Genomic DNA, 57,671 nt, shown 5'->3' on the forward strand with positions numbered 1-57,671 from the left:
GCCATCCTACGACCTAACATTTGCACACTCTAGCTTTCGGAAGCATTACGACGTTTGAGCCAGGGGGTCCGATTTGAAGGCTTCGATGACTTCGGGGGGAACCCGAGCCGGCATCCGTTTTTCCAGGTCGACGAACGCCCAATTGGTTTGTGCGACGGCGAGAATCCTGTCGTCGCTCTTTCGGCGTATTTCGTACTTACGAACACACGAAGCACGCCGAAACGAATCAACCCAGGTAACAACCTCCAACTGGTCGTTCTCGAACGCTGGGTAGCGATATTCGATTTGATGGGCCCGAACGACCCAACTGCAACCTAACTTGCCATACTCGTCATGCCCCCATCCCTTCTCCAAAGAATGAGCCACGGCTGCATCTTGCATCCACTTCAAGTAGACGAGGTTATTGACGTGCCCCTGCACGTCGATATCGTCGGTTACGACATCGATTTTGTGATGATAGATGTTGGTAAGCATGAATTTTAACAGCAACTAAGCCCCGGCCGTGATCCGCCGTGGGGTGTGAAATTCTCGGACATCAATCACGTGCATTCCGGCCGCCTGACCTGCTTCGATTCCGAGTTGAGCATCTTCGTAGACGCAGCACTTTTCCGGAGCAACCCCCAGCCGCGTGGCCGCTTCCAAAAAGACATCCGGGAACGGCTTGTGACGCATAGTGTCTTCCGAGCATACGAACGCTTGGAAATAGTCGGTGATCTCTAACTGACTGAGAATCCGTTCCATCACCCATCGCATGGCCCCGGTCGCAACGGCCATCGGCACTTTCCCGTGATTCAAGCGAACGACTTCCAGGACCGGCTCGATGGGCTCTACTTCCGAGATCAGGTCAACGAAGGCATTCTCTTTTTCGTGGGCACATTCAGCGGCATTGATCGTCTTGCCCTGCTCTTCGGCCAGAATATTGAAAATACGCTCCGTCGGAACTCCCCCAAGTGAGTAGAAGCGATCCTCAGAGAACTCCAGCCCATGCTTCTGCGTGATCTGACGCCACGACAAGTAGTGGGCTGGCATGGTATCGGCCAATGTGCCGTCCAAGTCAAAAATGTAACCTTCAAATTCCACCGGAATGCCTCTTGATGGTGCGTTAATGCTTCTTCTCTGTTCCCGCTATTGTAGATGCAATGTCCTCTGAATGAAGGGCATTTGAGTTGACTCGGCTAGAGCATGCTGGCGATAATGTGACTTCCCTCCGCCTTGCGCAATGATCCTCCCCGCTCTAACCTTGTTAAGGGTATTGCTGAATGCGTCTGCCGATTTACCTTTCTTTATGCCTAGCACTGCTTTCGTGGAACACCTTGTCGGCTGACAACAATTGGCCTGAATTTCGTGGCTCGGATGGGAATGGAGCCAACTTTTCGGCCAACGTTCCGACCGACCTGAGCGACCCGAAAAACATTGCCTGGCAGGCCGAACCACACGGCAGAGGCTGGTCTTCTCCGGTCGTTTGGGGAGATCAACTCTGGATCACGACCGCCACCGAAGATGGTAAGAAGCAATCCGCACTCTGCTACGACCGCAACACCGGCGAGAAACTGTTCGACCTTCTGTTGTTCGAGAACGACGAAGTCGATGAAGCGCACCTGACCAACAGCTACGCCTCTTGCACACCGGCCATCGAAGAGGGACGCATCTACGTTCACTTCGGCCGCTATGGTACGACTTGTCTCGACACCAAGACCGGCAAGAAATTGTGGGAGCGACGCGACCTTCCCTGCGATCATCATCGCGGACCTGCTTCGTCCCCTATTATTGACGATAAGAACATGTACGTAGCGTTCGATGGCTTCGATGTGCAGTACGTAGTTGCCCTGGATAAGAAGACCGGCAAGACCGTTTGGAAGACCGATCGCAACATCAAGTACAACACCGACAACGGCGACTGGATGAAAGCGTACGGAACGGGTCTACTGATCGACCATAATGGACGTCGACAGTTGATTTATCCCAGTGCGTTCGAGACGCAGTCGTTCGATCCCGAAACCGGCGATATCCTGTGGAGCGTGCAACACGGCGGCATGAATGCGGCCATCCGTCCGATCTATCGCCACGGGCTGGTCTACATCTTCCCTGGTCATGGTAAGAACCTGTTGGTGGCAGTCGACCCATCCGGCAGCGGCGACGTTACCGCGACCCACGTGAAATGGACTGCCGGCAAAGGGGTACCACTGCGTCCCGGTCCGGTCTTCATTGAAGACAAGATCTACATGCTGGATGACGACGGAGTCGTCTCTTGCCGCGATGCCCAGACCGGAGACGTTGATTGGCTTAAACGTATCGGCGGCAATTATCGTGCTGCGCTCACGTGCGCTGGAGAAAATCTGTACGCGTTTACCGATGATGGACACGTGACCGTTTTCAAAGCATCGCCGGAAGAGTACGTCGAGATCAGCCAGGCCGACTTCCCATCCGGGTTTCAGGCATCAGCCGTTCCCCTGGACGACTCACTCTACGTTAGAAGCGTGAATGGACTGTACTGCTTTCGAAATCCCATGCCATAGCTTAGGGTCTGTAGGATAACGGGCTCTGCCACTTTTCAATTCTAAAACCTACTCGTCTTGTCTATCGGAGATCCTCGATGAATCTCATGTCACGTTCCGCTTGCGCGCTCGTAATCGGCCTTATCTGCGGCTTGCCACTCGTAGCGGAAGAAGGAAAGCTGACCCGCGAAGAAAAAGTCTTGGGGGACCGCCAGAAGGTCCTCTCGGATGGCTACTGGATTTACAACGGGTTTGAAGAAGGGATCAAACAAGCCAAAGAGACCGGCAAACCGATGCTGGTTGTTTTACGCTGCATTCCCTGCGAAGAGTGCGTCAAACTCGACGAAGAAATCATGGAGAAAGACCCCGTGCTGCGGCCGCTGTTGGATCAATATGTTCGCGTACGGATCGTAGGCACCAACGGACTCGACCTGAATCTCTTTCAGTACGACTACGATCAATCGTTTGCCGTCTTTCTGATGAACGCCGACAAGACAATCTATGGCCGCTTTGGTACTCGCTCGCACCGCACCGATTGGACAAGCGACGTCTCGATTGAAGGCCTCACCAAGGCGCTCGACGCAGGACTTAAGCTACACGCCAACTATCCTCGAAACAAGGCTTACTTCGCCGGCAAACATGGAGACACGCCTCTGTTTGCCTCGCCTGAGAAGTTCCCTTCGCTCAAGGACAAATACACCGATTCGCTGAATTACGAAGGGGACGTCGTCAAAAGTTGCATCCATTGCCACCAGATTGGGGACGCCCAAAAGACCTTCTTTCGCGACCGAGGGAAAGCAATTCCCGATGAGTATCTCTTCCCCTACCCGCACCCCAAAGCAATCGGGATGATCATCGATCCAAGCGAGATGAATACCCTTAAAGAAATCACCTCGGGTTCGATCGCCGAAAAAGCTGGGCTTCAGGCAGGCGATCGCGTTTTTGCGTTGAACGGACAAGTCATTCTATCGATCGCGGACATCCAGTGGGTGCTTCATCATGCGAAGGACCAGGACGTAATCCAGGCCGATATTGTGCGTGACGATCAGCACGTCCTGAAACAAATCGAGCTCCCCCAAGGCTGGAGGCAACAAGACGATCTTTCATGGCGCGTTGGTGCATGGCCCATGCGGGGAATGATCCTGGGAGGCATGAAGTTGGAAGAAGCGACCCCTGAACAACGTGAGCGTGCGGGGATCACCGATCCCAACAAGATGGCCTTGCATATTCGTTCGGTCGGCCGCTATGGCAAGCATGCATTGGCCAAAAACACAGGCTTCCGAGAGGGTGACATCCTGGTCCGTTTCGATGGCAAGTCTGACCTCATCCGCGAAACGGATTTGTTAGCTTACGGTGCACAAAACTGCATGCCTGGCAAGAAGGTGAAGATCGATTTCATCCGTGGCAACAAGCCCATGTCGCTTACGCTTGGAATGCAAAACTAATTACAGATTGACAACAGAAAAAAGCCCCGCGAAGAGTGCTCTTCGCGGGGCTTTCTCATGCAATTTGCGAAACTACCCTACTATCGACCCGCACCAACCGCGGCACCAATGCCAGCGCCGATCTGGGCACCTTGCTGACCACCAATGGCTCCGCCAATGTCAGCTCCGATGCCAGCACCACGGCGGACGTCAGGATCAGCGAATCGGCGATCGTACATGCGGTTGCTACCGTCGAAGTAGTAACGACCGTTGTTATCGTAGTAGTACTGACGACCGTTGTCGTAGTAGAACCGCATTCCGTCGTTATCGCGGTAATAGTATCCATTGTTGTACTGCGTTCCACGATAACCGGTGGTTTGACGTGGTTGGTAGTTATCGTACCAAGCACCACCGTGTCCGTAGCCTGGACCATGATAGTGGACCCAACCGCCGTTACGGTAAACCATCCAACTATTGGCAGGCGTCCAATACCACCACACACCGTTCTGGTTCTTGAAACGCCAGCGAGCCGTTCGGTCGCTGTTACGATCGATGTCGCCGCGGTTACGCACATGGGCATCGACACGACCGTCAGCGTCTAGCCTCGCGTCGGCATCCAGACGCGAATTCGCATCCAGATTGTCGTCGACGTCAGTTCGACTTTTGACGTTGGCATCAACATTGGCGTCAATGTCGGCCTCCGCTGGGGCGACTGGAAGGTCAGCATTCAACTTCGGTGCATTCGCATCAACCGACGAATCGACTCGAGCTTTCGTCGAACCTTCAAGCGAATCCGTTAACCCTTGGGTAGGTGCTTGCGGAGTCGATAGTGGAGACATCTTAGCATCTGCATCGACACCGGCCTCTACGTCTGCTTTAGGTGCTTCCGCAGCGGCATCCAGGTCAGACTGAACATTGGCATCGACAACTGGTTTCGGTGGATCGGTAATATCAGGAGTGTTAGGCTTGGGCGTGTCAGCAGCGGCCTCAACACCAGCCTCAGCGCTACCAGTGGCAGCGGGTACGGCATCAGCAGCAGCGTTTCCGGAAGCTTCAACCTCACCACTTGCGGTATCACCAGCGGCATCGATCGTGCCGCCAACATCCTGGGCATTAAGTGAGCCAGCGAATGCAAGGCCCGTCGCCGCGACCAATCCAAGAATCCAGTTTCTGGACGAAATCTTCATTTCAAATTCCTTTCTCGTAAGAAGGGGGCATTTCCTATTCGTGATCGCAGCAGCACAAACACCGCTGCGAACGCTTTTGGAATTCATCATTCGTCGACGAATGACGATCATTCACGAATTGAGTTGAGAAACGATAATGGCAATGAGCATGCCAATCCGCTGGAAGACTTCAGGAAAAATGGCTTTAACGCCGGAGATTCGCCCCTTTCACTCGCATTTTCCTTGCACAATCCGAAATACTGGCATCATGCGCGAACAGGAGGCGGTTAATCCTTTTGGTCGTGCGGCAATCACGGTGGTGTTTCCTCATTCAACGAAAAAAGGCCGTCCCAAGTGGAACGGCCTTCTCATTGATTTAGCAAACAAGCTACCGTGAAACTAGTCGGCAAGTTTCTTCAGCTTGATGTTCTTCCACTGCACAGTGTAAGGACCTTGGTCTTTACCAATGCCGTGAACCTGCAGACCGATGAAACCTTTCGGATGCGTCTTGTAGATCTCTTCGTCGGTCAGATCTTCGATTGGTTCGCCGTTGATCCAGGTTTGGATACGAGGCCCCTTGGCAACGACACGGAAGTGGTTCCACTCACCGTTTTTGAAGTGCGGATGCTTCTTGAGTCGTTCCTCTGGCGTCAACCAACCACGACCGGTTGCTTCGCCGTAGACGTAGCCTGCTTCGGCTGGGCCTGATTCGATTTCAACCTGGGGGCCGTTCACGCGACCGTCGTTGGTGTTGCCCTTGGTTTGCGAACGGATCTGAACACCGGAGTTCAGCTTGTCGTGAACCTTGACGTCGAACTCAAGTTCAAAGTCGCCGTATTCTTCATCTGTGCAAAGGAACGAGTTGGGGCTGCCGGTCTTGGTTGTGCCTAGGACCGTTCCGTCCTTCACTTCGTAGGTCGCGGTGCCGTTCTTCTGGGTCCAACCGGTCAGGTCTTTGCCGTTGAACAGTTCGATCCAACCTTCTTCAGCCTGAACGGTTGCCGTGAAACAGAATAGCAACAGACCGAGCATGAGCGACGATTTTTGCATGAGCAGGAAACTCCTAAGTTGAGTGAGTGGATGGGGCTTGGAGAGGGATGCTTATTATCCTTGCCTATTCTGCCGGCTTCAACCAAGCGCACTGCATTTGCATAGAAAAAGCCCCTTTTCGAGGCCGAAACCAAGAAAAGGGGCCGTTGGTTATTCCAGTTGATTGCTTAAATCAGCCCTATTTGCTGCAGCAAGCCGAAACTGCTTCACAGCAAGCCTGGCCTTCCGCACAACAGCTTGGCTTGGCTTCCAGGCAGCAAGCTTCCTGCGTTTCGCAGCATGCCAGCCCTAATGTGCAACAGTCGGCCTGGGGTGCCGACGATGCTGCCGAACCAGGAACGGCCAACGCGCCGAAACCAAGACCGAGTGCCAACAGAGAACCGAATACAAATTTAGTGATCATCGTCACGTCCTTAATTTTTAAATGTCGATGAAATGTGTCTATTGGATCAGCGCGTCACGGACTTTCCGCGCACGTCGACCAGGGGAAAAATTAGAAGACAGAAAGTGGCGGTCGACAGAGCACCGTTAACAGCGCCAGACACACTTCAGAACGTGAATCGGAACAGATGCCGTTCCAGTCCAGGCAACCACACTTGGCATGCGAATCGATGGTTGGAGAGAAGCATCTGCTGAAAAGACATTTCCAATCAAAACCGGTGCCGGATGGTCTACAACAAGACCACGCACCTCGTTGGTTACTGGTTGAATCTGGCACCGGCAATCGGTGCTTCTGGGCGGGGAGTGCTGCTGCGGGGTCGTTGAACTGGGCGCGTGACAGCACGTGGCAACCGGAAAGTCCCCAAAGTCATTTGCTGCCGCACAATGCATACGACACCAACCCGGTCCAATTGCCAGAAACGTGGCAAGGATAAGAATCAGGACTGGTTGAAAAAGTCGATGCATGGATAGGAGAGTCCTAGAGTTGATCTATGCATTCTTCCCATTCCTTTACGGAAGTCAAGTTCAACCCGTTCACTTAGAACATTCGCAATTGCGATTTTCCACTCTGGCCAGGACCACGAAATTGCGAGGTATCTAACTTAACTATACGCTGCTCAAGCCCATAACGCCGCTGGAAAAGGGAAAAGGTTTTAGCGATTGTCGCGGCGATCACTCCTTCTCCCCGCATTCGTGTCCCCCAACGAGAATCGGTCAACTCGCCTCCTCGACAAGCTTCAATGCGTGAGCGAACTCGCTGAGCGTGTTCTGGCAAATGTTCCTTGAGCCAGTCCACGAAAATATCTTTCACCGCGTGCGGCAATCTCAAGAGGGTATAGCCGGCACTGACGGCTCCAGATTCCGCAGCAGCTTCGAGAATCGCGGGGATTTCAGTATCGTTCAGCCCCGGCACGATGGGAGCGACCATCACGTTCACAGGAATGCCAGCGGCGGTAAGCTCCTTTACCGCCTCAATCCGGGCCGCGGGGCTCGACGTCCGGGGCTCCATCAGACGCGTCAGTTTTTGTTCGAGAGAGGTGATACTTACGTTTACACAAACCAAGTGGTGCCGGGCCATCTCTGCGAGTAAATCGATATCCCTTAGGATCAGCGCATTCTTAGTGATAATCCCAAGCGGCTGCCGAGCATCGAGGGACACTTCCAGGCATCCTCGCGTGACTTTAAACTCACGCTCCCCTGGTTGGTAGCAATCGGTTACGCCTGACATGGCAATCACTTCGCATTTCCAGATTCGCTTACGCAGGAAATTGCGAAACAACTGCGGAGCATCTTTCTTGACCATGATCTTGGTCTCGAAATCGAGCCCGCTGCTGAAGCCGAGGAACTCATGATAGGGCCGGGCATAGCAGTAGCTGCATCCGTGCGCGCAGCCCCGATAAGGATTCAAGCTGTAGGTAAAAGGAATGTCGGGACTGCCGTTCTTGGTAATGAGCGACTGCGTCACATCCGCGAAGTACTCCGTTGGCACCTTCCGTTCGGCGAACTGCTCGGTATCGGCTGGATCGAGATGCTCCAGATCCTGCGCAACACTCAGCCGCTCGAATCGATTGGTGGGATTATCGCTGGTCCCACGTCCCACAATTTTTCGGGCAGATTCCATTGCCTGGTACCATCGGCATGAAGGATTTTGAACGGTGCCAGGAAGTATACATGCGTATACACTTCTTGCCAAGCGAATTTAGCCGGCAAATAGGTATGTCGTCGCACCGCTCACGCCAGGCTGGCAGCGGAAGATGCCGCCTGCCTGAGGAAACTGCCTGAGTTGCTCGTCGCTAAGCCCTTTGCGAGGTGTGGTGATATAGAGTTCGTCGAGGTTTTCGCCACCGAAGCAACAGGAAGTGACGTTCGGACAAGGGATTTCTACCTTTCCGATAAGCTCGCCGGTACGCGGGTTCCAGCGGCAAACCGACGCACCGCCCCACATTCCGGTCCACAGCATCCCTTCGCGATCGATCGTCATGCCATCGGGCTTGCCGATTCCCATCGATTCGGGAATGTCGACTACGGTTTGACGATTGGAAATCTCGCCGGTCTCAATCTGGTAGTCGAAAGCGTCGATCTTCCGCGTCGCCGTATCGATGTAATAGAACAACGAATGATCAGGAGACCAGCAAAGGCCGTTGCTGTTTACCACCCCAGGAACAACCGTTTCGTAGTTAAACAGGCTATCGAAACGGTAACAATTAGCATCACCCGGCGTGCGTGTGTCGGATATCGTGCCGGCGAACAACCTTCCCTTGGGGTCGCATTTTCCGTCATTAAAGCGGTTGGTCTGCGAATTGGTGTCTGGGTTGACCACCTTCGTGACCTCGCCCGTCTGGGGGTTAAGCCGCACGATCCCATCGCGCGTGCCGACGATCATATCCCCTTTCGAAGTCGCAATCGCAAAGCTGCATTCTTTCTCGACGGTCCAAGACTCATTCTCACCACTGCCTGGATTGAAGCGGTTCACTAGGCTATTTTCGATATCCACCCACAGCAATTTTCCTGTCGTGGCATCCCAAGAGGGCCCTTCCCCCAGCGTAGCTTGAATATCGAGAACGCACTGAGCTTCGTATGTCTGCATCGGGTTATCCGCCGGTCAGCTGTGGGGTGTTGTGAAACGTCGGTAAGACTTTTTAAAATATGGAGTTGCTTGGTAATCAAGCGGAACCGCCGATCGTAGGCTGACCAGCCGAGATCTGCAAGGATGTCCTCCAGCCCCCGAATTCCAACCTCATGGCCGATAGCCAATACACCCAGGAACTTCGCGTCGCCGTTCAGGCTGTCGTCGAAGCCAGCAAGATCTGCCGCCACATTCAGTCGACGGAAGATTTTGTTGAACTGTCTAAAAACGACCGCAGCCCGGTTACCGTCGCTGACTTTGGCAGCCAGGCCGTTGTGTGCAAGGCAATCTCCGAGGCTTTCCCTGACGATCCCATGATCGCGGAAGAAGACTCGGCGGCCCTTCGACTGCCTGACCAGGTCTCGGTGCTCAATCGCGTGGTGAAAGAAGTCGCCAAGGTAGTTCCCGATGCAACACAGGAGCAAGTTCTCAGTTGGATCGACCAAGGAATCTCGCGGGATCCAGCTCCTCGTACGTGGACGTTAGATCCGATCGACGGCACCAAAGGCTTCCTGCGAAACGAACAATACGCAATTGCCCTGGCACTGTTGATTGACGGCCAGGTGAAAGTCGCGGCCCTGGCCTGCCCGAACCTCGGTACGATTGAAAGCGACGAAATCGGTTACCTCTTTACCGCCATCCGAGGCGAAGGCGCTTACGTTTCGCCTCTCTCGGATCCTACGGACCGTACTCGCATTTCCACCTCGGGATGCATCATCGGCCGCGATGCTCGGTTCTGCGAATCGGTCGAATCGGGACATAGCGATCACAGCTGGTCGTCGGAAATCGCCACGGAACTCGGCATCACTCGGGATTCGGTTCGACTCGATAGCCAGGCCAAATATGCGGTTGTCGCACGGGGCGAGGCAGAGATCTACCTGCGTCTTCCCACGCAGGCTGGCTACGTCGAAAAGATCTGGGACCACGCCGCAGGATCGCTCGTTATCGAAGAGGCAGGCGGAACGGTCACGGACATCCACGGACATCCCCTCGACTTCTCGCGCGGCGCACTGCTCTCTGAAAATCAGGGCATCATTGCGACCAATGGCGCACTGCACGCAGCCGTGGAAGCGGCTATGAAAAAGGCAAGCGCCGGCTAAATCAGCCGCACCGAATTGGGTACTACGGGGAGTTCAACCAAGAGTTGCTCCCCTTCGATGTGCACAGCATATGTCTTCACATTGAAGCGATCGGCATCTGCATCGAGGTACTTCCCATCGGAAAGTCGAAATCGCCATAGATGCACTGGGCACGATACGACGCCGTCGCATACGTTCCCTTTCGCAAGATTGGCCCCCGCGTGAGGACACATCGCATCGATTGCGAAGACACCCTGATCGGTCTTGAATAGACCGATCCACTGTTCGTCCACGACAACCAATCTTCCTCCTAGATCAGGAAGATCGGCCATCACAGCGATTTGTACAAACTGAGACACGATGCGATAGTCGCCTTAGGCAGAGACCAGCGACTTGAGACGTTCGTGAGCTTCCAGTAGCAATTCTTCGGTCTCGTCCCAACCAATGCACGCATCGGTGATCGAGACGCCATACGCAAGCGTGCTGGGATCATCAGTCAGCTTTTGATTGCCTGGCAAAAGATTGCTTTCCAGCATCACACCGGCAATTGCCCGGCTACCAGCCATCCGCTGATCGAGTACGTCGCGGAAGACACCTGCCTGACGGGTATGATCTTTGAGCGAATTTCCATGACTGCAATCGACCAATAGCCGTGCCGGCAAGTTCGCCTTTTCCAGAGCAGCAATCGCTTCGGCCACCGACTCACGCGAGTAATTCGGACCGGAACGTCCACCACGCAGAATCAGGTGCCCCCAAGGATTCCCCTTCGAGTGAACCACGCAGGTCGCCCCTTCGGTATCGATGCCCAGGAAACTGTGCGGTGCGTTGGAAGACGTCATCGCATCGAGGGCAATTTGCAGGTCGCCATCGGTTCCATTCTTGAAACCAATCGGCATCGACAACCCACTGGCCATCTGACGATGCGTGGGTGATTCGGTCGTGCGAGCACCAATCGAGGCCAACGAGATCAGGTCGGCGATGTACTGTGGTGTGATCGGCTCTAAGGCTTCGCTGGCAGACGGCAGGCCCATCTCGGCCAGAGTCAGTAGAAGCTTGCGAGCCAGTCGGTAACCTTCGACCATGTCGAAGGTGTCGTTCAGGTGCGGATCGTTGATCAGCCCCTTCCAGCCCACCGTTGTGCGTGGCTTCTCGAAGTATACCCGCATGACCATCAGCATCGTTTCAGAAACCTGGTCAGAGAGCTTCTTCAGACGTTTACCGTATTCGATCGCCATGTCGACATTGTGAATCGAGCATGGGCCAACCACGGCAATCAGGCGATCCTCGTCCCCTGCCAAGATCTTCTGGATATGCTGACGCGATTCGAAGACAAAGTCCTGGGCTGCCTCCGAGATCGGGAACTCACGCTTGATCTCAGATGGTGGAGCCAGCTTTTCAATTCGGTGAACGTTGATGTTGTCGGTCTGGTGCATGATCCTGCCTACAGGGGCGGCCTAATCGAACGAGGGAAACCTCTATCATGTCTCAACGCCCCCGATTCTCCTAGGCGGCTAGTTGCCAGGGGGGATAAAATTGGGGGCGGATATCGCGATTTTGCTGATTTACGCGAGAAAATTCATCAATTCTCAGTGGTTTCGCTCTCGGCGGGGGCTTCAGATGAAGCCTGCAACTCTTTCAGAAGTTCGTCGGAATGTCGATCCCAAACGCCACGCGATTTGTCGTCCAGTTTGGCGTAAACACCGATTTCCGTCAGTTGGTGGCTCTCCGGATCGAATCGAAGCCCATTCTTGCGGGTAAATGCCCCCAATGCGATCGTCATCTCCTGCCCGCCGGGAAGATCATCTTTGCTGTAGTAGTGAAACGCGTCGTTCAACGTGATGCCGATGCTGGCCAGCGGTTTGTCCGACTCGTTTTTCACGATCAGTGCCATTTCCGAGTCGACTTCCGCCACACGGATCGCGATCGGAAGCGGGTTATCCGACTTTTTGGGCAGGGAAACCCATAGGAAAATCAGCATCGAAATCGGCATCAGGACCACGACGGCCATAAAGCAGGAAAGTCCGAATCTCGAAAGCCGAAGTTGATTGGGATCTTGAGCGAAATCATTCATCAATTAATCTGTCCTCAGGCAGGCATCGCCATGTTTACTTCTATTTTTCGCTTCTAACCCACAAGCTGGCTACCCGCCTCATGCCGCAAACTTCCCATTTTGATAACGGGCTGCCCCTCCTGGAAGGGCGCAAGGCGCGACTAACGATTAACACGGCGTGGTTAATCAAGCTGCGTTGGGTGGCGGCTTTCGGTCAATGGATCACGATCGCGACGGCCATGTTCGTGCTGGGCATCGAGATTCGCTGGCAGCCCCTGGCCACGATTATTTTTCTAACCGCGAGTAGCAACCTGCTGCTCACGTATCTTTTCGAGTCTCTCCGATCTCGTGACCTGAAAAGCCTGGCAGCCTGGGAAACGCTGTTATTCGCCGTCATGTTGATGGATCTAGGCTTTCTGACGGCAATGCTTTATTTCACGGGAGGCATCACCAACCCATTCGCTGTGTTTTATCTGGTGAACCTGGCCTTGGCCGCGATCGTGCTTACCCCAAAAAACACGGGCATCCTGGCCTTGGTTACCGTGGGATGTATCGGCCTACTGCTTTTGGCCAGCTATCCGCTCCCACTGCTGGGCAGTTGGAAAATTGAACATCTGGCCACAAGCACCATCCCAGTCCACGACTTATTAGCAGGAACAGCGGTGGCCTTGGTCACTTGTGCCATGGTCGTTGTGTACTTCACGACGCGATTAAACGTCGAACTACAGCGAAAAGAAGCGAACCTGCGGCTGAACGAAATGAAGCAGGCCCGAAGCGAGAAGTTGGAGGCCCTGGGAACTTTAGCGGCAGGTGCTGCCCATGAATTGTCGACCCCACTGGCCACGATTGCCGTGGTGGCCAAGGAAGTGCAGCGAGAACTAACCCAGGTTGATGTTTCCGCCGAGATCAAGGAGGACATCTCGCTCATACGCAGCGAACTCGATCGATGTCGAGCAATCCTGGATCAGATGTCAACCGATGCCGGCCAGGCAACCGGAGAACCGATCGTTCGATTTACAGCAGGCAAACTCCTGGAAGAAGTTACCGAAAGGATGGATATCCAGCATAGAAGCCGCATCAATATCGACCACAACATACCTGAGGTGGAAATCAGCGCCCCACTTCACCTCCTTTCGCAGGCCATTCGCGGGCTGGTGAAAAATGCCCTCGATGCGACGCCTGCCCAACAGTCGATTCAGCTAAACCTGGGCTCAACCAGTGACAGTCTGATTGTTTCGATCCGAGATCGAGGCATGGGAATGCCGCCTCACATTCTGGCACGTATCGGAGAACCATTTTTCACGACAAAAGAACCAGGCTCTGGTACCGGGCTAGGTGTATTCCTAGCGAAAAACGTTGTGGAAAAGCTGAACGGGGATGTCACCATCGATTCGGTACCAGACCAGGGCACGACGGTGATCGTACGGATCCCCCGCATCACGACGACAAATAATGAAAAAACCCCGCCGATCTCCCGCCGTGACTAATAGGAATTTCCCTCGGTATTTTCTATAGTCATGATTCTGACGCCGTCATCATTAGTCAGGTAAGTACCTGGCCATACATTCCGGAATCGGCGAGAATCATGACGCGACCTACAATCCTCCTCGTCGATGACGACGATATCTTGCGAAACAGACTAACCCGAGCGTTTTCGTCGCGCGGTTTTGATGTCTATTCCGCCAAGACCAAAGAGGACGCCGTTACGCAAGCCCAAGAGGCGCAACCGGATCGCGCAGTTCTGGACTTGAAAATGCCGGAGACTTCGGGGATTGAAGTTCTCAAAGATCTTCTTAAAGTATCCCCTTTAACGCAGGCCGTTATCCTGACTGGCTATGGCAGTATTACGAATGCTGTTGAAGCTGTACGTCTGGGTGCGGTCAATTACCTGACGAAGCCTGCGGATGTGGATGAAATATTGGCCGCTTTCGATAACCAGGAAGCAGTAGCACCTGAATCGCAGGGCCAATCCTACAACCCACAATCGCTGGCTGAAGCCGAATGGGAGCATATCCATCGGGTCCTTAACGACTGCGGTGGCAACCTTTCAGAGGCAGCCAGACTGTTGGATATTCCACGGAGAACGCTTCAGCGAAAGCTTAAGAAGCTGGCTCCTTAAGGTGAATTTAATTCACACCCCCCATCCTAGTGCGACCTATTGTCGCGTCGTGCGAAAGTGGTGGTTATTTTACGATTTACACGCTGATAGCTATGAGTTGCCGGCCCTTTTCGGATCACGGCTTATCGCTTACAACGTTGCAATTAACAACAATCTGCTTTGCTTGAGTTCTGGCCGGATGCCTAGCTCCTGTCGGCCCTTGGGTTTAGCACTTTTCCGTCGCCGTGTCTCTTTGCGAGACGACTCACGACTGAGAAAATATGGACCGCTTTCTATTTCCCAGATGGGTAAATAAGTTCGTACCACTCATGCTTGGCGTTGTCCTCGTTGGGGCCGCCTATGGTGGATCCGTGCTTTTTGTCACCACGTCACCCGAGATTCTTAATCGGGGCTATCGACCAGAGCAGCCAGTTCCATTCAGCCATAAGCTGCATGCTGGGCGTTTGAAAATGGACTGCCGCTACTGCCACAACACGGTCGAAAAGGCCGGTCACGCGGCAGTTCCTCCAACCGAAACCTGCGGCAACTGCCACAGCGGTGCGGATTCGAGCGGTGCCACGAAATACGCCGCTGTTCACGCGACCAGCGTGGCTTTAGAGCCGGTTCGCGAGAGCCTGGCAACTGGCGAGTCGATCGATTGGACGCGTGTGCACAATCTGCCTGACTTCGTTTACTTCAATCACAGCGCTCACGTAACCCAAGGGGTTTCGTGTGTTGAGTGCCACGGTCGTGTCGACAAGATGGACGTCGTCCAGGTTGTGGAGCCGATCTCCATGTCGTGGTGCTTGGAGTGCCATCGCGATCCTGATTCGCACATTCGCCCAGCCGACGAAGTCACGAATCTTGCTTGGGGTACCGAGGCTGGCGGCAACGCCATGTCTGACGAAGAGAAGCGTCTGCTCGGCAAGCAACTGCGTGAAGAGTTGAACATTAACCCATCGACTAACTGCTCGACATGTCATCGATAATGCCTGAGAATAAGAAACCGAAGTACTGGCGTAGCCTCGGCGAGCTCGAGGGAACTCCTGAATTCGAGCAGTTCCTGCGACAAGAATTTCCGGAAGCTGCCGAAGAATCGCCGACCGGCATGCCGCGTCGCCGCTGGATGCAACTGATGGGGGCCTCGTTGGCATTGGCCACCGGAGCTGCCGGCTGTCGCTACCCAGAAGAAGAAGTGATCGGCTTCCGCTATCCGGAAGAAGACATCGCTCCTTTCTCGCGTCGCCCTGAAGGTCGCATTCCAGGCAAGCCAGAAAAGTTTGCCACGACTTTGACTGTCGCCGGCAAAGCCTGCCCGGTGGTTGCTACCAGCTATGATGGTCGCCCGATCAAGATTGACGGCAACCAGTTGCACCCAATGGTTGCTGGTGCCGACACGTACTCGTTGGCCACCTTGCTGCACCTGTACGATCCCGATCGCAGCCAATATCCGATCGAACGCGACGTCAACGGTCAGCACTCGCGATCATGGGACGAATTCGCCGTTTGGTGGAAGGAACAGTCCAAGAAGCTGGAAGGGGGCAACTCATCGAAGTTGGCCATCCTGCACCAGACCAACACTTCGCCATCCGTTCTCGCCCAAATGAACGAAGTGGCCAAGAAATTCCCGCAAGCCAAGTGGTACCAGTACGAGTCCATTTCCGGCAACACCACGCTGGGAACCGAACTGGCTTTCGGCAAGAAGCTGCGGCCGCTGCTGAATCTCGAAGCTGCCGACATCGTGGTCGACCTGAGTGCCGACACGCTGGGTAGCCACCCGACGCACGGCGTCAACAATCAAGCTTTCGCCAAACGCCGCGCCCCAGAAGATGGCCCAATGAGCCGTCTGTACGTGGTCGAAAGCCGCTTTTCGGTTACCGGAATCGCTGCGGATCACCGCCTAGCGGTTGCTGCTTCGCAGATGCCTAGCTTCGTGGCCGATCTGGAACAGAAGATCGACGCCGCTCTCGAATCTGGCGAAACGAAAGAGAAACCAGCCGAGAAAATCGACATCATCATCACCGCCATGGTGAACGACATGGTCAGCCATAAAGGCAAGAGCCTGGTGGTGGGTGGCGAATCGCTCGATGCCGAGACTCAGGCACGCATCTGGCGTATCAATAACAAGCTGGAAAACCTCGGCAAGACGGTCTCCTTCATCGAAGAGCCAAAGTTGGCTCGCGACAAGGTCGGAACAATCGCCGACCTGGCTGCCGCAATGAATGCTGGCTCGGTCGATACGGTCATCTTCCTGGGGGGCAACCCACTTTACGATGCCCCTGCCGACGTCGACTTCGTTGCCGCGATGGATAAGACCAATACCCAGGTCTACTACGGCGATTACGAGACCGAGACCTCGAAGAAGTCTTCGTGGCACCTCCCCTCGTCGCACGGTCTGGAACAGTGGGGCGATGCGATCGCTTACGACGGCAGTTTCTGCGTCGTACAGCCGCTGATCTCGCCGATCTTCAAGACCAAAGACCCGATCGAATTCCTGAGCGTGATTGCTGGCTCGCCCATCAGTGAAACACTGGAAGCTGTCAAGCAAACGGTCGCCACGGCGTTTTCTGGATCGGCCACCGAAGCCGCTTGGACCAAGGTGCTGCACGATGGCTTCATCGCTGACTCAGCTCCTAAAGCTGTTAGCGTCTCGCTGGATTCCTCCCTGGATCTCGGCGACGTCTCGGTTGCCACTTGGCGTGCAGGTTTGGGCGAAGCCTTTGAACTGATCTTCCACCCAGGTGCCGGCCCTTACGACGGTCGCTATGCCAATAACGGTTGGCTTCAAGAACTGCCAGAGCCGATAACCAAGGTGACCTGGGACAATGTCGTTACCATGAGCCCCAAGACGGCCGAAACGAACGGCGTCAAACAGGCCGAATTGGTCGAGATCTCGGCCAACGGTAACACGGTCACTTTGCCCGTATACATTCAGCCTGGCCAGGCACACGGCACCCTGGCCGTTGGCCTTGGTTACGGCCGCACGCACGCTGGTGCTGTGGGTGGTAACGTCGAGGAAGGCATTGATCCGGTAGGCGTGGACGTCGGTCCGCTCCGCACCCAGGCCACGATGAACCTGGCCACCGGCGTCACGATCAAGGGTACCGGCAAGACGTTCAAGCTGGCGACCACGCAGGACCACTTCGCAATCGACTTGCTCGGTATGCGAGAAATCGGTCGTCGCGTAGGGGAACTGGTTCGCGAAGGTTCCGTTGAACTCTTTGAAGAACACCCCGACTTCGCCAAGCACGTCGTCCACCTTCCACCCAATGGTGACCTATGGGCAGAACAAGAGTGGATGAAGGAATCGTACGACGGTCACGCTTGGGGCATGTCGATCGACTTGACCAAGTGCACCGGCTGTAACGCGTGCACGATTGCCTGCCAGTCGGAAAACAACATTCCGATCGTCGGCAAAGAAGCCGTCTCGGTTGGTCGTGAGATGCATTGGATTCGTGTCGATCGCTACTTCAGCGGCGACATGGAAGACCCCAAGGCGGTCTCTCAACCGGTTACCTGTCAGCAGTGCGAAACGGCTCCGTGCGAAAGCGTTTGCCCGGTTGCCGCTACCGTTCACAGCGACGAAGGCCTGAACGACATGGTCTACAACCGCTGTATCGGTACCCGCTACTGCGGTAACAACTGCCCATACAAAGTACGCCGCTTCAACTACCTGGATTGGCGTGCCAGCGATCATCGCTTTGAAGCCGGCAATCAGGAATTAGCGAAACTGATCTTCAACCCCGAGGTTACCGTTCGTAATCGCGGTGTGATGGAAAAGTGCACCTACTGCGTGCAACGTATCCAGAACACGAAGATCGAAGCCAAGGCCGAACGCCGGGCCATTGGCCCCAACGAGATTCAGGTTGCCTGCCAGGAAGCTTGTTCCTCGAACGCGATCCAATTCGGTGACCTCAACAATCCTGAAAGTGACGTCGCCAAGGCTCACGCGAATCCACGTTCGTATTCGATGCTCGCCGAGCTGAATACCAGGCCTCGCACGCGTTACCTGGCTCGGATCACCAACCCACATCCATGGTTGGCTCCGGAAGTGGAAGAACACCACGGCCACGATGATGGCGACCATGCCCATGAGCATGCGGAAGGTGATCACGATCACGAGCATGCCAAAGAAGAAGAGAAGCACTAAGAGCTTCCCGAGCGTTACCTATACCCTTTAGCAGTCAGCCAAAGTTCACATAACCAAGAGTACGAATGGCCACCGTAAACGAAGTCATTGACACCACGATCGACGATCCGGGCAACCGGACGCCGCTTGTGATTGGCGGGCACGACTACGGCTCGATTACCCGATTGGTGTGCGGCATCAACGAGAGCAAGACGCCAATTGCCTGGTACGTCGCCATGCTTGCGTCGTTAAGCTTGTTGGGCATGCTGGGGGGTCTGATCGGCTACTTGATCTTCACCGGTGTCGGTGTCTGGGGTAATAACAACCCGGTTTACTGGGGCTTCCCGATCGTGAACTTCGTGTTCTGGGTCGGTATCGGTCACGCTGGAACGCTGATCTCCGCAATTTTGTTCATCTTCCGTCAGAACTGGCGTACGAGTATCAACCGTTTCGCGGAAGCGATGACGATCTTCGCGGTGGTTTGTGCCGGTCTATTCCCAGGCATTCACATCGGTCGCGTCTGGGTCTTCTACTGGCTGTTCCCACTGCCGAGCTTGCAGCTGGCGATGTGGCCACAATTCCGCAGCCCGCTGCTGTGGGACGTGTTTGCCGTTTCGACTTACGCGACTGTTTCGTTGATCTTCTGGTACACCGGCATGATTCCGGATCTGGCAACTTTGCGAGATCGTACCAACAACAAGATTTTGCGTATCGTTTACTCGGTTCTGTCACTCGGCTGGACCGGCTCGGCCCGCTCCTGGTCGCGTTATGAAAAGGCTTACACGCTGTTCGCAGCCCTGGCGGCCCCGCTCGTTCTTTCGGTGCATACAATCGTTAGTTTCGACTTCGCCGTTTCGCAGCTTCCTGGCTGGCACACGACCATCTTCCCCCCTTACTTCGTCGCTGGTGCGGTGTTCTCCGGGTTCGGGATGGTACTGACGCTGATGGTTCCTGCCCGACAGTTATTCGGCCTGCAGGATGTGGTTACCAAGCGTCACTTGGAAAACGTCTGCAAGATTTTGCTGGCCACCGGCTCGATGGTCGGTTACGCCTACGCGATGGAATTCTTCATTGCCTGGTACGGCGGCAACATGTACGAACAATTCGCATTCATCAACCGTGCATTCGGCCCTTACTGGTGGGCTTACTGGATCATGGTTTCCTGTAACGTGATTAGCCCGCAGTTGTTCTGGTTCAAGGTCTGTCGCACAACGCCATGGCTGATGTTTGTGATCAGTATCTTCGTGAACATTGGGATGTGGTTCGAGCGATTCGTGATTACCGTCACTTCGCTGGCCCGAGACTTCCTGCCATCCTCGTGGGGCATGTTTGAGCCGACATGGGTTGACTACGGAATGCTTGTGGGCAGCTTTGGGTTGTTCTTTACGCTGTTTTTACTGTTCGTCCGTTTCGGTCCGATCGTGGCAATGGCAGAAGTCAAATCGGTGATGCCGTTCCCGCATCACAACCGCCGAGAGGAACCAAACAATCCTCATGGTGATTTCCACGACGATCCAGATCAATAACTCCTAAGTGATTCCATTCCCTGGATTTCCAGCAGGGCATTAAATAGATGTCAGAAGATACGAACAACACGGAACCCAAGCTGATCGGACTGATGGCGCAGTTCGACGACCCCGACTCCTTGTTGGCGGCGTGCGAGAAGGTGAGAAAGGCCGGTTACACGAAAACCGATGCCTACACGCCCTTCCCTCTGCATGGCATCGACGAAGCCCTCGGGATCAAGCCGACCATCCTGCCATGGATCGTGCTGACGCTCGGGGTGATGGGTGGATTCGCCGGCCTTGGTCTGCAGTACATCACCAATGCTGAATGGTATCCGTTCATCATTTCGGCCAAGCCTGTCTGGAGTTTGCCAGCCAATATTCCGGTGATCTTCGAGTTGGTTATTTTGCACTCGGCTATCGCCGTGTTCCTTGGCATGCTGGCCTTGAACAAGTTGCCGACGTTCTCGAACCCACTGTTTCGCGTACCTGAGTTTGCTCGGGCAACCGACGACAAGTTCTTCCTGACGATCGACGTCAACGACGAAAAATACAAACCCAACAAGACTCGCGATCTGATGGATGGCCTGGCTGGCCAGACGGACGTGATCGAGGTCTATGAAGACCCGAGCCCAGCAGAAATCCCCAAGATCATCAAGTTCGTTGGTATTGGTGCCGCCGTTGTTGCCCTGATTCCTCCGATCTTGCTTTGGCGGGCCTATTACCAAACATCGACCGTGCCGCGTATTAATCCGATTCGCGATATGGACATCCAGCTCCGCGGCGATACCCAAACGATTAGCCCTGTCTTTGCTGACGGTCGCACCATGCGTCCGCGCATTCCCGGTACCGTCGCTCGCGGCGAGTGGATTGATCCAATCATGTTGACTGGTATCGTTCCCGACGCAGGCAAACAAAACGTCGCCTTCCTGCAGGATGATGAAGCACCGAAAGAAGGTGACCAGAAACCAGCCGCTGAAGAGAAGCCTGCGGAGGAAAAGCCGGAAGCCGACAAGCCGATGGCCGAAGACAAACCGGCAGAAGCAAAGCCTGCCGATGAAAAACCTGCTGAGGGCAAGCCGGCCGAAGGGGCCGCTCCTGCCGCTCAGCCGGAAGAGCCAGAACCAAACTGGGTCAAGATTGCTCCGATCACCGTGACTCGAGCAACCTTAGAGCGTGGACGCAACCGTTACAACATTTACTGCTCCGTGTGTCACGGCTTGGCAGGCGATGGGGACGGGCTTGTCGCTCAGCGTGCCCTGCAATTGGAGCAACCTACCTGGATTCCTCCAACCAACCTACATACCGATTACCTGCTCACCCAGCCTGATGGCAAGCTGTACAACACCATCACGCATGGTATTCGCAAGATGAAAGGTTACGGCGACCAGATTCCCGCAGAGGATCGATGGGCGATCGTGACATATGTTCGAGCCTTGCAGAAGACGCGAACAGGTACGCCGGAAGAGATTCCAGCCGTTGAGATGAAAGAATTGGAAATTAAAGGTCAGTAAGTAATGGGCGGTCACCACAAACCAACGATCACAGTGACGGACGACGAATCGATCCGCCTCAATCCGGCCTGGCAGTCGGTGCGACTGGTCGCGATGGCGGTTGGCGTCTTGGCGCTGCTGCTGGCCATGGCGATTGGAATGACGCAGGAAAGCTCTTCCTACTTCTTCCATTCCTACCTGACCAGTTTCGTGTACTTCCTTAGCATCTCGCTGGGGGCATTGTTCTTTGTTCCCATCCACCATCTCACACGAGCTGGCTGGAGCGTCGTGATTCGTCGAGTGGCAGAACTGTTGAGCCAAAACTTGATCCCCATGGCGATCTTGTTCCTGGTGATTCTGTTCCCTGTCCTGTTCGGCAGTCACAGCCTGTTTGAATGGAACGATCCAGCCAAGTGGGACGTTAACTCGGCTCACTACGATCAGTTGATCGCTCACAAGTCCCCCTACCTGAATCCGATCTTCTTCACGATCCGAGCCATTGTTTACTTTGGCACTTGGATTTGTATCGCCCGCTACTTCTTCCTGAACTCTTTGGCTCAGGACGGCAACGGCGATAAGCAAATCACTCTGAAGCTGCAAAAGTGGAGCTCCCTGGCAGTCGTGCTGTTTGCACTAACGGTCACCTTTGCTTCGTTCGACTGGTTGATGTCACTCGATCCGCATTGGTTCAGCACTATCTTTGGCGTGTACTTCTTCGCGGGAAGTGCATTGAGCTTCTTTGCTTTCATGACCGTTGTGATCTTCCTGCTTCAGCGGGATGGCAAGATGGCCAACATTGTCACCCAAGAGCATTACCATGACCTGGGTAAATATACCTTCGGCTTCACGCTCTTCTGGGGTTACATTGCATTCAGTCAGTTCCTGCTGATCTGGTATGCGAACATTCCAGAAGAAACCGGCTGGTATCTGCGTCGCCAAGAGCATGGCTGGGCAACCGTGGCGATCATGCTGATCTTCGGCCACTTCTTCCTTCCATTTTTTGGTGTCATGTCGCGACATATTCGCCGCAACAAGTACATCCTCACCGGCTGGGCCGTGTTCATCCTGGTCATGCATTACGTAGACCTTTACTACATTGTCATGCCCCAGGTTTCCCATGGAACTGGTGTTCCGAGTTTCGGCTTGATTGACGTGTGCTGTATCGTCGGAATCGGCGGTTTATACATTAGCTCATTGATCTGGTTCGCCACCGATAAGCCGTTGGTTCCTGTCAAGGATCCACGTCTGAGCGAATCGCTGGCACTTCAGAATCATTAATAAGGTGATTTGATGACGGAAATCACTGAAGACACTCCTGAACAAAACCTGAACGACGCTGCCGTCGAAACCACAGAGGCCGCGCCCCCCCCCGTGTCGGAAGCCCCGATGTACGACGACATGAACACGCCAGTGATCGCATTGGTGGGTTTTGTCAGTGCTGCAGTAACGTTCATTTGTATCATCGCACTGCAAGCAGCTTACCTGCAGTTCGAGAAGCAGCAGTACGAACAAAAGGTCTTCAACGTCAAGCTTGAAGTTGAAGACAGCATTGTCAGTGCCCAGAAAGCCAAGCTGAATGACGGATACAGCTGGGTCAACAAGGAAACGAAGACCATCGGCATGCCCATCGAGCAAGCCATGAAGGTCGTAGCAGACAAATACGAATCGAATTAACCCCTCACGGGATTAAGCACGGATCGAATGCGAGGTTTAGGAACATTTCGTTGGACGTGGGCAGTCGTTTTCTGCCTGGCTCTGGCCACATCGGTGAAGGCTCAGATTGATGAGACTCCCGACGCCGTCGATGGGCTTGGTGTCACCGAGCACTTGAACGAATTACTTCCGCTCGACACGCCGTTCACGGATGATCGCGGTGCCCAGATTCGACTGGGCGACTACTTTGACGGTAAGAAGCCTGTCATCCTGTCGCTCAACTACTCGAATTGCCCGATGTTGTGCCAGCAACAGCTTAATGGACTCGTAAGAACCTTAAGCGAAATGGACGCCAGCGTTGGGGAAGACTTTCACGTGGTCTCGATCAGTATCGACCCACGCGAGTCTTACCAAAAAGCAAGTAAGACACGAATGCGGTACTATCAGGAATATGACCGCCCAGGCACAGCCGAGGGATGGCATTTTCTGGTAGGAGAATCCAAGTCGATCATGGCCGTTGCCAAGGCGACCGGATTTCAATACCGCTACGTCCCAGAGCGAAAAGAGTATGCCCATAACGCCGTGCTGATGTTATGCACGCCAGACGGGCGGATCTCTCGCTACATGTACGGAGTTCAGTTCGACGAGCCAACCTTGCGGTTGTCGTTAGTTGAAGCGAGCGAAGGCAAGATTGGGACCACGGTTGATCAGATTATCCTGACGTGCTTTATGTACGATGAAACATCGGGACGTTACGGCCCCCAGGCCATCCGATTGATGCAGCTCGGTGCGTTCACAACCGTGGCCTGCCTGGCAATCGGATTGATTCCGTTCTGGCTGTTGAGGCGTAAAGCGAGCACCGAAAAAGAAAAGCTCAATTCCAATTCGATGGACGGACACCTTCCGTCCAGTGCGACTTAAATACGAAATTAGACAGAGACGAGATGGTCCCAGAAATAGGTTCAACCATGCTTTCCATCCTGGCGGATACCATGTTTTTCCCGCCCGAGCGGTCGACGGTCGCTGGAAGTGTCGACGGGTTGTTTGACTTCATCTACTACCTGTCGTTGTTCTTCTTTGTGCTGATCATCGGTTTCATGATTTACTTCGTGCTGAAGTATTATCAACGCGACGGGCACACGGAAGCACCTTCCCCTTCGCACAACGAAACCCTGGAAATCACCTGGAGTGTGATCCCGTCCATCCTAGTCGGCGTGATCTTCTTCTTCGGTTTCACTGAGTATCTCAACATGCGAGAAGCTCCGGAAAACGCGTACGAGATCCAGGTTGTCGCCAGCAAGTGGAACTGGGTTTTCAAGTATCCCAATGGTGCCGAATCGGGCGATCTGCACATTCCGGTCGACCGTGATGTGAAATTCCTGCTGCAGTCGCAAGACGTTCTGCACAGTTTTTACATCCCTGCATTCCGCATCAAAATGGACTGTGTTCCCCAACGTTACACTTGGACCTGGGTTCGCGCAACGCACACCACAGGTAGCGGTCTGGACGAGAGCTCGCACGAACCTCTACGTCTGTTCTGTGCGGAATACTGTGGCCAGCAACACTCGATCATGCACCGCAAGGTCTTTGTTCACGAGACCGCGGACTTCGATCAGTGGGTAGAGAAGGCTGCTAACATCCTGGAGAACAACACTCCGGAAGAAGCCGGCAAGATCTTGTTTGGTCGGAAAGGTTGTGCTCAGTGCCACTCGGTGGATGGTGACAACTCCGCGAAATACCCAGGGCCTCCGCTCAACGGCCAATGGGGTACCGAACGTCAAGTTACCCCACGCGGTTCTAGCTCTCCGATTACAGTTACGATGGACGAAAACTACGTTCGTCAGTCGATTCGTCAACCAAATTCCGAGATCGTCGTCGGACGCAAGCCAGGCATGACCGTTTTCACGCCGCAGCTGCTCAAAGACGAAGAAATCACGGCGATCATCGCCTACTTGAAATCAATTAAGTAGAAATTTGCATAGGGCAGCCAAGCCATGTCCACGATTACACCAGAAACTCAAATTGATAGCGGTCACAACGACGACCCCAGTTCGAACTACTTGACTAGTTCGTCGGGCTTCATGTCGTGGGCCTTCACACTCGATCACAAGCGAATCGGTGTGATGTATCTTGTTGGGATCTTTGCCGCCTTTTTCCTGGGTGGTGTGCTGGCCCTGTTGCTGCGGCTGCACCTGATGGTTCCCAACGGGTTGTTTGGCGACTGGGTTTCGCTCGATAGCTACAACCAGTTGTTTACCCTTCACGGTGCGGTGATGACCTTCTTGTTCATTATCCCCAGTATTCCGGCCGCTCTTGGCAACTTCGTCCTTCCGCTGATGGTGGGTGCGAAGGACGTGGCATTTCCACGTATGAACCTGGCCAGCTTCCACCTGTGGGTTTTCGGGGCGATCTTCTTCTTGATTGCCCTGGTAACGACCGGCTTGGATACCGGTTGGACCTTCTACACTCCGTACAGTATTGAAACGCAAACCAACGTGGTCGCCGCAACCATCGGTGCCTTCATCCTTGGTTTCAGTTCGATCTTTACCGGCTTGAACTTCATCGTCACGGTGAACACCATGCGTCCACCAGGCATGACCTGGTTCAAGATGCCGCTGTTCATGTGGGCCATCTATGCCACGGCGATCATTCAGATTTTGGCAACACCAGTTCTCGGCATCACGCTGCTGCTGCTCATGGGAGAACGCATCCTCGGCATCGGTATCTTCGATCCGAGCATGGGTGGTGACCCAGTTTTGTTCCAGCACTTTTTCTGGTTCTACTCGCACCCAGCCGTGTACATCATGATTCTCCCGGCGATGGGGATCATCAGCGAATTGATGTCGGTTTACAGCCGCAAGCCAATCTTCGGTTACACGTTCATTGCCTACAGCTCGATTGCGATCGCTCTGCTTGGTTTCCTTGTCTGGGGTCACCATATGTTTGTCAGCGGTCAAAGTCCGATGTCAGCTGTGATCTTCAGTGGCCTAACCTTCAGCGTGTCGATTCCTTCGGCAATCAAGGTCTTTAACTGGACCGCTACGATGTACAAGGGGAATATCAACCTGGCTACGCCAATGTGCTATGCCCTGTCGTTCCTCTTCCTGTTCACGATTGGTGGTTTGACCGGTTTGTTCCTGGGTGCTTTGGCAACTGACGTTCACCTACACGATACCTACTTCGTCGTCGCTCACTTTCATTACGTGATGATGGGCGGTACGGTGATCGCCTTCGTTGGCGGCCTCTATCACTGGTGGCCTAAGATGTTCGGCGTGATGTACAACGAGACCTTTGGTCGCCTGTTCTGTGCAGTGGTCTTCTTCGGGTTCAACCTGACCTTCCTCCCGCAGTTCGTGATGGGCTCGCGTGGTATGCCGCGACGCTACGCCACTTACGTCGAAGAGTACCAGATCTACCATGTCCTCTCGACGATCGGTGCATTGACGCTGGGTATCGGGATGGTCGGTGCGATTGCCGTGCTGGTGATTTCGCTCTTCAAGGGACGCAAGGCTCCGGCCAACCCATGGGGTGCCGCTACGCTGGAATGGACCTGCACCAGCCCACCTCCTTACTACAACTTTGAACACGCACCGCATGTAGACTCGCCATACGACTACAGCGACCTGAAATACGACGCCCGAATTGGCGGCTATGTGAAAGATCCTAATGCACCGAAGAAGTCTTCGTCGGATCATCATTAAGCAAGCCCCGGTATCCCATTCATTCCGTTACGTGACGACGATTAGAAACGAAATTGCCCTATGAGCGCCGCCGTCGATACCCAAGATCAGGCCCATCATGAGGATGGTGATCATCACGGTCACAGTCCTTTCCAGGCTCACCACTTCGAAACGATGCAGCAGCAGTTCGATGCAGGTAAGCTTGGCATCTGGCTCTTTCTATTCACGGAAATCCTGATGTTCAGCGGGCTCTTTTGTGCCTACCTGATCTATCGATACAACCATCCAGAAGTGTTCTTGTACGCCCACAAGTACCTCAACACGAACCTGGGTGCCCTCAATACCGTCGTGCTCATCGTGAGTAGTCTGACCATGGCCTGGGCCGTACGTGCTGCTCAGCTCAGCCAGAAGAAGCTTCTGGTCGTCATGCTTAGCATCACTCTGGCACTCGCTGGTGTGTTCCTTGTGGTTAAGTACTTCGAGTACACGCACAAGTTCGAAATGGGGTTGGTTACCGGTCGGTCGAATGTGATGTATCAACTTCAGCATCCGGACGAAAGCGATCACAACAAAGAGTTGTACGAATCAGCGATCGCGGCTGAAAAGAAGGAAGCGGCCAAGCACAAAGAGGAAGAAGCCCACGCGGTTGCCGAAGCGGAACACGAGGACGAGCATCCTCATGAACATGCCGATACGCACGCTTCCGAACATGGCGATTCGCACGGCGACGGACACGGCGGGCCAGAACAGTTCCTCGATGCTCCTCGAAACACACAGATCTTCTTCGGCATCTATTACATGATGACCGGACTCCATGGTTTCCATATCTTGTTTGGCATGGTCGCAATCGGTTGGCTGCTATACCGCTCGATCCGTGGCGATTTCAGCAGTGAGTATTTCGGACCTGTCGATTACGTAGGCCTTTACTGGCACTTGGTCGACTTGATTTGGATCTACCTGTTCCCGCTACTCTATCTCATTCGTTCCTAAACCCACTTGGGATATTGATATGTCTGACCATTCGACCAACCACTCCGACGATCATGGACATGGCATGGGTCACGTCATGCCGTTGTCGATCTTGTTTGGCACCTTCGTCGCGTTGTTGTTTTTCACCGGTCTTACCGTCTTCCTGGCAGATCAGAACTTGGGTGAGATCGATATTTGGATCGCGCTTACCATCGCCACCATTAAGGCAGGCCTCGTCGCGACCTACTTTATGCACCTTCGCTACGACAAGCCTATTAACGTGTTGTTGTTCTTGTTCACGCTGGGATTTGTTGCACTGTTCTTCGGTATCACGCTGATTGACTCGGAACAATACCAACCGCAGATCCAAGACTACTACGAAGCAACTACGACCGTTACCGTGAGCGAAGCAGCACCGGCACCCCCAGCTGAATAGCCTGCCGGTTACGGTTTTCGGTGGAGCCCTGACACCCCATGCTCAGGAATTCTTTCACTGCGATGTCGATGCGCCGCGATGAATACCAGGCCAAGTTTGGTTTTGCTCTTTTCATCGCCTCGCTGACGATGTTCTTTCTCGCCAGTCTGGCTGCTTATGGAATCATTCGCGGCTCCTCCGGAGCACCTGCGATTTCGATTGGCTCATTCCCCCTAAGCCTGGTCGCCAGCACGATCAGCATGTTTGGTGTCAGCTTTGCCATGCATAAAGCGGTAGCCAACGTGCGTCGCGAACGGCAGATACCGTTCCGACGATGGCTGATCGCAGCGGCGGTAATTTCAATTGTCTTCCTGGTTTTCCAGTCGATGGGCCTGCATGCTCTGTTAGATATGCACCGCCTGGCCCTGGAAGATGGCGTGACCAAGCAGTTTGGCTTGATGTTCTTCCTAGTGCTGGTCCATGCCCTGCATGTCGTCGGAGGCATTTCCTTTCTGAGCGGCGTCCTAGTCAGAGCACGCCACGATGCCTACGACCACGAAAAACATTGGACTGTCGACATCTGTGCGTTGTACTGGCACTTTCTAGATGTCGTCTGGATCGTGATGCTCGCCACCTTTTTGCTGGGGCGTTAGCTTGCTTCCTGGATCGTGGCGAGTTCTTCCCATCGTTCCAGGCACATCAGCAATTCTTCCCCCACCGCTTCCAGACGCTGCGAGACCTGTTTGATTTCGTCTTGAGGCTTCTGATAGAAGCTCGGATCGGCGATCTTGGCTTGAAGCCCTTCTTGTTCTGCTTCCAGGCCTTCGATCTTCTCGGGCAAGCCATCCAACTCTCGCTGTTCTTTGTAGCTCAGCTTTCGCCCGCGAGGTTTGCTGGCGTCCTTCTTTTCAGCAACAGGCTTAGATGCCTCGACCGTTTTTACTTCTGGCTTAGCAGGTTCAAACGGGGGTGTCGTATCCTTTTTGTGCTGGATAAGGTAATCGTCGTAGCCGCCTGCGTACTCCAGAACGATGCCATCCCCCTCGAACGAGATCGTGCTGGTCACCACGTTATTGAGAAACTCTCGATCGTGACTTACCACCAGAACGGTACCGGGGTAGTTCACGACCAGATCTTCCAGCAACTCCATCGTGTCGGAGTCGAGGTCATTCGTGGGTTCGTCGAGCACCAACACATTGGACGGCTTGGCGAACAACTGGGCCAGCAGCAAACGGTTACGTTCACCACCACTCAAATACTTGATGGCTCGATTGGCTTGTTCGGGCGTGAAGAGAAACTCTTGCAGGTATCCCACCACGTGCTTCGACTTGCCGTTGATTTTGACGAACTCGTTTCCTTCGCCGATATTTTCACGCAGCGTCTGCTCGGGATCCAGCCGAGCCTGTAACTGGTCGAAGTAGGCGATCTGCACGTTCGTGCCGACCTTCACTTCCCCTTGATCAGGCTTCATTTGTCCCAACAGTATTCGCAGAAGGGTCGACTTTCCGATACCATTTCGCCCGATGATCCCGACCTTGTCTCCTCGCATGATCGTTGTCGAAAAGTTGTTCACGATCCGCAGATCACCAAAGCGATGCGCAAGTTGCTCGGCTTTGAACACCAATTGCCCCGATCGATCGCCGACGTGGGCTTCCATTTTCACGCTGCCCACATGCTTCCGTCGGTCGCGATATTCGTCTCGCATCTTCTTCAGTGCCCGGACACGACCTTCGTTTCGCGTACGACGGGCTTTGATGCCCTGGCGGATCCAGACTTCTTCCTGGGCCAGCTTCTTGTCGAATAGAGCTTGTTCTTTTTCCTCGGCTTCAAGTGCGGCGGCTTTTCGTTTCAGGAATTCGTCGTAGCCGCACGACCAACTGGTAACACGGCCCCGATCGACGTCAATCACGCGAGTTGCCAGTTTTCGAGCGAACGCCCGGTCGTGCGTAACGAAAACAATCGAGCACGATATGTTCATTAGCAACTTTTCGAGCCACAAGATCGAATCTATGTCCAAATGATTCGTCGGTTCGTCCAAAAGCAACAGGTCTGGCTCGTTGACCAAGGCCCGAGCCAGCAAAACCCGGCGTTTCATCCCGGCCGATAACTTTTGAAAGTTCAACTCACCGTCGAGGCCTGTTTTTGTCAGGGCCTGTTCGATCTGATTTTGCAGGTTCCATCCATCTTGGGTGTCGATTTCGTGCTGCAACACGTCCAGTCGCTTGGCCGTCTCGTCCGTGGGATTTTCGGCCAACTGATAGGTCAGGGTGTGGTACTCGCGCAAAATGGCCGCTAAGTCCCCCACGCCGTCAGCTACCACGTCGTAGATAGTGCCACGATCGTCAGTGGGCACGGTTTGCGCCATTTGGGCTCGCGTCAGCCCTGTCGAGAGGGCAATTTCGCCGTCATCCGGTATGACCTCACCAGCAAGGATCTTCAGCAGGGTCGACTTTCCAGCCCCATTTCGACCCATCAGGCATACCTGTTGCCCAGGCTCCAAAACAAACGACACCTCCGTAAACAAAGGGCGGTCGTGGTAAGAGTGACGAACGTTTTTCAGCGTGATCAGAGGCATAAAAATCTGCGGCCTATGGGGCAGGCAAGAACAGCGAATTCTAAGGATTCCGACTCCTCTATCGTCGCGGAAATGGCCCGTTTGCAAAAGCCCGGACTACGATTCTCAGCGAACAATTCGCAGACGATCCGAGAACGTGCCGAACTCATCTCCCCATCACGTGTCCGTAGATTAATACGACGCCGAAGCCAAACGGTCCGGCGGCTGTCTGCAAAACAGCTTCTCGTGGGTTCGACTCCCACCGGCGTTTCCTTATGAAGAACCCCAGAGCACGTGCTTTCGTGGCGATTGTCTTGCATCGGTCAAGAAGGTACCGTGAAAAAGATAGCGACCTGACGTGTTGGTCGACTACGTTCGCATCATAGTTCTGGCGGCTAGGCTCGTGCTTTCTCGTTATACCATTTACCGAAGACGCCCGACCGGTGCCCCACCACTTCCGGCAGGGGAGCGGCAAGATACCCGATATCGCACGCGTCACATTCTTCGGCCGACGCAAGTGATAGTGGAATCCTATCTGGCCGCCCCAACCGAGACGGCCTTTTCGGCATTTCAAGCTTCTTACCTGGAACTTCTCAGCACTCGTTGGAATGACGATCGTTCCGACTTCGACCAGTTGGCAAATTTAGCTCGCGAGCAGGATGTCTTTCTGGGTTGTAGTTGCCCGACGCAGAAGAACCCCGACGTTCGCCATTGCCACACGTGGATGGCATTGCAGTTCATGGCCCAGCATTTTCCTGATCTGGAAGTGATCTTTCCTGAGAAATAAGACTTACAGCCAGGGCACGCAATCATCCTTAACTGCGCAATCTATCCAGCAACTGATCACATAGTGCGCAGTATTATGTGATGACTTCTTAATGACTCCTGTTGTTTTCAGGTCCTGTTTTTTGAGGAAATTCTAGCTAGCACCTCGCACTGGGGCCAAGTGGATTCACCGAGTTCACCTCTTGCTGCCTTCTTCAGCACGCCCTTCGCACATTGAATTGGCACACCGACCAACCAGCTTATTTCACAAAACGTACTTTTTTGCGTAAGTGAGATACTCTACCACTATGGAAAATTGCCATGTCGTTTCTCCGCATTCTGTTGAAGTGATCACAAAAGACTCTTCCCTTACCAATTGCTTGGCACGCCCATTGCCAATTGGACGAGTGGAATTGAAAAGAGGTTTTGGGTTCGTTCGAAACTAACCCGGAGGTAAGTTCGGCGAACCGCAACTTTTACCCGTATGAGGTAACTGATGAGTAATAAGGGATTCTTGATCGACATGGATGGAGTCATGTACCGCGGCGGACAGATGATCCCCGGTGCGGATGCATTCATTCGACAGCTACGAGAAGACGGTACACCATTTCTCTTCTTGACCAACAACAGTCAGCGGACGCGACGCGACGTGGTGACCAAGTTGGCCCGCATGGGGATCGACGTAGAAGAGCAACAGGTCTTTACCTGTGCGATGGCTACGGCTCGGTTTCTGGCCAGCCAAAAACCCAACGGCACGGCATATGTACTTGGGGAAGGCGGCCTATTGAACGCGCTTCACCAGAATGGATATTCCGTCGTCGACCATGATCCAGACTTCGTAGTTGTTGGCGAAGGCCGTACCCTGAACTGGGATATGGTTGAAACGGCAACGCAGATGATTCTGGATGGGGCCAAATTGATTGCGACCAATGACGATCCGAATTGTCCTACGTCACGTGGTACACGCCCAGGTGCCGGGGCGACGATCGCATTTCTCGAGAAGGCGACCGGACGCAAAGCGTTGAGCATTGGTAAGCCGAGCCCACTCATGATGCGAATGGCACGCAAGGAAATTGGCCTAGAGACCTCCGATACCGTGATGATTGGGGACACCATGGAGACCGACATCCTAGGTGGTGTTCAGATGGGCTACCAGACAATCCTGGTACTCTCTGGCGGAACCCGGTTGGAAGATATCCCCAAACATCCTTACCAACCAGATCTAATCATTGACTCGGTCGCCGAGTTGGTGCGAAAAAAGGAAGAACGAGTCGTCTTACGCACACCCGTTATGGTCCCGGACGATTCCGCCAACGAATTCGTGGCTTCATTGCGACGATAAGTTCCTAGTCAATCCATGTACCTCGAACGACCGACAGTCACGACATCAGATCGTTGACTCTTTCCCCTCCCTCCTTGTGCCTGGTCGAGACGGCCTTACCAGGCACAATAATGGCCCACTGCAACTCCCGCCGGTGCCGTTCCTGCTATCCGACTTATCTGCCGAATTTAAGAACCTAAGAGCGGGCGTCACGTTATCCATAAGTGACGTGACGCCCGTTACTCTTCTCTTTGCAACTTCGCATGGGTCATCACCCTACGCAGGTCGTCGATACCGACTGGTTTGACCAGATGTACATCGAAGCCCGCCGCTTCCGATTGCAGTCGATCTTCGCTTTGCCCATAGCCTGTAACGGCCACCAATAGAATTCGATTATCTGGATCGACACTTCGGATACGTCGCGCCACTTCGTATCCATCCATTTCGGGAAGACCGATGTCCAGCATCACGACGCTGGGATTAAGCTCGCCGATCTTGGTAAGCGCCTCTCGACCGCTGGCAGCGGATTCGATATCGTGATTGGCTAAAGCGGCAAGGAGTCGAGACAATAGATGCCGGGCACTCTTATTGTCATCAACAACCAGGATCCGTTGATTCCCAGCGTCCTGGTACGTCTTTACCTCGGCAAATTCAGCAGGCATCTTTTTAAGAATTGGCAGTTGAACGATAAACTCGCTTCCCTGCCCTACTCCGTCGCTTCTGACTTCCACAGTTCCTCGGTGCAATTCCACCAGGCTCTTGACGATCGTCAACCCGATACCCAGCCCGCCTGGCTCTCGATCGAACGAACGCGACGATTGCGTAAACAACTCGAATACGCGCGGCATGAGTTCTGGATCAATCCCGATTCCGTTGTCCTTGAAGGAAACCTCAACAGAATTACCGTTTAAGGCGACGCCAACGTGGATATGGCCACCTTCTTCCGTATACTTCACACCGTTGATCAACAGGTTCTCGAAGATCTGAGCTAACCGTACAGGGTCTGCTTTCAGCCAAGTGGGCTCTTGGAGGATATCGGCCGAGAAGGTAATTCCTTTCTGCTCTGCATACGGCGTGATTGCCAAAAGGGCTTTTTGAATGACTTTCTGTAATTGCACATTCTCTTTCCGCAGTTCGACCTTCCCGCGAGTAATACGAGAGACATCCAGCAAGTCGTCGACCAAACGGACCAGGTGACGTACCTGCTCTTCCATGACCTCAAGTGGTTCTTGGGGACTCCGCGGATCCATCATCAACAGGTCGATACCACTACGGATCGGGGCCAGCGGATTGCGGAGTTCATGAGCCAACATTGCCAAGAATTCATCTTTACGGCGATCTGCTTCTTTCAGAGCATGCTCTAGCTCCATCTGTTCGGTGATATCGGTGTTGGTACCGAACCAGCGAATGACACGGCCTTTCTTGTCACGAATCGGGACCGCGCGTGAGAGGAACCAACGGTAAACACCATCGTGGCGGCGAAGCGGGAAGGTGTCTTCCCATATGGTCTCTCGTTCCGCACAGTCGGCGATCTTGTCTTTGACACGTTGAATATGATCTGGATGGTGCACATCAGCCCAGCCTCGATCCTTGGCGTTCTCGAACGTCTGACCAGTGAACTCGTACCAACGACGGTTGTACCAAGTCACGTCTCCCAGCGTATCGCATGTCCATGCCAGCTGCGCGATGTTATCCGCAAGATTACGGAAGCGTGCTTCACTCTCGTGAAGCAATTGCTCGGCCTCGTAGCGTTTCGAGATATCCTGAATCAAGGCATAGTACCCGACGACCACACCATGCGTATCGAAGTGCGGAATGTATTCCACGTGAACGAATCGTGACGGCCCGTGTCGATAAGGAAGTTCGCCATCCCAGGCCACTCTTTCTCCGGCGAGAACCTTCTCGATCTTATTTCGAGCAACTTCATAGGCCTTTTCGCCCACAACTTCCCAAACGGGCTTTCCGATAACATCTTTGATAGAGATGCCAAACCATTTTTCATAGCTGGCATTGGCGAACTGATACCGGTGTTCTTTGTCAACATAAGCCAAAAGCACAGGCATGGCGTCCGCGACCAGCGAGAGCTGTGTTCGCTGGAGATGCAGCAACTCTTGTGTTTCCTTGAGTTGCGTGATGTCCTGGAATGTCGCCACGACCCCTTCAATCCGATTGTCATGCGTGCGATACGGCAGTAAGCGGCGAACGAATACCTTCCCTTCTTCTGCTTCAACCTCGCGTTCGACCAACGTCAACGATTTCAGCACTTCCCGAGCGTCGTCCAGGAAAGAACCGTCGGTAAACTTGTGCGCCAAATCACTAATCGGCCGACCGATATCCGAACGAATCAAACTGAATAGGTCGATCGCTTCCGGCGTAAAATTACGCACACGGAATTCGGTATCCAGGAAGACCACCGCGATTCTCGTGCTCGATATCAAGTTGTCGAGGTCGTTATTGGTCGATTCCAGCTCGGCTAATTTATCTTCCAATTGGACATTAAGTGTCGTCAGTTCCTCGTTAAGAGACTGTAGCTCTTCGCGCGAGGCCTCTAACTCCTCCGTTCCAGATTGCAACTCTTCGTTGACGCTCATCGCCTCTTCATGCGATGCTCGCAACTCTTCGTTGGCTTGCTCGAGTTGCTCGATCGTGTGGCTCAACTCTTCGCGTGACTCCATGAGTTCGCGTTCGAGCGTCTTCACCACATCTTCCAGCGAATCGGTCGTTGCCGGAGAAGCGGGATCGCTCAAGGGATTCGACGCACTCGACAACGCCGGAGTCTTCGCAGGCTCACCTTCTTCTAGCTTTATGAAAATGAGCCGCTGTTGACTTTCCGGTTCGATCATTTTGCGAACGTACCCACGAACATCCAGTGTCGAGCCATCCGCCTGACTTAGCTTCGCCCGGTCGAATGAAGCATCTGACGCGGAATCGAGGCGACCAATCGCTGCTCGCAGTTTCAAATGCAAGCCAGATCGGACAAGTTCATACACGGTGTAACGCTGTTCGCCTTCAGGAATCTTCAAGAAGCGATCGCCACTTCCCCCAACGAAAATCGGTTGCAACTTCTCGTTAAGAATCAGCACGACGGCACCGGTCGACTTCCAGAACATTTCCGCAGCCAACTCTCGTAAGCTCGGTGGCTGGGGACGCCGGAAAGTCGGCCGTCGCGGTGCAACCCGCTTGGGTGTATGCCGGGAAGGAAGCACGAAATCGCTCGTGCCAGTATCTGTCGAGCGTTGGAAGATCCGAGCATGCGCATCGACCGGCTCAAAACCTTGATCGTAACGTCCGGCCGTTTCGGAATTGCCCAGCAGCAGAAAGCCTTCCGGATTGAGGGCAAAATGAAACTTTCTCAGGATGTTAGCCTGGGCTTCCGGCTCGAGGTAAATCAGCAAATTTCGGCAACTGATCAAATCGAGCCGAAAAAAAGAAGGATCCCCTTTAAGGTCATGGGCGGCGAAAACAACCATTTCGCGAATCGATTTGGAAACACGATATGTGTCCCCCTCGCGCGTGAAATACTTGCGTGCCCATTCGGGCTTGATATCCGCCGCGATCGTTTCCGGATAAACGGCCGCCCGCGCCGTCTTCAACGCGTGATTGCTGATATCGGTAGCGAAAATCTGAATCCGAGTGTCACGCTTCTCGCCAATGGCGTCGGAAAGGAGCATCGCCATCGTGTAAGCTTCTTCACCTGTTGCACAGCCTGGAATCCAAACACGAATTGGATCGTCAGAACTTCGGTTTTCAACAAGCTTCGGAAAAACAAGTTCGGATAACTTTTCCCAAACCTCTGGATTCCGCAGGAATTGTGTCACACAGATGAGCAAGTCCTGGGCAAGCGCTTCGACCTCCTCAGGCCGGTCTTTCAACCGATGGACATATTCGCGGATATCAGAGACGCCAGCCAAGCCCATTCGACGCTGGACACGTCGCAACAGCGTCGTGTGTTTGTAATTGCGAAAGTCGTACTCGGCATGAAAGTGGAGCAAGTGCTGGATTTCTTCCAGTTCCGCCAGAAACTGTGCTGGGTCGATCGTCGAATCATCGAAGACCGAGTTGTGATCGACATAGCTTTCCAGCGACTTGGCCAACTGCGCCACTGGTTGAACATAGTCGGCCTGCCCCGTTTCCATGGCATTAAGTGGCATGGAATCTTGGCCAGCCTCGTGCGGATGCTGCACCATGACCATGCCGCCACACTCTTTGATCTCGCGGATACCGAGAGTTCCGTCACTGCCGTTGCCTGAGAGAATAATCCCAACGGCATCCTGGCGCTGATCTCGGGCCAGGCTACGAAAGAAGTAATCAATCGGGTGCCGCCAGCCGCGAGATTCAGCGGATGGAGTGACTTGAAACTCACCAGAATGGATCCCGACATCTTGCCCCGGAGGAGCCACATAGACGAAACCATTCTCGATCGTTTGGCCTTGCTCAACCGAAACGACTTTCAAGTCCGTATGTTTGGAGAGGATTTCCGGCAAGAGACTGTCGTGATCTGGCATCAGGTGCTGTACCACGACAAAAGCCATTCCCTGGGCCTGGGTCAGAGCGGCAAAGAACTTCTTAAGCGCCTCAAGACCTCCCGCAGACGCACCAATCCCAATGACCGAAAGAGCTTGTCGCGCTCTGCCGGAAGTTCGACCGTCGTCCGGTTCACCGGTCGATTCTGCATGTACCATAAAGTTCCAATGGCCGAACGGCTTCTGTCGTTCGTGATAGGGAGAGCCCGGGGGAAGCAGCGTCAGATTTCAAGCTAAGACGGCAAGCCTCAGGCTGAGCGTAAATCCCCCGATTTAGATTCTCAGATCCTGATGTCGCTATTGTTGCAAACGCCGCAACTGCTTGCAAGCTTGCCAGTTATCGTTTCTAGGGCCATTTTGGCAGTGAGAGAAATTGGGGCAAGAAGGCAGAGCTATGGCAACAAGACTCAATTCTGCTGCGAATCAGGCTGTTTTCTGTTGGAAAGCAACCTCTTTTTTGCTCGGTTAGGGCCGTCACTGCTATGGATCGCATTGGACGCATCTATACTCAAGTCAGCACTTCCACTCCCCGCCCTGCCTCTCGTGCACTTTAAGGAGAATTTCATGCCGCGAACGACGCTTCTTGCTGCCCTGTTAATCGCTGCACTCTTGACTTCCACTTCGCTTCTTGAAGCAGGCCCATTTCGCCTGGTCATGCAGGGAAACAACAAACTTGCCATCGTCGACGACAAGGGGGACATCGAGTGGGAGATGCCTTGGGGTGGGATACATGATATTCACGTGCTGAAGAGCGGTAATATCATGGTCCAGCAAGGGGCCGCGAAAGTTGCTGAGATTGATCCTGTTAAAAAGAAGGTGGTTTGGTCTTACGATTCCGCCAAGAGCAACGGCAACGAAGGGAAGCGTATTGAAGTCCACGCGTTTCAACCGCTAGATGATGGTAGTGTCATGATCGCCGAGTCAGGTGCCGGCCGCATTATCGAAGTCGACCGAGATGGCAAACTGCTGAAGGAAGTTCCTCTGAAGCTGGACAACCCGCATCCGCATTCCGATACACGCCTGGTCCGAAAACTGGCCAACGGTAACTATCTGGTTGCCCACGAAAACGACGGCCACATCCGCGAGTATGACGGCAAGTCAGGCAAGGTAGTTTGGGACTACGAGGTCCCCATGTTCGATCAGGAGCCACGCGGAGGTCACGGCCCCGAGGCTTTTGGCAATAAGGCTTTCGCTGCCGTTCGACTGAAGAATGGAAACACGCTGATTGCAACGGGCAATGGACATAGCGTAATTGAAGTGACGCCTGCCAAGGAAATCGTCTGGAAGATCGGCCAGAACGATCTGCCAGGCATCACACTAGCCTGGGTCACAACGCTAGAAGTCTTGCCCAACGGCCACTACGTGATCGGCAACTGCCATGCTGGTCCTGACAACCCCCTGCTGATCGAAGTCGATCCGAAGTCGAAGAAGGTCGTTTGGCAATTCGACCAATTCGACGTCTTCGGCAATTCGGCACCTAACTCTCAACTGCTGAATGTCGATGGGGACGTGCGTCGCTAACAAGCATCGCGGATAGCGTGTTTATCGGCGAACCACAACGAGCCAGTCTTGATCCGACTGGCTTGGAGCCTTACCCAGTGAAACCCAACCACCTCCTTCGACGGAGGTGACACTTCCTTGTTGAGGATCGCCACCTTCCCGAGGGTTGAACCAGTTGACCGTAAACGCTCCCTTCACCTCGTTCAGATCGAGTCGGATGTCGTCACTTGTTGGAACGTAGACCAGGTACACTTCACTCGGCTTGGCAAACCCATAGGTCCGTTTCTGAGGGCCTCCCTGAATAAGCTGATCGGCATTTGTCATTTCCCAAAAGGGAATGGGATGCGTCTGGAAAAAATCGAGCGCGATGCGGCAGTCATCCCACGCGCGATCGCGACTACGGAAGTCTTCGCAAAGTAGGTCATTCTCAGGCAGTTTGTAGCCGAAGTAGTATTCGACACCAGCCCCGCCTGCCATCAGGGTTCCCCATAAGGTTTGCTGACGAATATCGTGACGGTCATAGGCTTTGTCGCCGCTGCCTGCCTTTCCGTCGAAACCTTGATACCCCGCATCCGGTGGCACACCCAACTCGGCAGGGTTTTGTTCGTCATTGGCGACCACCCACGGACGCCCGGCTTGCTGCGACAGGGTGACCCATTTCAGGGTTCGCTCGTGGGCCTGATTCCAGGGATTCTGAAGCGAGGCACCTGTCACCTCAGACTGGCTACCCAACAGTTCCGGGTAAACTTTGTCCTGCTGATTCGGATAAGTATGGATGACGATCAGATGATCGTAGGGGTCGACCTCTTTCAGGTACGCCGCCATATCACGCTGCTGCTGGGGTGTCTGCGTGTTCTCTTCACCCAGGTTCCAATTGAACGCTAACTCGTAACCAAAGCGGGCCACCATCTCTCGGCAATACAGCTTTCGCTCGGGGCCGAGATCTCCATCGTCGAGCGCCGTGGGAACGGTCCCCTTCCCCTTGTGGTTGTCATCGTCCATTTCGGTTTCTTGTAGCTTGAAATGAAGATACAAACCTTGGGCCTGAGCATGATCGAACACTACTTGCCACTGATCGAGTTTCGAGCAGTCGTAGTGCCACTTATCGTTGCGACTGGTAAACGGCCAAACGTTATCGCCATCTCCGCCAGCGTTATAAGGCAGAAATGAAATCGAATTGCAACCTTTGCCTGAAAGATAATTGATAGCCCCGATCAGCCCCTTCCCTTTGTCCTCTTGCCAGGTGGGGTCACCTTCCCGCCAATCGCGAACGTGGGGCTGCCATGTCTTCAAAGGGACATTCTTCTTGTTGGCACGCGTTCCATCAAAATCCTTGTAGGCCAGTAAGGTCTCGGGGGCATCAGGACCAGCCTTGAGAAAATATCTCTTACTGCCAGCGAACTGTAAGTAATGCTTACCCACATAATTAAGTCTTCCTTCGCTGCGGAAATCGCGACCAGTCTTATCACTTGGTTCAACCGTGAAGGAGCCTGTCACACCGTCGGCACCTGCCACCGGCGATCCTGCCTGCCTGGCATCAACGGCGATGCCCTCACCCTGCACGAAAGAGACTTGGTAAGTCCATTTGCCAGGTTTATCAGGCGAGACATGCGCGCGCCACTTGCTCCCGGCCGTGGCCGATGTTTCCGCGGCCAGACCATCGGCGGCAAAGTATCCAGGCACAGCATATTTCGGTTTACCACTCTCATGCATAAACGTGACCGTCATTCGGTAGTCGGTAAACGGATTGGGCTTCGTGTCCGTTTCGCTGGCTTTCGGTCCGTCGACCGTCAAGGTGACCTTGTGCCAAGCCATCCGTTGGCCACTTACTTCCGCAGCTTGTACAGCCTGAACCGGCAACCAAAGAGATGTCGCGATCAGAACCCAGAGGAGAAATCGCATGATGGGGCCTCAAAACAATAAGGATGAGTCAGATGAGCAAGGTTCAAGATATTAGGTCTCATTGCGATTTCCAAGCAGAACATGCGTTACGCGAGGCCAGGATGCTCTTGAAAAATTAAAACTCATGCAGGAGCATGACTTACGTAAGAAGTGTACGATAAAGTTGTATCCACCAACCCTGGCAATTTCACGACGCAATTCTGTCTAAATGGACACCTCCGTTAGCTTTCTCGACTCGCTGCAACACACCTCTGATGAAGAGGCATGGGGGCGATTGGTCGGGATGTATTCGCCACTGATCCGGGGTTGGCTCAAGCGATTTGGTGCTTCGCTGGATGACGTCGAGGACATCACACAGGAAGTTCTGACGGTCGTTTTCCGCCGCTTTCCCGAGTTCCGCCGCGAACCCCGCGCGGGAGCATTTCGTGCCTGGCTGCGAACCATTACGTCAAATTGTCTGCGAGATCACTGGCGAAAGAAGAACAAGCAGCCCCCAGGGATCGGTGGAAGTGACTTTGGCCAGGTCATTGCCGAGCTTCAAGATCCCGAAAGCGGCTTAAGCGCCCAATGGAATCGAGAGCATGACCGCCACGTGATACAATACCTGCTACAGGAAGTTCGCCCCGCGTTTACAGACAAAACGTGGTTGGCATTCCAACGTTTCGCCCTGGATGGCCTGAGTGCGGACGACGTCAGCCAAGAGCTCGGAATTTCCGTCAATGCGGTATTCGTGGCCAAGTCGCGTGTGCTTTCGCGGCTGCGTCAACGCGGACTGGGGCTCATTGATTAAAATCTATTACTATCGGCGGTCGGTCCATGAACGAGACTAACGCGACGCATCCCACGCAAGCAGAGCTCGAATCGTTCTTCCACGGCACTCTCGCCGAGCCAGATCGCCAGCGTATCGAAGACCACATCGGACAGTGCGATACATGCTGCGATGTTTTACGTACAATTCCGCACGATCCGCTAGTCGAACGAATCCACGCCGCCACCAGCAGTATTGATGATGGCCTTACCCCGGTCGGCAGCCCTACGCCGTCTTTCCAAGATGAAGACGCCGGGACGGTACCTACCGCACTGTTAGACCATCCGCGATACCGAATCATTCGGCAACTCGGCCAAGGGGGAATGGGTATCGTTTATCAGGCCGAGCACAAGCTGATGGAACGCCCGGTCGCTCTGAAGGTAATCAGTTCGCGGTTAATGAAGAACGAACTCGCCGTCGAGCGTTTTCATCAGGAAGTCAAAGCAGCTGCCAAGCTGTCTCATCGCAATATCGTCGCCGCCTACGATGCCGAACAGGCAGGCGACATGCACTTCCTTGTAATGGAGTACATCGACGGAATTAGTCTCGATCAATTGGTAGCGCGTCGAAAGCCGTTACCGGTGCTTCACGCGTGTAACTACGTCATGCAGGCCGCTCAAGGGCTGCAACATGCCTACGAGCGGGGCACCGTTCATCGAGATATCAAACCGCACAACCTGATGCGGACGTCGCGTGGGACCATCAAGATTCTCGATTTCGGCCTGGCGCGTTTTGCGACTCAGTCCGAGCAATCGCCTGACGACCCGGGACTGACGGCCGACTTCACCGCGTTGGGCACGCCAGACTATATGGCACCAGAACAAGCCCGAGATTCCAAACGCGCAGACATTCGAGCCGACCTCTACAGTCTGGGGTGCACGCTCTATTTCCTACTGGCCGGCCATGCTCCCTTTCCCGAAGGAACAGCGTTCGAGAAAGTCCTCGGGCACTGCGAACGCCAGCCGCGGCCTCTGTCGGACATTCGTGACGATATCCCACCGCAGGTCATTGCCATCGTCGAAAAACTAATGGCCAAGTCACCCGATGATCGTTATCAAACCCCAGCAGAGGTCGTCGAGGCCCTCAAGCCATACGGACATCCCGACTCGGCCTATGCCAACGACACGGCAGCGACTCAGCCAAGTATTCCCAACTCGATGCTCTCAGTGCCCAAGGTAGAGCCGAGCCCAGATCGTCCGTCGCAGCGTTCCTCATCCCAACGCCCAGCGAAGGTCAGCCCATTTTCGATGTGGGTTCGTAAGAACCGCCTATTGATCGGGGGAGGAGGCGCAGTTCTAGGAGCGATTGTCGCTTTGCTGGTACTGGGAAACTTCGGAAAAGATGACGCCTCCGATCCATCCAGGTCGGATCTCGCTGAGTTGACGGTACAGGAACGAACGACTGCTCCTGCAACAACAGATAGCTGGGTCAATTTGATCTCTCTGAGCGATCCTCCCGCGAATACCGTAGCCGGCAATTGGGAAGTGACCTCCACAGGGGAACTCCATGCCGACGCGACTCCTGGTGCGCGGATTATGCTGTCGTTTCTGCCTCCCCGCGAGTATGACTTTGAAGTTCAATTTACGCGGAATAGCGGTACGCAATCGATCGCTTTGCATTTCCTTGATGGAGAAGGAACGGCAACATTCGATCTTGATGGGTGGAGCGAGAACCTGGGGGGCATTCAAAACATTGATGGCGAAAACATTCGCACCAATCCCACGCGTGTCGACAACGTTGTTCTGGAAAATGGTCGTCGTTATTCCGCCGAAATCCGCGTACGCCGCGACCAGGTCCAAGCTTTTCTGGATGGCCAGTTGCTGTCGACCTACGAAGGGGATGGCTCAAATCTGACGCTGCTCGAGCTGTGGACGCTGCCCGAAAAGTCTTTAGGGCTAGGGGCTTACGACAGCGACACGACCTTTCATCAAGTGCGTTTGCGGCCTGTTTCTAACTGAAATCGCCCCCGCTTTTGGGCGACTTTTGTGTTTCTTCTAAATATTTTGGTCCCGCGTGAAAGGTTTTCCGTTGGCTTGCCATTTATTCGGTAAGCCAGCGGAAACGCAACCATCATCACGGGAACAGACTTGGAGAAACACAATGTCACGATTCAACCTTTTCACCAACAAAAAGCCGCGCAAGAATACATCCGCCAATCGTAAAAGCCGTCGCCTGGGAAGCAATCTGCAGAGCCTGGAAGACCGGCGCATGATGGCAGGTGACGTCGCCACCACCGAGCTGATGCCGCTTGAGTCGGAGTATGTCGAAACTTCGACACTCGATCCAACTGCCCAAACCAACTGGACGCTCGATCCGATCTCTGATGTGGAAGCCACCAGCGGCCAGACTCTAGAGACGATGCTGACCGTCAGCGGTGACGTGGAAACGGAAGCCCTTATTTTCTCGGCTTCCATCGTTTCGACCATCGAGCAAAAACTCGATGCCCAGTACGACCTGGTGGAATCGGACGACTACCACACCAATTGCCTGGGCAATAACGAACGCTGGATTCGTTCGGCCAACGGTGGCTGGTTCTACGTGATGCCTTCGGGCGAGTTCTACCAGTGGCAAGGCTCTTTCGCCAAAAGCACCTTGTTGGCCAGTTTCGATTCGACCCACTACGACGACCCAGACCTGATTGCCGAACCGGAATCGATCGACGCGAGCGTACATATCGAGGGAGACGTTCTGGTCATCACCCCAGATGCCGACTACACCGGCAGTTTCCAGGTTGAAATCGGGGCCACCGATGGGACCCATTCGGCAAGTCAAACGGTGCTGGTCGCCGTCGCCGAGTCGATTCCTGACGAGGACGACAATACCGATGATACCCCAACAGCCAATAAGCCACTGCCGGTCTTGATGGTCATTGCCAATCAAGACTTCTACTACCAGGAATATGGCGACACACGGCAGTCGCTGGAAGCACAGGGACTAGAGGTTGTTGTTGCAGCCGCGACGACGGAAGTCTCTCGCCCTCATGCAAACTCTGGTCAAGGAGCCGACGGTGGGCTAGTTCGGCCTGACCTGGCCCTCACGGATGTCAGCGCCGACGACTACTCGGCCATCGTCTTTGTGGGTGGATGGGGAGCTTCCAGCTACCAGTACGCGTTCGAGGGAACCTACGACCATGGTGCCTACAACAGCACTGATGCCCTCAAGACCACCGTCAACGACCTGGTCAACGACTTCGTCGAACAAGACAAGTATGTTGCGGCCATCTGCCACGGCGTATCGGTGTTGGCCTATGCCCGGGTAGACGGCGAGAGCCTTCTGGACGGGAAGACGGTCTCCGCTTGGGGCGGATCTGCTCCGAGCTCCGATCAACGGATCTACACGACACGCGACAACATCGAACTCAACGGAGGCACGATGGTCGAATCAGGCTCTGTTGGTGATCCAACGACCGTTGCCGACGACGTGATTGTCGATGGACGCATCATCACGGCTGAAAACTACGATTCTGCGGCCATGTTTGGACGCATCATTGGCAACCTGGTGAGCGAACCGGAATACGTGGATGCCGTGTTCGCCGAGTGGGAATAGGATGCGAGGGCAGCGCGAGTCGCTGAGCCCTGTCAGGCCGTTGCGAAGGTAAGCAGCAAGACTTCGCGATGCCTGGCAGGGCTTTTTTCGTTGCTATTTGGCCCCACCATGATTGTGCAGGTTCTTCAAATGTTCCGGCATCTCGTAACCACCTGCTTCCAGATACGAATGAAGATCATAGATCTCTTCCTTAGTCAGGATATCGAGCAAACCGCCTGGCATCGGAGAGATTTTCGATGGTGCCATTTGCTCGACATCATCCTTAGGAATCGTCGTCAGACTGTTGGGAGTCAGAAGGTTAGTCGCGACATGAAACGCCTGCTTATCCTCTTTGACAACAACACCGGTGATCACTCGGCCACTTATGGTGAGGAACTGAACGTTCTGAAATTTCTCGTTGATCTGACTCGATGGGTCGACCATCTGCTGCAACAGGTCTTTCCCTTTCAGCTTCTTCACCGACTCGGTCAGATCAGGCCCCAAGTTGGTTCCATGACCGGCGACGACATGGCACTGGTTACAGCGAGCTTTCACGAAAGCCGTCATGCCGCGAACAAGCGTCGCATCGTCCTTCTTACGAGGATGATCCGCGAAGTCCGAAAAGTCGGTCATCTTCCATTCTTTGATCACTTGAGGAACGCTCGAATCCATCAACGCCTGGGCACTGGCATCATCGCGGGCGACAACCATTACCCCGTTCATTACAACCCAGTGCCCTGGGAAGGTGCACACGTAAGGATAAATCCCTTCCTCTTTAGGGGCATTGAACCGCAGGACGGCGATCTGTGCCGCGCGGGTCGGACCGATCATCGGTGTATTCTGGATGATCAGATCCATCTTCTCGCGTGGGATAAAGTCCGAGTCGGCATTGGTTGGGTCTTTCGCCATCTCGTTGGCCGCCATGCCCACCTCGGCCAGGGTATCAGGCTTCACAATCACGAAGTTGTGGTCCGTTGCATCGGGGTTCGTAAAGACAATCTTCAGTGGCTGACCAGGCTTGACCATGAAGTGTTTGACGTCGAACAGCATGCGTTCTTCGAGACAAGTAATCTTTACTTCGCGAAGGTCTTTCTGCGCGTCAAACTTGGCCTGAGCTACAGTCGGTTTGGGTTCTTTGATCTCAGAGTCCTTCGCGGCCTGCTTCAGAATGCGAGCAATTCCATAGCGAGGGTTCCCTTCCCAATGGGCACGCATCGGTTTCGACATCAGGGCACACGTGATCCCATAAGCCACGTGCCCTTCCCGCGGATGCTTTAGTACATCCAGCATTGCGGCAAACGCAGGCTTACTGCCGATATAGGTGGCAGCGATGGCGGCCTGCATTCGAACAATCGCATTCTCATCGTTGGCCGCTGCCTTCAGACGCTGCTCCCACTGGGGAAGGTAAGGGTACCAATAGCGAAGCTGCTTGGTGGCCGCCGCCCTGGCATGGGAGTTTTCACAAGCCAAGAGATCTTCCAGTACACCAACAGCAACCGCCAGGTCTCGCTCCGGTGTTGCGTCGCTGGCAGGAACCATCTCAACAGCATCGATCCAGCGATAGGCCCAAATGGCTTCAATTTGATGATGGCGAAACTCAGGGTCGCTCGGATCGAGCTTCGTTACCCACTTGTCAAGCAGTTCTTTCACCTTCGCCGGGTCACGCTCTCCGAACTCTCGCTTAGCCATAAAACGAACGGCGTATTCAGGTCGCTTGAGAAGTTCAAGTAGCTGCTCAATGGAAGCACCCGCGATCTGCGGTGGTTCTTGCAGCGGCATATCCTTGGCCGTTATCCGCCAAATGCGACCCGAGTGGCGATCGCGACGTTCATCGCGTAGCGAATATTGGGCATGTCCCTTGATTGGGTTGTACCAGTCGCAAACGTAGAGGGCTCCACGTGGTCCCCATTGCAAATCGACCGGAATGAAACTGAGGTTCCGTGAAAACAACAGGTCACCAACATACTCTTCGGTGTAGCCGAAGGGACCTTCCTTCCAGTTCAAAATCTCTACGCGATTGGTCGGCTTGTAACGAACCTTGATAAAACTCCCTTGCAGTTGCTTCGGGAAGGTCGCCCAATCGACAAAGTGATGACCGCAAACCCCAGAGTATGCCTGTAAACCGTTAGGGCGATCATTCTGTAATGGGTACGGCGGATCGACCGCTTGATGCGCTTCGGCGTAAACCGGATGGCTGGCCATGTGCTGGCCCCAGCGATCGAACGTCACACCCCAAGGATTCGTGCTGGGGTACGAACCAAAACTGATGAGACGCTGCGTTTTGGGATCGAAGCGGAACCAGCCGCTGTTTTGCTGACGAACCGGACCATACGGTGTTTCGACTTGCGAGTGATGAAAGATCGATTCGCGGAAGATCAAGTCGCCATCCGGCGTCCACGTGAAATCATGCAGCGAGTGATGCGAGTCTTCCGTGCCAAAACCACGCAGCACAACCTTATGAATATCAGCCTTGTCGTCTCCATCGGTGTCCTTCAAAAAAGATAAGCAAGGCTGTTCGGAGACATAAACCCCGCCATCACCGAATTCAAACGAAAGGGGAATGTGTAGATTATCAGCGAACACCGTCGACTTGTCCGCTTTGCCGTCCCCGTCGGTATCCTCCAGAATGACCAACTTGTCATTGGGTTCGTTGCCGGGATAAACGTGAGGGTAGGTCGTCGAGCAGCTTACCCACAGGCGTCCCTTAGAGTCCCATCGCATTTGAATTGGATTCACGATATCCGGAAATTCCTCTTCCCCGGCAAAGAGATTCACCTCGAAGCGTGGGTCGACGTCAAACGCTTTCTTCTCGTCCTCGGCCGACATCCACTCGTTCGCCCCCCGACTCTGCTTGGTCATGGGAAGCGATGGAACGTTCGAGTCGTCGACCTTTGCAGGCACCTGCTTCCCTTGAGCAATATCCCAGATTCGCTCATCGCGATTGGCAACCATCATATCGAAGTTGCGCATCGCCGGTAGAAAGTCGAGATAGCCGTAGTCCTTATTGCGACCGCCGGTGTAATAGAACGTGTTCAACGGACGAAAACGCCGGAAGAACTGGATGTTCTTATCGACGATCGTAGCGAGCAGCGATTGGCTTACTTCCGGTGCTTCTTCCTGGAACAATTGCTCGAAGAGAGCCGCCGAAAAGACCTGGTCGCCGGCTTGGTTCAAGTGCACGCCGTTGATTGTCAGATCGGTGCCAGGGCTGCCCATTTCGGCCGCAGTCGCTGGAAAGACATCGGCGAAAGCGATGTTCTGTTCAGCGGCGACATCGCGCATCACATCAACGTAAAGCTGAATATTGGCGTTATTCAGCGTTGCGGCAGGGATGTTATCGATGTTCTCGTTCGCGATCGGCGAAACCAACACGATTCGCGCGGCCGTCTTGCCGTTGAACGATTTCGATTTGAGATCGGTCAGGTACTGCGTCAGCTTTTGCCGAAATTCCGCCAGGCCGGCGGGACCTGCGAACGATTCGTTGAAACCAAACGCCGCCAGGATGACATCGGCTTTCTCATGAACCAGATGCTGCTGCGTATCGGCAAAGTTGTCGGGCCGCGGCTGAACGTCAATTGCGTCAGCCGACCAGGCAAGGTGCCGAACGGTCAATTGATGCTGGGGGAATTTCTTTTGAAGCATCCCTTCAAAATGACCGAAATCCTGAGATCGCTCGAACAAGGTGTTCCCAATCAGAGCGATGCGGTCCCCCTTGTTCAGTTTCAGGGGAAGCGACGTGGCAATCGGCTCCGCAGATTTCGGACGAGGGGCAGTCTTTTCGTAGATCGCAAACCCGGAGAAGTCTTCGTCGGTCAGTTCCGGCGGATTCTCGACCTGCGTATTCTTGGCATCTTTTGCGTTTTGTTTTCTAGCGTCGCGTCCTTCTTCACGACGCGAGGCCTCCATCGCCGCTACTTTTTTTTTATCGTTCGGGGAGTGATCCGGCAGGATGGGTGAATCCCAGCCTTGAAGTTCGGCCGGCTTCACTCCTTTGCGATGACCACCAAAGCTGAACGTGACCGGTTGATATGGTCCGACGAAGTCGATCTTCAAATCAGGCTTGATCTGCTGCTCCATGCCGGCGGCCCACAGACAACCGTTGACCATGATGCGGCGGAAGCCGTCGTCGAGAATGTCTTCGGAGGCTCCGTAGGTGGTCGTGAAGACGCGTCCTGATTTACCGCTTTTCGATTGGTAATCACGCACCCAGACACCAGGGCATGGCATCTTATCCTTGGCAGCCGGAGAATCAGCCTTCATGCTCTCAAGTGGCTGTGCCATGGCCAAAACGGTACTATCTTCCATGGGGGCAGTCCAATAGCCACCGGCCTGCACCCAGGGATTCTTCACGCCCCGCAGGACAGGATGATCTTTCTGCTGCGGCACGATATCGAGCCGCGTGCTCATCACGTGGTTCTTACCGTAGTGACCAGCCCATGTTTCCCCTAGCACCTGGCGGCCAAATCCCAGCGGGTAGTCCTCCCCTTTGTAATTATAACTGAAGCGAGCGAACTCTGATTTCTCGGGGATCTTGAACGCATGGGTCGACGTTCGCATGCCAACGACAGGGCCCCCTCGTTCCAGATAGTCGACGATCGGCTGCATCTGCTCTTTGGGGAAGTCTTGGAAACGCAAAAAGATCACCATCAGGTCCGCCGTTTCCAACGCTTCGGTCCCAGGCATATAGCTGGAGCCTGGCGAGATCTCGCCTGACTTCTTGTCGATGGAAAACAGCACCGTGCATTTAAAACCATGGTGCTTCGCCAGAATTCGTGCCAATGCCGGCAGCGATTCCTCGGAACGGTATTCATGGTCGCCAGCCAGGAAGACGATATGCTTCCCTTTGCCAATGCCAGAGTCCCCTTCGTAAACAAGTGGGTTGGCATGGGTTAACGTAACGCAAGTAACGGCAAACACAACTGCCAACAAAAGAGTGCGAATCATGCTGTAATCGAGTGGGAAATAAGTAGTTTGAACTAATAGAGTCACGGTGGGAAAGTCGGCCTGAAGAGAATGTCAGCCGAGCTTAGCTTCATACTACCTGTCGGTTCGCCATCCTGCCGCAATTTCTCGCGGAATTGTCGAATCTATGCCATAACGTCCCTTAAGAAGTCCGTTTTGCAACACGAATTTCGTATCTAACCGACTTTTTGCCGCTTGACCTGAAATCTCTCGGTAGAACCGAACCCAATTGGCGAATAGAATCATCGCCAAACAAACGTTAGCCTACAAACGAAGGACATCTCTTAGTGGCGGATTTGTGGCCCCAAATTGAAGACGACTTCAACAAGATCTTTCTTACTCTCAGCCGAGAGCTTGGCGGTTCTCGTTTTCGGATCAACTTCCCAGGCGAGTTCAACGGGTTTAGTGAGATCCCTTGGGATGCGATTACTGAGACATATCGCCAACGCGGTAACTATCCCGAATCGCTCGTGCGAATGGCTTTGGCCAGCGATTGTCTTCATCACCTGGGAATGGCCATTCTGGCCGATCATCGCATTGAAGAGCACGAATTCGACGTTTCATTCTCGGTGGCACTACCGCTGGCCAGTAGTATCTGCACCCTCTCGCGATTCAAACGCTATAGCACGCTCAGTCGCAACCAGTGGGATGTCTTTCTCAGCGCGTTCATGAACGATCGCGAGTGGTTTGGCGGCAACTGCAGCGAGACTCGCAACTTGAGCCTTGTTCTTTGTTTGATCGTGCATCACTTGGGGCGCGATTCCAGTTTGCTGCCAACCTACGAACGCATGATTCGCACGATTGTCGGCGCGGTGTTTCAGTGGGGTGCATCAACCGACGTCGAACGCGACCTCGTCGACAAGCTTGATCGCATGTTTGAAACTTGCCGGGGAGGCAACCCTTATACTTCCCGCAGCACGCGTGGACCCTCGCCACTTGACGCGCTGAAGCCGATCAAGCTCGATCCACCGGAGAAAGACGCGATCGAAGAATACGGGCCTCCGGAAACGATACTCAAAGAAGCCCAGAAGGAACTCGACGGGCTGATCGGATTGAACTCGGTTAAGACAGAAGTCAAACGGCTCATGGCTTATCTGAAGATTCAAAAGCAGCGCCGCGAACATGGCTTGAAGCAATCGTCGCAAACGCTGCACTTCGTTTTCAAAGGGAACCCAGGCACCGGCAAGACAACCGTTGCCCGTATCATTGGCAAGATTCTGTATGGCTTTCAAATTCTGAAGACACCGAAACTGGTCGAAGGAGACAGGGTAGCTCTGGTGAGTGGTTACGTTGGGCAAACGGCTCTGAAAACCGATGAAGTCGTCGATTCGGCTTTGGATGGGGTGCTCTTCATCGACGAGGCCTATGCCCTCTCCAACCCGACGGGGCAGCATGATTTCGGCCAGGAAGCGATTAACACACTACTAAAGCGAATGGAGGACAACCGCGATCAACTGGTGGTCATCGTGGCAGGCTACCCCAGACTTATGCAGCAATTCATCGAAACCAATCCTGGACTCGAAAGTCGGTTCACACGATACATCGATTTCGATGACTATGCCGTATCCGACCTGTGTCGAATCTTTGAAAAGTTCTGTGCTGATTCCGAGTACGAGTTGACGAACGAGGCCCGAGCGATCGCCAGCATCCTGTTCACAGCCGCATACCATGGACGCGACGAACGCTTCGGCAATGCCCGCTTTGTGCGGAATGTCTTCGAACGAGCCGTGGGGCTGCACTCAGAACGTTTGGCGGCCCAGCCGGAAGCGGCCATCTCGCGAGAAGACCTGATTAACTTCACCAAGGCAGACATTCCGCTCGAAGCATATCAGCCTCTCAAGGGAAAGACGATCGATCTTGAGAATACCCAGTGGCTTGCGACATGCCCCGGTTGCGGCCTGGAAAGTGACGGCGGCGTGAAATTCCTCGGCCAACGCGTTACCTGTCGCAAGTGCCAGGAGAAGTTTCAATTCCCCTGGTGGCACGTTCGTGTGGAAACGGTCAGCGGCATAGACTCAGGACTGCTGAAACCGAACTAAACGGCCGGCAGTTCTGTTAACGTTCCACGCCCCGAAGAGAACTGATCGATCTCGACTCCCACATGCTGCAGGTAACTGACCAGTAAGTTGCACAGCGGCGGAGCCTTGTCTTCCTGATAGGCAATATGCTGCCCGTGACGGAAGTGCCCGCCGGCGGCAATAATCGGCAAGTTAGTGTTATTGTGACTCGATGCGTTTCCGAGATTGGAACCGAACAGAATCGCCGTCTGGTCTAACAGCGAATGCGACCCTTCTTTGGCGTCTTCCAACTTTTGCATCAGCTCAGCGAAAAGCCGCATTTCTTCCAGTTCGATAATGGTCAGCATCTCGATCTTATCGGGATCTCGGCCGTGATGGCTGAGGTTATGCCAACCGTCGTCGACACCATCGAGCGAAACCACCTCGTTGCCGCCGGGCGCGACCAACGAAATGAAGCGGGTCGAGTCGGTTTGAATCGCCAGGAAGATCATCTCGTACATGAGCCGCAGCCTCTGGGTCAATTCGGCCCGGTCATCGATATCTTTTGGCTGCTTACGATCGACCTCAGGCTTAGGCTGCTTGGCCCACGCTTCGGCCTGAACCAGACGCTGCTCCAACTCTCGCACGCTGGTGAAGTACTGGTCCAGCGTTTGATTGTCTTCGCGGCCCACCTTCTTAGTGACCTTTTTCGTCTGCTCTTGAACCAGGTCCATAATGCTTTGGCCATCCTCGATCCGCCGCATCTGCTCTTCTTTTTCCTGCTGTGTTCCTTCGAGAAAGAGCTTTGCGAACAGCTTCGAGGGCCGATTCTCGGCCGGAATCTGCACACCGCTACGCGTGTAGGAAAGACTGTTGTAGTCGACGGCAAGTGTCAGCGAACTGAAGCGAGTCTTGTACCCCAGTTGTTCTGCGGCGAGTTGGTCCACTGAAATGGTATTCTGGAAGCTTGGCTGTCCTGGGTGTGCGGCCCCAGTCAGAAAGCTCTTTTCCGCCGAATGTCCACCATCCACGTTGGGATGCATGATTCCGGAGATCACCGAGAACTTATCCCGCAATGCCCCCATCGGTTTGAGATAAGGAGTCAGTTCGTAGTCCTTGCCAGCCTTCTCAGGAAACAGATTGGGCGTATGAATCCCCAGCGGAGCACAAATGGCCAGCATACGCCGTACGTCGCTTGCTTCGCCTGGCTCGTCTTTGGCCAGCAATCGGGTCGCTCTCATACTGCCTAACAGCGGCAGCCCCATCGCAATCCCATAGGCACGCAGAAACGTTCGTCGACTAAGTTGGTTCGACATTGCGAATCCTTTAAAAGCTCAGAGAGCCATAAATTCTAAGGAGCGAGGAACAAGTCACTTTCCACCACGGCCTGAATCATCGACTTGAGGCCATGGTCGTTCTTACTCGAGGCGGCAACAATCTGATCGGCGGCCTCGCGTTGGGGAAGTCCCATCTTGCGACCGGTAGCATAGATCAGCAGTTTTTCGGCAATCGCGCGCGCCACCAGCGGTTGGTCGTCGACCAATTGCTGTCGAAACTGGATGAAGTTCTCGAACTTACGACCATCGGCCATTTCAAAGGACGATTCCACATCGGGACCTTTACGGTACGACTTCTGGTCCGGAATCTTTTCTCCGTCGCCAATCGAGCGATAAAAGTCTCGATGCCCACCAATCGCGTCAAACTCTTCCAGCGCGAAACCGGGCGGGTCGATCCGCTTATGGCAACTCGCACACTCTGCAATGCTGCGATGCTTGTCGAGTTGCTCGCGAATCGTTGTTGCTCCACGAATGTCAGGCTCGACCGCCGGAACGCCAGGAGGCGGTGGGGGAGCTGGCCGACCGAGTATCTTATCGAGTACCCACACGCCGCGAATTACCGGCGATGTGGTCGTGCCGTTGGCCGTTACCTTCAAGACGCTTGCTTGCGTCAGCACGCCGCCGCGAAGGCAATCTTCAGGCAGCATAACCTTCCGGAAATGCTCGTGCCCTTCGACCTTTGGCAGACCATAGTGCCCGGCCATGCGTTGATTGAGAAACGTCCAGTCGGAGTCGACGAAGTTCATCACGCTCAAATCCTCCTGCAGTACATGCTCGAAGAAATGACGCGTTTCCCCCAACATCCCTTCCAGCAGCAAGGGGTCGTATTCTGGGTAAAGCTTCTTGTCCGGTGTGGTGAATTCGATATCTCGCAGATCGAGCCACTGCGCCGTAAAGTCATTCACCAGGTTTTTAATCTTGGGATCCGCGATCATTCGATCGACCTGCTGGCGACGAATGACCGGATCGCTCAGCTTGCCAGCGGCGGCCAGGTTCAATAGTTCCTCATCTGGCATCGTCGACCAAAGGAAGTACGACATCCGCGATGCGATCGTGTAGTCGTCAACGACCGGGTCTCGATTGATAAGCAAGAACTGCGGGGCACACATCACGGCGGTCACCCCGGTACGTGCGGCCTGTTCGAAGGTGCGACCGCTTTCCAGGCGATTCTGAGCCAGGTCGATAAACGGCTGCATTTCCTCGTCGGATACAGGGCGTCGGAAAGCCCGTGGAATGAAGTTCTTCAGCATTCGTTCGAGGTCTTCCTTAGGCTGTGTCGACTCGACAATGTGCCCTTTGACGTTCTTACGGTGTCGCATCCAGACAGGCCACTGTTCTTTCATCGAGATACTCTCGACATCGCCAAACAGTCTCTTGGTCGCCTCGGAAGGAAACGCCTGATCGAGCGGACCATGCGTTTCTACCCAAGCTATTCCCACCCCGGGGCGTTTCTCGTGCTTGTCTCGCCAGGTTACGTGCTCAGGCCATACGCGCGGTACGATATGGATCGTGTCCCCTGCTTCCATCCGACACGTGAATTCGACGACGCGCGGACTCTGCGGCGTGCCAGTCGCGTCAAAGATGCCGATAAACTCTTGCGTATCAGGGCCAAACAGAGATCCAACATACAATGCGACCGAGATCGTTCGATCGTTCGGATCGTGCGGCCAAATCGCCACACGGCAGCGATAGACACCATCCTCAATCGGGTGCGCGTCATCAATCCGCGCCGGCGGCCAGCCAGGAGTGAACTTGACCAACGAACCGTCGACCTCAATGACGCCTCCCTTATTCTTGTCAACCGAGTCGATATTCTCTTTGATCTGCATCAATTCCGCCCGGCGAGTCTCAGGCGGAAGGGGCGGAATCCGACGAATCGTCGCATCAAATGCAACGTTCGCTGCTTTCAGATACTCTTCCAACAGCACCGAAGAAAAACTGAGCCCGTCGATCCCTTTGTCGAAGCCTTGGACCTTGCCATCTTCCGGCAGAAGGTCGACCAGTGGAACATCGATCCCCAACAGGTCATGCACGGTGTTTTCATACTCTTTGCGATTGAGCCGACGCAGAGAAATCGGACGGGGGACTGCCTGGGTTACCGTTTCGACAATCTGCTGAACCAACAACTTCTTCTCTTCGGCCGTGGGCTGCTCGTTAGTATCCGGCGGCATCTCTCCCCGCTCTACGGCATTGACCACCCGCGACCAGACATGAGCGTTGTCGAGTGATGCCGAAGGAAACACGAGCGTGTCTAATCGCAGGTTGGCTTCCTGGGCGTCTGCTCCGTGGCACTCGATGCAGTGGGTCTTGAAAAGCGCGCGCACGTGGGCGTTCTCAGCCGCCGTGGCATACTGTAAGGGTAATGCGAGAGCAGAAAGCCCCAGCAGGCAGGTAGCGATAAGGTAGGGATGCTTCATGGTTGAAGTATAACGGTGAAAAGACAATTTCCTGACGTTTTTTGCCAGCAGATTGCATAGCTTTCCTACCTATGACGAGACCAGAGAAAAGGTTACGTCAAATTTCGCCCCAGTAAGCAACATCCTGCGATGCCAGGCGGCTAATATCGCGAGGCTGCCGTCAGCACTCGCTGATATTGACGGCCAAGCCCCCCCGAGAGGTTTCTTTGTAGCGGGAAGACATATCGGCACCAGTGCGTTTCATCACCCGAATGACTCTGTCGAGCGAGACGAAATGGCTTCCGTCACCGCGAAGCGCCAGACGACAAGCGTTGATCGCCTTAACGGCCCCCATCGCATTGCGTTCGATGCATGGAACCTGAACCAGTCCCTTGATCGGATCGCAGGTCAGACCCAAGTTGTGTTCCATGCCGATTTCAGCGGCCTCTTCGACCTGCCGTGGCGACCCACCGCGGACTTCGGTTAACGCTCCGGCAGCCATGCTGCACGCGACCCCGACTTCCCCCTGGCAGCCAACTTCGGCCCCCGAGATAGAAGCGTTCTTCTTGTACAAGGCACCAATCGCGGCGGCGGTGAGTAAGAACTGCTCGATCTTTTCCGGCGAAGATTCCGGGCAGAAGCGATCGAAGTAGCATAGTACCGCGGGGATAATCCCGGCCGCCCCATTGGTTGGCGCGGTTACGACCCGTCCGCCGGCCGCATTTTCTTCGTTTACCGCAATCGCGTACAGGTCGACCCAGTCCAGAATATTGAGCGGATCACGCATGTTCGCTTCGGGGCGACTGGTAAGCGTTTGATGAAGACTTGGGGCACGACGACGGATGTTCAGCCCGCCCGGTAAGATCCCTTCATTACGGCATCCACGGTCGACACAGGATTGCATTGTTGCCCAGATCTTCTGCAGACCTTCGCGGATCTCGGACTCGGAGCGAAACGCCTTTTCATTCTCCAAAGCAATCTGACTGATTCCGCACCCTTGCTCTTCGGCCAGTTTCAACAGTTCGGCAGCCGAACTGAAAGGAAACGGTACCGCCGACATAGGATGGGCGATTCCCTTCCCTTCGTCCCCTTCCCGGACCACAAACCCACCGCCAATCGAATAGTAGGTCTCGGATGCCAAAGGCTCGCTACTTTCACGCGTGGCAAACGCACGGAAGCGAAGTGCGTTGGGGTGCCCTTCCAGGAACGTCTTCCGCTGAAAGAGCAGGTCTTCCTTTTCGATAAAGTGAATCATCCGCCGGCCAGCCAGGTTCAACTCATTTCGGCCGCGAATTAACTCCAACTTGCCAGCGACTGTTTCCGGATTAATCAGATCGGGGACTTCTCCCTGCAAACCCATCAGGACGGCGACATCGGTGGCGTGACCGATGCCAGTCAGGGCTAGCGAGCCATACAGATCGACTTCGACACGCCCAATGGCGTCTAGCTGGCCGTTGTCTGCCAAATTGGCCAAAAACATCTCGGCCGCACGCATGGGGCCCACGCTATGCGAACTAGATGGTCCGATGCCGATCTTGAACAAATCGAAAACCCCAACAAATGCCTGTTGTTCAGCATTTTCGGGTGGAGTAACGACCTTTGCCGGCTTTGTTGCCACGGGGAATTCCTACAGAAAACGAATAATTGCGCCTCCAGGAATTGTGGACTATCGCGCAGGCTTCGTGAAGGGTGATTTTCACGAAAACCGAGTTCTTCATCTGAGAAAATCACGAAAGCGGGCGAAACCTTCTTAGCATATTCGAGACTACGCCAGAATGTCTTTCACGATGTGCCCGTGCACATCGGTC

The 57,671-nt window shown here is 54.2% G+C and carries 43 protein-coding genes and 1 tRNA gene (1 of these 44 only partly in view); 26 read left to right on the forward strand and 18 right to left on the reverse strand.

Annotation, left to right across the window (positions count from 1 at the left end; all coding sequences use genetic code 11):
* Positions 1–45: 45 nt before the first annotated feature.
* Positions 46–474, reverse strand: a complete 429-nt coding sequence (locus tag C5Y96_RS25225; RefSeq protein ID WP_105359207.1) for an acyl-CoA thioesterase — start codon at positions 472–474, stop codon at positions 46–48.
* Between the two features lie 15 nt (positions 475–489).
* Positions 490–1,080, reverse strand: a complete 591-nt coding sequence (locus tag C5Y96_RS25230) for an HAD family hydrolase (protein ID WP_105359209.1) — start codon at positions 1,078–1,080, stop codon at positions 490–492.
* A 179-nt stretch (positions 1,081–1,259) separates the two neighbouring features.
* On the opposite strand from C5Y96_RS25230, the gene C5Y96_RS25235 reads away from it, so the two are divergent.
* The gene (locus C5Y96_RS25235) at positions 1,260–2,516 is read left to right on the forward strand and encodes a PQQ-binding-like beta-propeller repeat protein (protein WP_105359211.1); all 1,257 of its coding nucleotides are present in this window, start codon (positions 1,260–1,262) and stop codon (positions 2,514–2,516) included.
* Between the two features lie 86 nt (positions 2,517–2,602).
* Entirely contained in the window at positions 2,603–3,940 is a 1,338-nt protein-coding gene (locus C5Y96_RS25240) for a Trx7/PDZ domain-containing (seleno)protein (protein WP_199188794.1), read from the forward strand.
* Between the two features lie 80 nt (positions 3,941–4,020).
* Here C5Y96_RS25240 and C5Y96_RS25245 read toward each other — a convergent pair whose 3' ends face one another.
* The gene (locus C5Y96_RS25245; RefSeq protein ID WP_105359215.1) at positions 4,021–5,106 is read right to left on the reverse strand and encodes a hypothetical protein; all 1,086 of its coding nucleotides are present in this window, start codon (positions 5,104–5,106) and stop codon (positions 4,021–4,023) included.
* 142 nt (positions 5,107–5,248) lie between these two features.
* On the opposite strand from C5Y96_RS25245, the gene C5Y96_RS25250 reads away from it, so the two are divergent.
* A complete protein-coding gene (locus C5Y96_RS25250) occupies positions 5,249–5,482 on the forward strand; it encodes a hypothetical protein (RefSeq protein ID WP_105359217.1) in 234 nt (77 codons plus the stop codon).
* 2 nt (positions 5,483–5,484) lie between these two features.
* On the opposite strand, the gene C5Y96_RS25255 is transcribed toward C5Y96_RS25250, so the two are convergent.
* The 4 genes from C5Y96_RS25255 to C5Y96_RS25270 all read right to left on the reverse strand — a co-directional run bounded on the left by C5Y96_RS25255 (position 5,485) and on the right by C5Y96_RS25270 (position 9,163).
* Positions 5,485–6,135: a DUF1080 domain-containing protein gene (locus C5Y96_RS25255; protein ID WP_105359219.1), complete on the reverse strand. Its 651-nt coding sequence runs from the start codon at positions 6,133–6,135 to the stop codon at positions 5,485–5,487.
* Positions 6,136–6,313: 178 nt separating this feature from the next.
* Entirely contained in the window at positions 6,314–6,538 is a 225-nt protein-coding gene (locus C5Y96_RS27190) for a hypothetical protein (protein WP_146115807.1), read from the reverse strand.
* A gap of 576 nt (positions 6,539–7,114) precedes the next feature.
* On the reverse strand, positions 7,115–8,197 hold the full coding sequence (locus C5Y96_RS25265; protein ID WP_105359223.1) for a PA0069 family radical SAM protein: 1,083 nt from the start codon (positions 8,195–8,197) through the stop codon (positions 7,115–7,117).
* A gap of 78 nt (positions 8,198–8,275) precedes the next feature.
* Positions 8,276–9,163, reverse strand: coding sequence for an SMP-30/gluconolactonase/LRE family protein (locus tag C5Y96_RS25270; RefSeq protein WP_105359225.1), 888 nt, complete (start codon positions 9,161–9,163; stop codon positions 8,276–8,278).
* 152 nt (positions 9,164–9,315) lie between these two features.
* Between C5Y96_RS25270 and C5Y96_RS25275 the strand changes: the two genes are divergently transcribed.
* The gene (locus tag C5Y96_RS25275) at positions 9,316–10,302 is read left to right on the forward strand and encodes a 3'(2'),5'-bisphosphate nucleotidase (protein ID WP_105359227.1); all 987 of its coding nucleotides are present in this window, start codon (positions 9,316–9,318) and stop codon (positions 10,300–10,302) included.
* On the opposite strand, the gene C5Y96_RS25280 is transcribed toward C5Y96_RS25275, so the two are convergent.
* The 3 genes from C5Y96_RS25280 to C5Y96_RS25290 all read right to left on the reverse strand — a co-directional run bounded on the left by C5Y96_RS25280 (position 10,299) and on the right by C5Y96_RS25290 (position 12,352).
* Entirely contained in the window at positions 10,299–10,640 is a 342-nt protein-coding gene (locus tag C5Y96_RS25280) for a Rieske (2Fe-2S) protein (protein WP_199188795.1), read from the reverse strand. The genes C5Y96_RS25275 and C5Y96_RS25280 overlap by 4 nt on opposite strands.
* A gap of 15 nt (positions 10,641–10,655) precedes the next feature.
* Positions 10,656–11,714, reverse strand: coding sequence for a 3-deoxy-7-phosphoheptulonate synthase (locus C5Y96_RS25285; protein ID WP_105359231.1), 1,059 nt, complete (start codon positions 11,712–11,714; stop codon positions 10,656–10,658).
* 146 nt (positions 11,715–11,860) lie between these two features.
* Positions 11,861–12,352, reverse strand: coding sequence for a hypothetical protein (locus C5Y96_RS25290; RefSeq protein WP_105359233.1), 492 nt, complete (start codon positions 12,350–12,352; stop codon positions 11,861–11,863).
* Between the two features lie 80 nt (positions 12,353–12,432).
* On the opposite strand from C5Y96_RS25290, the gene C5Y96_RS25295 reads away from it, so the two are divergent.
* From C5Y96_RS25295 to C5Y96_RS25360, 14 genes are all read left to right on the forward strand, one after another.
* Complete coding sequence (locus C5Y96_RS25295; RefSeq protein ID WP_105359236.1) at positions 12,433–13,818, forward strand: ATP-binding protein; 1,386 nt, start codon at positions 12,433–12,435, stop codon at positions 13,816–13,818.
* Positions 13,819–13,916: 98 nt separating this feature from the next.
* Complete coding sequence (locus C5Y96_RS25300; protein WP_105359239.1) at positions 13,917–14,450, forward strand: response regulator transcription factor; 534 nt, start codon at positions 13,917–13,919, stop codon at positions 14,448–14,450.
* Positions 14,451–14,758: 308 nt separating this feature from the next.
* Complete coding sequence (locus C5Y96_RS25305; RefSeq protein ID WP_233199125.1) at positions 14,759–15,418, forward strand: cytochrome c3 family protein; 660 nt, start codon at positions 14,759–14,761, stop codon at positions 15,416–15,418.
* Complete coding sequence (locus C5Y96_RS25310; protein WP_199188796.1) at positions 15,418–18,579, forward strand: TAT-variant-translocated molybdopterin oxidoreductase; 3,162 nt, start codon at positions 15,418–15,420, stop codon at positions 18,577–18,579. The genes C5Y96_RS25305 and C5Y96_RS25310 overlap by 1 nt, the downstream gene beginning before the upstream one ends.
* A 65-nt stretch (positions 18,580–18,644) precedes the next feature.
* The gene (gene nrfD, locus C5Y96_RS25315; protein WP_105359245.1) at positions 18,645–20,084 is read left to right on the forward strand and encodes an NrfD/PsrC family molybdoenzyme membrane anchor subunit; all 1,440 of its coding nucleotides are present in this window, start codon (positions 18,645–18,647) and stop codon (positions 20,082–20,084) included.
* Between the two features lie 47 nt (positions 20,085–20,131).
* Positions 20,132–21,577 carry a quinol:electron acceptor oxidoreductase subunit ActD gene (locus tag C5Y96_RS25320; RefSeq protein WP_105359247.1) on the forward strand — a complete coding sequence of 482 codons (1,446 nt, stop codon included), beginning with the start codon at positions 20,132–20,134 and terminating at the stop codon, positions 21,575–21,577.
* 33 nt (positions 21,578–21,610) lie between these two features.
* A complete protein-coding gene (locus C5Y96_RS25325; protein ID WP_233199126.1) occupies positions 21,611–22,834 on the forward strand; it encodes a quinol:cytochrome C oxidoreductase in 1,224 nt (407 codons plus the stop codon).
* Between the two features lie 12 nt (positions 22,835–22,846).
* Positions 22,847–23,230, forward strand: coding sequence for a hypothetical protein (locus tag C5Y96_RS25330; protein WP_146115808.1), 384 nt, complete (start codon positions 22,847–22,849; stop codon positions 23,228–23,230).
* Between the two features lie 27 nt (positions 23,231–23,257).
* Positions 23,258–24,130 (forward strand): SCO family protein, encoded by an 873-nt coding sequence (locus C5Y96_RS25335; RefSeq protein WP_105359252.1) that lies wholly within the window; start codon positions 23,258–23,260, stop codon positions 24,128–24,130.
* Between the two features lie 47 nt (positions 24,131–24,177).
* A complete protein-coding gene (gene coxB / locus C5Y96_RS25340; protein WP_233199127.1) occupies positions 24,178–25,179 on the forward strand; it encodes a cytochrome c oxidase subunit II in 1,002 nt (333 codons plus the stop codon).
* A gap of 24 nt (positions 25,180–25,203) precedes the next feature.
* Positions 25,204–26,910: a cbb3-type cytochrome c oxidase subunit I gene (locus tag C5Y96_RS25345; protein WP_105359253.1), complete on the forward strand. Its 1,707-nt coding sequence runs from the start codon at positions 25,204–25,206 to the stop codon at positions 26,908–26,910.
* Positions 26,911–26,970: 60 nt separating this feature from the next.
* Positions 26,971–27,879, forward strand: a complete 909-nt coding sequence (locus C5Y96_RS25350) for a cytochrome c oxidase subunit 3 family protein (protein WP_105359254.1) — start codon at positions 26,971–26,973, stop codon at positions 27,877–27,879.
* A 19-nt stretch (positions 27,880–27,898) separates the two neighbouring features.
* On the forward strand, positions 27,899–28,294 hold the full coding sequence (locus tag C5Y96_RS25355) for a cytochrome C oxidase subunit IV family protein (RefSeq protein WP_105359255.1): 396 nt from the start codon (positions 27,899–27,901) through the stop codon (positions 28,292–28,294).
* A gap of 62 nt (positions 28,295–28,356) precedes the next feature.
* Positions 28,357–28,926, forward strand: coding sequence for a heme-copper oxidase subunit III (locus tag C5Y96_RS25360; RefSeq protein WP_158261424.1), 570 nt, complete (start codon positions 28,357–28,359; stop codon positions 28,924–28,926).
* Here C5Y96_RS25360 and C5Y96_RS25365 read toward each other — a convergent pair.
* A complete protein-coding gene (locus C5Y96_RS25365; RefSeq protein ID WP_105359257.1) occupies positions 28,923–30,848 on the reverse strand; it encodes an ATP-binding cassette domain-containing protein in 1,926 nt (641 codons plus the stop codon). The genes C5Y96_RS25360 and C5Y96_RS25365 overlap by 4 nt on opposite strands.
* 178 nt (positions 30,849–31,026) lie before the next feature.
* Between C5Y96_RS25365 and C5Y96_RS25370 the strand changes: the two genes are divergently transcribed.
* From C5Y96_RS25370 to C5Y96_RS25380, 3 genes are all read left to right on the forward strand, one after another.
* A tRNA-Cys gene (locus C5Y96_RS25370) sits at positions 31,027–31,098 on the forward strand.
* Positions 31,099–31,350: 252 nt separating this feature from the next.
* Positions 31,351–31,614 carry a hypothetical protein gene (locus C5Y96_RS25375; RefSeq protein ID WP_199188797.1) on the forward strand — a complete coding sequence of 88 codons (264 nt, stop codon included), beginning with the start codon at positions 31,351–31,353 and terminating at the stop codon, positions 31,612–31,614.
* A gap of 474 nt (positions 31,615–32,088) precedes the next feature.
* Positions 32,089–32,934: a TIGR01457 family HAD-type hydrolase gene (locus C5Y96_RS25380; protein ID WP_105359259.1), complete on the forward strand. Its 846-nt coding sequence runs from the start codon at positions 32,089–32,091 to the stop codon at positions 32,932–32,934.
* A gap of 218 nt (positions 32,935–33,152) precedes the next feature.
* Here C5Y96_RS25380 and C5Y96_RS25385 read toward each other — a convergent pair whose 3' ends face one another.
* Complete coding sequence (locus C5Y96_RS25385) at positions 33,153–37,595, reverse strand: CheR family methyltransferase (protein ID WP_105359261.1); 4,443 nt, start codon at positions 37,593–37,595, stop codon at positions 33,153–33,155.
* Positions 37,596–38,000: 405 nt separating this feature from the next.
* Here C5Y96_RS25385 and C5Y96_RS25390 point away from each other — a divergent pair, with 405 nt between their 5' ends.
* Positions 38,001–38,957: a PQQ-binding-like beta-propeller repeat protein gene (locus C5Y96_RS25390; RefSeq protein WP_105359264.1), complete on the forward strand. Its 957-nt coding sequence runs from the start codon at positions 38,001–38,003 to the stop codon at positions 38,955–38,957.
* Between the two features lie 21 nt (positions 38,958–38,978).
* Here C5Y96_RS25390 and C5Y96_RS25395 read toward each other — a convergent pair whose 3' ends face one another.
* Positions 38,979–40,838: a DUF5060 domain-containing protein gene (locus C5Y96_RS25395; RefSeq protein ID WP_105359266.1), complete on the reverse strand. Its 1,860-nt coding sequence runs from the start codon at positions 40,836–40,838 to the stop codon at positions 38,979–38,981.
* 208 nt (positions 40,839–41,046) lie between these two features.
* Between C5Y96_RS25395 and C5Y96_RS25400 the strand changes: the two genes are divergently transcribed.
* The 3 genes from C5Y96_RS25400 (at position 41,047) to C5Y96_RS25410 (ending at position 45,192) form a co-directional block, all read left to right on the forward strand.
* The gene (locus tag C5Y96_RS25400; RefSeq protein WP_105359268.1) at positions 41,047–41,628 is read left to right on the forward strand and encodes an RNA polymerase sigma factor; all 582 of its coding nucleotides are present in this window, start codon (positions 41,047–41,049) and stop codon (positions 41,626–41,628) included.
* Positions 41,629–41,654: 26 nt separating this feature from the next.
* Positions 41,655–43,604, forward strand: a complete 1,950-nt coding sequence (locus C5Y96_RS25405) for a serine/threonine protein kinase (RefSeq protein ID WP_105359270.1) — start codon at positions 41,655–41,657, stop codon at positions 43,602–43,604.
* A gap of 142 nt (positions 43,605–43,746) precedes the next feature.
* Entirely contained in the window at positions 43,747–45,192 is a 1,446-nt protein-coding gene (locus C5Y96_RS25410) for a DJ-1/PfpI family protein (RefSeq protein WP_105359272.1), read from the forward strand.
* Positions 45,193–45,285: 93 nt separating this feature from the next.
* On the opposite strand, the gene C5Y96_RS25415 is transcribed toward C5Y96_RS25410, so the two are convergent.
* Positions 45,286–50,115 carry a PVC-type heme-binding CxxCH protein gene (locus C5Y96_RS25415; RefSeq protein WP_105359274.1) on the reverse strand — a complete coding sequence of 1,610 codons (4,830 nt, stop codon included), beginning with the start codon at positions 50,113–50,115 and terminating at the stop codon, positions 45,286–45,288.
* A 305-nt stretch (positions 50,116–50,420) separates the two neighbouring features.
* Between C5Y96_RS25415 and C5Y96_RS25420 the strand changes: the two genes are divergently transcribed.
* Entirely contained in the window at positions 50,421–52,172 is a 1,752-nt protein-coding gene (locus tag C5Y96_RS25420) for an AAA family ATPase (RefSeq protein ID WP_105359276.1), read from the forward strand.
* Here C5Y96_RS25420 and C5Y96_RS25425 read toward each other — a convergent pair.
* From C5Y96_RS25425 to C5Y96_RS25440, 4 genes are all read right to left on the reverse strand, one after another.
* Positions 52,169–53,446 (reverse strand): DUF1552 domain-containing protein, encoded by a 1,278-nt coding sequence (locus tag C5Y96_RS25425; RefSeq protein WP_105359278.1) that lies wholly within the window; start codon positions 53,444–53,446, stop codon positions 52,169–52,171. The genes C5Y96_RS25420 and C5Y96_RS25425 overlap by 4 nt on opposite strands.
* Positions 53,447–53,481: 35 nt before the next feature.
* Positions 53,482–55,884, reverse strand: coding sequence for a DUF1592 domain-containing protein (locus C5Y96_RS25430; protein ID WP_105359280.1), 2,403 nt, complete (start codon positions 55,882–55,884; stop codon positions 53,482–53,484).
* 160 nt (positions 55,885–56,044) lie between these two features.
* Positions 56,045–57,481: an L-serine ammonia-lyase gene (locus C5Y96_RS25435; RefSeq protein ID WP_105359282.1), complete on the reverse strand. Its 1,437-nt coding sequence runs from the start codon at positions 57,479–57,481 to the stop codon at positions 56,045–56,047.
* A gap of 147 nt (positions 57,482–57,628) precedes the next feature.
* Positions 57,629–57,671: the final stretch of a DUF1501 domain-containing protein gene (locus C5Y96_RS25440; RefSeq protein WP_105359284.1), read on the reverse strand. It continues 1,436 nt past the right edge of the window; 43 of the gene's 1,479 nt are visible here — the last part of the coding sequence; the start codon falls outside the window, past its right edge; the stop codon is at positions 57,629–57,631.

The organism is Blastopirellula marina, assembly GCF_002967715.1.
Classification (GTDB): Bacteria; Planctomycetota; Planctomycetia; order Pirellulales; family Pirellulaceae; genus Bremerella; species Bremerella marina_B.

Bases quoted from the DNA above. Each gene is read 5' to 3' on its own strand.
- C5Y96_RS25225 (WP_105359207.1), bottom strand. From the start codon at position 474: ATGCTTACCAACATCTATCATCACAAAATCGATGTCGTAACCGACGAT.
- C5Y96_RS25235 (WP_105359211.1), top strand. From the start codon at position 1,260: ATGCGTCTGCCGATTTACCTTTCTTTATGCCTAGCACTGCTTTCGTGG.
- C5Y96_RS25240 (WP_199188794.1), top strand. From the start codon at position 2,603: ATGTCACGTTCCGCTTGCGCGCTCGTAATCGGCCTTATCTGCGGCTTG.
- C5Y96_RS25245 (WP_105359215.1), bottom strand. From the start codon at position 5,106: ATGAAGATTTCGTCCAGAAACTGGATTCTTGGATTGGTCGCGGCGACG.
- C5Y96_RS25250 (WP_105359217.1), top strand. From the start codon at position 5,249: ATGAGCATGCCAATCCGCTGGAAGACTTCAGGAAAAATGGCTTTAACG.
- C5Y96_RS25255 (WP_105359219.1), bottom strand. From the start codon at position 6,135: ATGCAAAAATCGTCGCTCATGCTCGGTCTGTTGCTATTCTGTTTCACG.
- C5Y96_RS27190 (WP_146115807.1), bottom strand. From the start codon at position 6,538: ATGATCACTAAATTTGTATTCGGTTCTCTGTTGGCACTCGGTCTTGGT.
- C5Y96_RS25265 (WP_105359223.1), bottom strand. From the start codon at position 8,197: ATGGAATCTGCCCGAAAAATTGTGGGACGTGGGACCAGCGATAATCCC.
- C5Y96_RS25270 (WP_105359225.1), bottom strand. From the start codon at position 9,163: ATGCAGACATACGAAGCTCAGTGCGTTCTCGATATTCAAGCTACGCTG.
- C5Y96_RS25275 (WP_105359227.1), top strand. From the start codon at position 9,316: ATGGCCGATAGCCAATACACCCAGGAACTTCGCGTCGCCGTTCAGGCT.
- C5Y96_RS25285 (WP_105359231.1), bottom strand. From the start codon at position 11,714: ATGCACCAGACCGACAACATCAACGTTCACCGAATTGAAAAGCTGGCT.
- C5Y96_RS25290 (WP_105359233.1), bottom strand. From the start codon at position 12,352: ATGAATGATTTCGCTCAAGATCCCAATCAACTTCGGCTTTCGAGATTC.
- C5Y96_RS25295 (WP_105359236.1), top strand. From the start codon at position 12,433: ATGCCGCAAACTTCCCATTTTGATAACGGGCTGCCCCTCCTGGAAGGG.
- C5Y96_RS25300 (WP_105359239.1), top strand. From the start codon at position 13,917: ATGACGCGACCTACAATCCTCCTCGTCGATGACGACGATATCTTGCGA.
- C5Y96_RS25305 (WP_233199125.1), top strand. From the start codon at position 14,759: ATGCTTGGCGTTGTCCTCGTTGGGGCCGCCTATGGTGGATCCGTGCTT.
- C5Y96_RS25310 (WP_199188796.1), top strand. From the start codon at position 15,418: ATGCCTGAGAATAAGAAACCGAAGTACTGGCGTAGCCTCGGCGAGCTC.
- nrfD (WP_105359245.1), top strand. From the start codon at position 18,645: ATGGCCACCGTAAACGAAGTCATTGACACCACGATCGACGATCCGGGC.
- C5Y96_RS25320 (WP_105359247.1), top strand. From the start codon at position 20,132: ATGTCAGAAGATACGAACAACACGGAACCCAAGCTGATCGGACTGATG.
- C5Y96_RS25330 (WP_146115808.1), top strand. From the start codon at position 22,847: ATGACGGAAATCACTGAAGACACTCCTGAACAAAACCTGAACGACGCT.
- C5Y96_RS25335 (WP_105359252.1), top strand. From the start codon at position 23,258: ATGCGAGGTTTAGGAACATTTCGTTGGACGTGGGCAGTCGTTTTCTGC.
- coxB (WP_233199127.1), top strand. From the start codon at position 24,178: ATGCTTTCCATCCTGGCGGATACCATGTTTTTCCCGCCCGAGCGGTCG.
- C5Y96_RS25345 (WP_105359253.1), top strand. From the start codon at position 25,204: ATGTCCACGATTACACCAGAAACTCAAATTGATAGCGGTCACAACGAC.
- C5Y96_RS25350 (WP_105359254.1), top strand. From the start codon at position 26,971: ATGAGCGCCGCCGTCGATACCCAAGATCAGGCCCATCATGAGGATGGT.
- C5Y96_RS25355 (WP_105359255.1), top strand. From the start codon at position 27,899: ATGTCTGACCATTCGACCAACCACTCCGACGATCATGGACATGGCATG.
- C5Y96_RS25360 (WP_158261424.1), top strand. From the start codon at position 28,357: ATGTCGATGCGCCGCGATGAATACCAGGCCAAGTTTGGTTTTGCTCTT.
- C5Y96_RS25365 (WP_105359257.1), bottom strand. From the start codon at position 30,848: ATGCCTCTGATCACGCTGAAAAACGTTCGTCACTCTTACCACGACCGC.
- C5Y96_RS25380 (WP_105359259.1), top strand. From the start codon at position 32,089: ATGAGTAATAAGGGATTCTTGATCGACATGGATGGAGTCATGTACCGC.
- C5Y96_RS25385 (WP_105359261.1), bottom strand. From the start codon at position 37,595: ATGGTACATGCAGAATCGACCGGTGAACCGGACGACGGTCGAACTTCC.
- C5Y96_RS25390 (WP_105359264.1), top strand. From the start codon at position 38,001: ATGCCGCGAACGACGCTTCTTGCTGCCCTGTTAATCGCTGCACTCTTG.
- C5Y96_RS25395 (WP_105359266.1), bottom strand. From the start codon at position 40,838: ATGCGATTTCTCCTCTGGGTTCTGATCGCGACATCTCTTTGGTTGCCG.
- C5Y96_RS25400 (WP_105359268.1), top strand. From the start codon at position 41,047: ATGGACACCTCCGTTAGCTTTCTCGACTCGCTGCAACACACCTCTGAT.
- C5Y96_RS25405 (WP_105359270.1), top strand. From the start codon at position 41,655: ATGAACGAGACTAACGCGACGCATCCCACGCAAGCAGAGCTCGAATCG.
- C5Y96_RS25410 (WP_105359272.1), top strand. From the start codon at position 43,747: ATGTCACGATTCAACCTTTTCACCAACAAAAAGCCGCGCAAGAATACA.
- C5Y96_RS25415 (WP_105359274.1), bottom strand. From the start codon at position 50,115: ATGATTCGCACTCTTTTGTTGGCAGTTGTGTTTGCCGTTACTTGCGTT.
- C5Y96_RS25425 (WP_105359278.1), bottom strand. From the start codon at position 53,446: ATGTCGAACCAACTTAGTCGACGAACGTTTCTGCGTGCCTATGGGATT.
- C5Y96_RS25430 (WP_105359280.1), bottom strand. From the start codon at position 55,884: ATGAAGCATCCCTACCTTATCGCTACCTGCCTGCTGGGGCTTTCTGCT.